A 57,671-nucleotide genomic window follows, 5' to 3' on the forward strand; every position below is an offset into this window, starting at 1 on the left:
GCGGCTCCGGCGCCGCGCGTTCCGCGCCGCGGCGGCGCGGAGCCGGACGCACCGCGCCGGCGGCTGCGCAGCGCCGCAGCGGTGCTGGACGCCGCCGCAGAGCGGCTGCGCCGCGAGCCGGCTCTGGCGTCGCGGGCGCGCGGCCTGGCGGAGCGGGCGGCCGGCCTGGCCGGCGGCCGCTTCACGCTCGCGCTGTTCGGCGCCTTCAGCGCCGGCAAGTCTTCCTTCGCCAACGCTCTGCTCGGCGAAGACGTGCTGCCCGTGTCGCCTCACCCCGCCACGGCTGCCGTCAACCGCATCCTGGCGCCGGAAGGCGGGTATGCGCATGGTACAGCCGCCGTAGCCATGAAGACGGCGGACGAGTTCCGGGACGATCTTCGGCATTCCTTCTCCGTGCTGGAGCTCGGCGAGCCGGACCCGGAGGAATGGCCGAAGACAGCCGCCTGTCTGGAGGGCCGGGGCCTGCACCCTTCGGCGCTGCCGCATATCGGCTTCCTGCGGGCCGCCGCAGCCGGATGGGAAGCGTCGCGCGGTCTGCTCGGGTCCGTGCGGACCGTTGACCTGGACGAATACCGGGGACTTGTCGCCGACGAGACGAAGGCCTGCTTCGTCCGGCGGATCGATCTCTATTATTCTTCCCCGCTGACGGAAGGCGGCATCGTGCTGGTTGATACGCCGGGAGCGGACTCGCTGCATGCCCGGCACACCGGGGTCACCTTCGGTTATATGAAGGAAGCCGATGCCATTGTCTTCCTGACCTACTACAACCACGCCTTCTCCAAAGCCGACCGGGCGCTCCTCGCCCAGCTCGGCCGGGTGAAGGACAGCTTCGCCCTCGACAAAATGTTCTTCATTATCAACGCCTCCGATCTGGCATCGGACGAGGAGGAGCTGGATGCGGTCGGAGAGCATGTGCGGACCGAACTGCGGACTGCCGGTCTGATCGCCCCAAGGATTTACGCTTTGTCGAGCCTGTTGGCTCTGCAGGGACGCCGGCCGGGCGAAGAGGCTGCCCGGGAAGCGTCGCGCTTCGACCGCTTTCAAGAAGAACTGATGCGGTTTGCCGGCGAGGAGCTGCCCGCGCTGTCTCTCCGAGCGGCTTCCTCGCTGTTGTCCTCCACCCGCCGAAGGGTAGAGGAATGGGCCGCTCTGGCTTCACGGAATGCGTCCGAGCGGGAAGAGGAGCTTCGGCGGAGACAAGACTGGCGGAGCGAAGCCGAGGCCGGGCTGCGGAAGCTGGCCTGCGACGAGATGCCGCTGGCGGCCCTTGGCCGTGAAGGCGAGGAGCTTCTGTATCATGTGCGCCAACGCATCGGCTTCAAGTTCGGCGCCATGCTTCAGGAATCTTTCCATCCGTCGCTGCTGCGGGAAGAGAGCGGTCATCTGAAAGGGCTGTTCACGGCCAGCGGACGGGAGCTGTGGCAGACGGCGCAGCGGGAGCTGGAGGGAGAACTCTGGGCGACGACGCTTCGGCTGGAGGCGGCCGGACGCCGTCTCGCGGCGGAAGCCGCCGCCGAAGAGGCGCTTCGGCTGGGCCTGGACCCGTCCGATTTGGCGGATCGGGAGCCGGACGCATGCTGGCCCTCCCCGGAAGGGCTGAAGGCCGAACTGGGACCGGTGGACTGGAGCGCCTATACAGGCCTCTTCCGCTCTCCGCGGCATTTCTTCGAGGGCGGCGGCCGGGACCGGCTGCGGTCCGTGGTCGAACCGCTGCTGAAGAATGCGCTGGCGGCTGCCGTGCAGGGAGCGGCCGGAGAACTGCTGCACCATTACCGGAATTTGACCTCGGAAGCGCTCAAGCGGGCGGCGGACCGGCTTCGTCAGATGCTGGCCGAGCAGGATGAGGCGATGGAGGCAACGCTGAAGGGAGGTGAATCGGGAGAGCATTGGACAGCCCTGGCCGCCGAGCTGCAAAGCCGCGAAAAGGATCTGGAAGCGCTATCAAAAGCATAGGTACTCATGTAAATTAAGACATTTTGTCGAAGAGTCTTGCAATCTGCCGCAGCTTGGAAGAAAATAAAGAGGCATGAAAGTTTCCGAAAAAGAATGGAATGCGTCATGCGGGGATTGGAGCTCCGGATAGACGACGGATGGCGGCGGGTTCAACTGGCCGAATCCGTGGAACCAGCGCGGGTGCCGGCCCATGGGACGGCTTCCCTGTTAAAAGTGGAGGTATACGATAATGAACAGTAGTATTCAGACAGCGACGCTGCAAATCCGCAAATGCCGAAGCTGCGATCTGGAGGCTGTGACATCGCTCGTCAAGAGCTGCGGCTATCCGACAACGCTCGGGGTTATGAAAGAACGGATGGAAGCGTCGGAGAAGGACGATCACCATGGAACCCTGGTTGCCCTGCTGGACGGCCGGACAGCCGGCATGGTCAGCTTGACCCGGGTGGGATCTTACTACATGCAGCGGGATATGGCCGAGATCACCGCAATTGTCGTATCGGAAGAGCATCGGGGCGAGGGCCTCGGAAGACGCCTCATGGCAGCCGCCGAGGAGTGGGCGAGAGCCCGCGGCTGCGCGCAGATTTTCCTGCGGAGCGGCAACCGGGTCGAGAAGGCGCCGGCTCATGCTTTTTACCGTCATCTCGGCTTTGAACAGAACGGATACCGATTCTCCAAATCCGTATAACCGTAGCCCATACACAGCCGATCATCCATCCCGTTAACGGGGTGGCTTTTTTTTGCGCATAAAGGTCTATTAACCTTCCCGGCTCCTCATGAAACGGCGGCAGCCGTTTGGAGGGATTTTCATTTGGCAAACGGAAGGAACCTGTTTACAATGAAAGCGAACCCATGAAAGCGAACCCATGGAAGTGTACGACAGCTGCCCCTTGCCGGATAGCCCGGATGGCGGCGTCTTGAGGAGGACTTAATGTACAAGCTCATCTTGGTGGAAGACGAAGAGGAAGTACGGGAAGGCATTGCTTCCCGAATCGACTGGAACGCCCACGGCTTCGAGGTGGTGGATCAGGCGGAGAATGGCCGGGAAGCGGCCGAACTCATTGACCGTCTGCAGCCCGATGTCGTGGTAACCGATATTCAAATGCCGTTCATGAACGGGCTTCAGCTGGCGGAATGGATTCGCAGCCATCACCCCGGCACGAAGATTATTATCCTGACCGGCTATGACGAGTTCGAATACGCCCAGCGGGCGATCAAGCTGCAGATTGACGAATATTTGCTGAAGCCCTTCTCAGCCGCCGAGCTGGTAGAAGTGCTGTCCAAGGTCCGTACGGCGATTGAGGCGGAGATTGCGGAGAAGGAGAACATTCATCTGCTGAGCGAGCATTATCGCAAAAGCCTGCCGCTGCTGCGCGAGCAGTTTCTGTCTTCTCTCGTTTCGCGCCGCCTGCGGCTGGCTGAAATCAACGAGAAATGCGCCGAGTTCGGCCTTTCCTTTGCAGGAAATCACTTTCTGTCCTCGGTTATCCGTCTGGACCATATCCGGGGAACAGCCGGGGACGATCCGGGGGGGAGGTTATCGCTCCGCGACACCGGCGACCGGAATCTGCAGCTCTTTGCCGTACTCAATGTAGCGGAAGAGAGCTGCCGCAAGCACCAGCTGGGCCGGGTGTTCATTCACCGCGACGATGCGGTCCTGCTGACGCATTCAGTCTCAGGGGGCGGTTCCGATCTGCTGGAAGCAACGCTGGAGATGCTGGAGGAGATTCGCAGCAATGTCCAGCGCTATCTTCGCATGACTGTTACGGCAGGTACGGGCACCGTTCGCACTTCGCCCGCCCAATTCTACGACTCGTTGGATGAAGCGGTGCAGGCTCTCGACTACCGGCTGCTGCTGGGGAATAACCGTGTCATCTGGATCGAGGATGTGGAATCCCGGAATGAGCGGATGCCCGTGTTCGACGAGCTGACCGAGCAGGCGTTCATTCGGACGATCAAGCTGGGTACGGTTCAGGAACTGCGGGGGATGCTGGACGAGCTGTTCGGAGGCTTCGATGACAGCCGGGCGTCCGCGCGGGAATACCAGATCTTCCTGCTGGAGATTGTCACTTCCCTTATGCGGGTGGCGAAGGAGACGGGAACCGAGACTAATGAGCTGTTCGGCCAAGGGCTGCTCGCCCTGGCGGATGTCCGCCATTTCAACAACATGGCTGAAGCCCGGGACTGGATCGCGGAGGTCTGCATGCGGCTCATGGACAAGATTGCGCAGGAACGCCAGTCCAGCTACCGCCAGCTCATCGACGAGGCGAAGGAGTTTATCAAGGCGCATTACAGCGAATCCGATATGTCTGTCGGCCGGGTCTGCCAGCATCTTCATATCAGCACCGGTTACTTCAGCAGCATCTTCAAAAAAGAGACGAAGACTACCTTCGTCGCCTACCTGCTCCATATTCGGCTGGAGGCCGCCAAGGAGCTGCTCCGGTCGACCGAGCTGAAAGCTTTTGAAATTGCGGAACGCATCGGCTTCTCCGATCCCAACTATTTCAGCTTCTGCTTCCGGAAGAAGTACGGTCTGTCGCCCAAGGAGTATAAGAACGAGGCCAGAGGGGGGTAGGCCATGCCGAGATCCCGTCAACCGCTTTTTCCCTTCCGTCCCGGCCGAAGAGCCGGAAGCGGGGGGCGGCTGCTGCCCAAGCTGCGGAGCATTCAGATGATTATTACGCTGACCTTCACGGCGGTTACCGTTCTCGCTGCGGTAGTGGTCAGCCTGCTGATGTATAACAAGTTCGCGAAGACGGCGGAGCAGAATGCGACGCTGAATATGCAGCAGATTATCGAGCAGGTTAATTACAATCTCAATCTGTACGTGGAAGGGATGCGCGGAATTTATGAAAAAGCCGAGCAGGAGATCGGCGAGACCGATGCCATCGGCTCCACTCTGCTGAAAGAGCGGCTGATCGCCCTTCTGGAATCCCGGGCGGATATCGTGTCCTTCGCCGTGTTCACTCCCGGCGGGGATCTGGTGCTCGACGTACCCGAGACGCCGATGCGGTCCAATACCCGTCTCTATGACCAGAGCTGGTTCAATGCGCCGCAGAAGAATTCCGATATTTCCTTCTCCGCGCCTCATATCCAGAATCTGTTCAAGAACCGGTACACCTGGGTCGTCTCGCTGAGCAAGAAGGTGCATTACCGCGACCAAGGGGTGCTGAAGGAAGGCATCCTGCTTGTGGATTTTAACTTCCGCACCATCGACCAGCTCAGCCGGCAGGTCAAGCTGGGCAAGCGGGGATACGCCTACATTCTCGATTCACTGGGCAATATCGTCTACCATCCGCAGCAGCAGCTGATCTATGCAGGACTGAAATACGAGAACGTCGAGCCGGTATTGGAATACACCTACCGGAGCTACACAGACAGCGCCAGCGGCGAGAAGCGGCTGATTACGCTCCGCACGCTTGCGGCTACCGGGTGGAAGATCGTCGGGGTGGCCTATTACGACGAGATTATCACGACTCGCCGGGACCTCAGCCGTTATCTGCTCGGCCTGCTCGCCGCAGTGAGCCTGATCGCCATTGTCGTGTCGGTGCTGCTGTCGGCGCGGATCGCCCGCCCGATTGCCAAGCTGGAGCGGACCGTCCAGCAAGTAGGGGAAGGCGATCTTCATACCTCCATCAATGTCCGGGGAGCCTACGAGGTGGAGCAGCTCTCCAGGCGCTTCAATCTGATGCTGCAGCGGATTCGTCAATTGATGGATCAGATTATCTTTGAGCAGGAGACCAAGCGCAAGGGAGAGCTGGAAGTGCTCCAGGCCCAGATCAATCCCCACTTTCTCTATAACACGCTGAATTCTGTGATCCGTCTGGCGGAGCAGGGGCGAAACGAAGAAGTGGTCACGATGATACAGTCGCTGTCCCGGTTCTTCCGCATCAGTCTCAGCAAGGGCAAGAACATGATTACGGTTCAGGAAGAATTGGATCATGTCCGTCACTACCTCGTCATTCAGAGCTTCCGCTTCAAGAACAAATTCCGCTACGAGATTCAGGCGGACGAAGAAGTTCTGAGCTGCCAGACCATCAAGCTGATTCTTCAGCCGATTGTCGAGAATGCGATCTACCACGGCATCGAGATGATGCCCGATGAAGGGCGGATTGCGATCCGGGCCTCCGTCCGCGGCGGACTGGTGGTTATTCAGGTGACGGACAACGGGCTCGGCATGTCCCGCGAGACCATGAGCCGGCTCCTGACAGGGGGAGCAAGAAATCCGGGGAATTCCGGGGCGGGCTCGGGCTCCGGGGTCGGTGTACGCAATGTGAATGAACGAATTGTACTGTACTTCGGCCGCGAATACGGACTGTCCTTTGAGAGCGAGCTGGAGGAAGGCACAACGGTGACCGTCACCTTCCCGGCTGTCCGCAGCGATGAGGACGGGAATCCGGGCCGGGAGGAGGAGTCTTCATGAAGTACCGGACACTTCGGCTGGGGCTGCTTCTGGTCGCCCTCCTGAGCCTGGGTTTAAGCTCCTGCTTCCAGGCTCCCGCCGCCCGAATTGATACCAACAAGACCCGCAGCATCCATATGATTGTCAAGATGAGCCGGGGCGACTACTGGAATACCGTCAAGCTGGGGGCGGAAGCCGCTGCCCAGGAGTTCAATGTCAAGCTCACCTTCAAGGCCCCTGCTTCCGAGAGCGACGTCAGCGGTCAGATCGGGATGGTGGACCAGTCTATCAAAGACAAGGCCGATGCGATCATTCTGGCCGCGAGCAGTTATATGGGCTTGGCGCAGGTGGTGGATAAGGCCTCTTACTATGGCATTCCCGTCATATCGGTAGACGCGGAAGTCGGCTCGGCGCGGGTAGCGACCTATGTCGGCTCCAACAGCTACGAAGCCGGACAGAAGTCGGCGGAACGACTTGTGGAGCTGCTTGGGGGCCACGGAGAGATCGGAATTCTGAACTTCACCAATTCCGAGAGTCAGGCCGGTTCCATAGGAACCGGGGATACGGTGCAGTCTGCGGACCCGGAAGCGGCACATTCAGGCTCCATTGATTACGGCGCCCGGGACGCCGGCGAGCGGGAGAAGGGATTTCTCGACTATGTGGCACGGTTCCCGGATGTGCATGTGGTCGATATTTTCTACACACCCTCTAATATAGAGGAAGCCCGGAAGCTGACCCGGCTGATGCTGGCGAAGCATCCGGATCTGCGCGGCATCGCCGCACTGAACGAGACGGCTTCCCAGGGAGCGGCGGAAGCGCTGATGGAGAGCGGCCGCGCCGGCATCCGCATGGTCGCGTTTGACAGCTCGGCTTCCATGCTGGAGATGCTTCAGGACGGCATCGTCCAGGCGACTGTCATTCAGAATCCGTTCAGCAACGGCTATCTGGCCGTCAAGCATGCCGCCGAAGCGGCCCAGGGCATCCGGGTGCCGGAGCGCGTCGATACCGGAACCAAGCTGATCGATCTTGACAATATGCTCTACCCCGAGAACCAGAAGCTGCTATTCCCGTTTGTGCGTTAAACCTTTTCTGGGTGCTAAGACCCAGCCCTTCATCATGAGCTTTCAAAAGACGCCGGTTTCCGGCGTCTTTTTATGTAAACACCGAAAGTATTATGGGAGAAATTGCATAGAAAAGAACCGGGACAAAAGTTATAATATAGCAGATACAGATAAAAGATGCAGAGGGGAAGAAGAAGATGTTTCTAAAGAAGACTGTAACGCTGCTGGGGGCGACCGCACTCCTGCTTGGGGGATGCGGCAACAGCGGGGGCGAGTCCAATGACTTATGGTTGTATCATAATTTGGGGTCCAATATTATCATGAGGTACAACTGGGTGCCTCCTGAGAAGAAGAAAATTGAACTTTTAGCTGCTGTAGATGCTTATGGAGAAGTCATAAACAGCGGGAATTGGCTTTATTACTTGGCGAGTGATGACAGCATTAAGAAAACAAAATTTAATCCCGATAAAAAAATAACAGTGACATATAAAGATATAACTTTCATTTCAAAGAAAGATAAGCAAAAGCATTTAATGTCAGATACTGCTGCTCTTCAAAAAGATCTGGGAGTATCGGACGAGATACTCCTCTTCAACGGCAGGGCCAGTAATCTTGCGCTTGACAAAGATACACTCTATTTTGTCAATGAAGACGAAGAAGACAATATATATTCAATGAAAACCGACGGAACGGGTCTGACCCCAATTACTAATGAGGAACTGGTGGTCGAGGACCTGGACCTGGCAGAAGACTGGGTTGTATACGCCACGATGGATGGTTTGTTTGCCGTTAAGAAGGACGGCAGCGATCACAAACAGCTGTTGGATGAAAGTGTTGATTGGGTTGGAACAGGAAATGACTGGATTTATTATTCGGATAGTATGGCGGATGAACCGGTTATTCAGCGGATAAAGAGTGACGGCTCACAGAAGATGGATGTCCTGAGCGGTGAATTTGACGAGCCGCACGTAAAGGGGGACTGGATCTATTACTACCGTGGCGAGGATCATTACCGGTGCAAGGGAGACGGTACCGGCGAAGAGAAAATAAATTAAACAAAAGATGCAGAGGGGAAGAAGAAGATGTTTTTAAAGAAGACTGTAACGCTGCTGGGGGCGGCCGCACTACTGCTTGGGGGATGCGGGAATAGCGGGAGTAATTCGAAGGACGTCTGGAGGTTTGAGGGTTTTGACGACTTCATCGCACGGGCTAAATGGGCACCGAAGGAGAAGTTGAGCTTGGATATTCTGGCCGTGGCCTCTACCAGTGACGATATCGTCCATGACAAGAAGTGGCTGTATTACGTAAAAGACGACGATGGCAGTATTCGAAAGATCAAGTACAATCCGAATAAAGCGATACATGTTAAGGTAAACGAAGAGAATTTTACTTCGAAGAAAGATAAGAAAGAATACAACCTGGCTGATACGGAAGCGCTCCAGAGAGAACTGGGGGAAGCCGACGAGATTATGGTATACAGCGAGGGCGCCGATGAACTAGCGATGGGCAAGGATACCCTCTATTTCATTGATGATGAAGATTATTATTTATTCTCCATCAAGACAGATGGCACGAATCTGACCAAGCTGGTTGATAATGATACGATATTCGATGTAGCCGTTGAAGGGGATTCGGTCGTTTATACCAATTACGATGGAATCTTCGTCATGGATCAGGACGGCGGCAACAAGCGGCAGTTGACGGACGATTCGGCCGATTGGCTCCAGACCGGAAACGGGTGGGTCTATTATTCCGATACAATGGAAGACGATCCCGTCATCAGCCGAATCAAGCTGGATGGCTCAGGCAAAGATGAAGTCCTGAGCGGGGATTTCTCCGAGGAACAAGTGGCGGGAGACTGGATCTACTTCGTTCGCGACGATGAGGCTTACCGCAGCAAGGGCGACGGCTCCAAGATCGAGAAATTGAAATAAACCGGTGCTGAAATTGGGTCCGGGAAGCAGTCCTGCCTTCAATGCAGGACTTTTTTTGACAAAATGTGATTCGTTGCAGGGGATAAATAGCATACTTTTTTACTATTTACATGAAATGAAGATAAAGTTATTGTATTTATGGCAATCATTTACTTTCCGAAAGTGCAAAATCTTTTCTGGGAAGAACGAAAGGAGGCCAAGGTTTTCTCGGGTTAAACGAATAAGTTCTTTGTCGGCTTTGTCGGCGCGTGGAGGTAAGACCCAATTAAAATTAGAGGAGAGAGAACTGTGAAAGCAATGAAAAAGAGATTTGCTGGATTAATGGTGCTTGCTCTGATTTTTAGTCTGTCTTTCGTGGGATCGGCCTTTGCCAGCAGCAATGAGGTCAAGCTGATCGATTCGGATATCAGCGTTATTTATAAAAACGGTTACGTAGGATTCAGCGGCGATATCGAAGTGGCCAATCTCGGAGCTTCAAAGAGCGTGACGGTCCATTATACGCCGGATAACGTCAATTGGTATGATGCAAGCGCGTCTTATGTAGGGCCGACGGATTCCACGCATGAGAAATGGCACTTCCTTATTTACACCAACGATTCTACAAATGCGCAGCATACGGAACTGAAGAATCTGCATTCCCTGAAATTTGCCGTTAAATACGTGGTGAACAACCAGACCTACTGGGACAACAACGGGGGGGCCAATTACTACAATGAAGTGAACAGTAACTATCCCCTGACCTCCATCATTCTGGGGGTGCCGAACGTGCTGAACGCCAACAGCAAATTGAGCGACGGTGCGTTCAGCGGCAATATCTATGTGAAGAACTTAAGCCCGGTGAAGAATGTTAAAGTGGTCTACACGACGGATAACTGGGCTACAACGCATGAAGGGAACGCCTCGTACGGCTACTCCCTGAATAATTTCAACAGTGTGGAAGACTGGACGTACAGCTTCAATGTTCCGGGAGCCACCAATGTCCAGTACGCCATTTCTTATACGGTAGGCGGCCAGACGTATTGGGACAACAACTACGGCCACAATTACAGCGTGAACTGATGCGTTCCTTTCCCTAGAGAGGACACGTTGATCGGAGGACCGCAGGGAGCCCAGCGCTTCTTGCGGTTCTTTTTCGAGCGGATGTGAGAATTTTAATAAAACAAATCAGGATTTTATATTCGCAACCGCTTACACGGAGGGCATAATAAAGACGTACCCCGGATACACCAAGGGGATTGAATACAAACAAACATAATCGTAGGAGGTCAAATTCAATATGAAGAAAATAACTCCGGTATTACTCGCAAGCGCACTGCTCGGAGCCGCTCTCGCAGGATGCGGCAACAATAACAACAACGACAAGGCGGCAGGTTCCAGCAATACGCCGGCTTCGAGCGCAGCAACATCCGGCGATTCGGGCAAGACTCCGAAAGTCGGCGTAGCGATCTATAAATTTGACGACACCTTCATGACCGGCGTCCGCAACGCGATCGAGACCTCCGCCAAGGGCGTGGCCACTGTGGATATCGTAGACAGCCAGAACTCGCAGCCTACGCAGAATGATAAGGTGGACCTGTTCATCAACAAGAAATATGACGGCATGCTGATTAACCCGGTTGACCGCACGGCGGCAGGCGTTATCATCGACAAAGCCAAGTCGGCGGACATTCCGGTCGTATTCCTGAACCGCGAACCGCTGCCGGAAGATATGAAGAAATGGGATAAAGTGTATTACGTAGGCGCCAAGGCTGAAGAGTCCGGCACTCTGTCCGGCCAGATCATTGTAGACTACTGGAAAGCCCACCCCGAAGCCGACAAGAACGGCGACGGCGTTCTGCAATACGTCATGCTGAAGGGCGAGCCGGGACACCAGGATGCCGAGCTCCGCACCACGTACTCCATCCAGGCGATTGAAGATGCCGGCATCAAGGTCGAGAAGCTGGCCGAAGACACCGCAATGTGGGACCGCGTCAAAGGCCAGGAGAAGATGGCTGCGTTCCTCGGTTCGCACGGCGACAAGATCGAAGCCGTACTGGCCAACAATGACGACATGGCGCTCGGCGCCATCGAAGCGCTGAAAGCCGCCGGATACTTCACCGGCGACAAGTACATGCCGGTTGTCGGCGTTGACGCTACCGCTCCTGCCGTTCAGGCGCTGCAGGAAGGCACGCTGCTCGGAACGGTGCTGAACGACGCGAATAACCAGGGCAAGGCGGCAATCACGCTGGCCGCGCTGCTGGCCAAGGGCGAAACGCCGACCAAAGACAATGTGGGCTTCGACATCACGGACAATCAGTATGTGTGGATTTCGTACAAGAAGATTACCAAAGACAATGTCGGCGACGTGAAATAAGCCTGAACAGGCAGATTGCGAGGAAATCCCGGGGAGCCGCTGAAGAGGGCCTCTCCGGGCTTCCTTTGCCCGGCCTATTCGGCTAAGTGGAGCAGGAAACAGGAGAACCGCTGTGCCTCTCATGCAAAGACAAATAACAAGGGGGCGTCATACATGGCTCAGAGTGAGTTTTTGCTTGAAATGAACAATATCACCAAAGAATTTCCCGGCGTCAAGGCGCTGGACGGCGTGACCCTGAAGGTCCGTCCCGGCAGCGTGCATGCGCTGATGGGCGAGAACGGCGCCGGCAAGTCGACGCTGATGAAATGCCTCTTCGGCATTTATTCGCCGGACGGCGGCGAAATCTTTTTGAACGGGGAGAAGGCCCGTATCACGAATTCAAGCGAAGCGCTTGCGAACGGAATTTCCATGATTCATCAGGAGCTGCACCCGGTGCCGTTCCGAAATGTAATGGAGAATATCTGGCTGGGACGTTTTCCGACACGGGGAATCGGCCCGCTGCAATTTATTGACCACAAGAAGATGTTCACGGATACCGAAGCGCTGTTCAAGGACCTCGACATTGATCTCGATCCCGAGGTGCTGGTGGGCAAGCTCTCTGTCTCCAAAATCCAATCCATCGAAATCGCGAAAGCCGTCTCCTTCAATTCCCGGGTCATCGTCATGGACGAACCGACTTCATCGCTGACCGCCGTGGAAGTGCAGCATTTGTTCCGGATTATCCGGGACCTGCAGAAGCGGGGCGTGGCCATTATTTATATATCGCACAAAATGGAAGAAATCCTCGAAATCTCGGATGAAGTTACGATTATGCGAGACGGCCGGAAGATCGGCACCTGGCCTGCAGCCGAGCTGACCACCGATCTGATCATCTCCCGGATGGTCGGACGCGATCTGACGAACCGATTCCCCGAGCGGCATAATGTGCCGGGTGAAGTATTCCTGAAGGCGGAAGGTCTGACCTCCCCGAATCCGAGGTCGTTCAAGGATGTCTCCTTCGAACTGCGGCGCGGCGAAATTCTCGGCGTCGGCGGTCTTGTCGGAGCGCAGCGGACCGAGGTGATCGAGGCTCTGTTCGGGCTCCGGTCTCTTCAGTCCGGCAAAATCATCATCCAGGGCAAAGAAGTGCGGATTCATTCGCCGCAGGATGCCATGAAGCACGGACTGGCGCTGCTGACCGAGGAACGGCGCGTTACCGGGATTTTTCCGGTGCTCTCGGTGCATGAGAACGGCGCGATTGCCAACCTGGACAGTTATATGACGCCTTATGGTCTCCTGGACGGCAAGAAGAAGCGAGAAGAAGTCGATGCCATGATCGCCAAGCTGCGCACGAAGACGCCGACAACCAAGACGCGGATTATGAACCTTTCGGGGGGCAACCAGCAGAAGGTGCTTCTGGCCAGATGGCTGCTGACCGAACCGGAGGTGCTGCTGCTCGACGAACCGACCCGCGGAATTGACGTCGGCGCCAAATTTGAAATCTATTCGATCATTGCCGATCTGGCCCGGCAGGGCAAGAGCATTATCATGATCTCCTCCGAAATGCCGGAACTGCTCGGAATGTCCGACCGGGTCATGGTCATGTCGGAAGGGCGGCTGACCGGCATCTTGGAAGGCGACAAGGCAACCGAGACCGAAGTGATGCGCCTGGCGGCCCAGCATTAGTCCCGCCCCGGTGCGATTGATAAGAAGAGAGAGATTATCCGAGCCAAGTTTCGAAGGAGGAACCCATCCATGAACGCCAAAAAAATGCAAGGCTTTATCTCGCAAAACGCGATTTACATCGTGCTCGTCGTCCTGATTCTGGGCATTTCCATCTATGAGCCCAATTTCGTCTCCGTCAACACCCTGCGCGACATCCTGATTCAGTCGTCGACGCGCGTCATTATTGCCCTTGGAGTCGCCTTCGTTCTCATAACAGCCGGCACCGACTTGTCGGCGGGCCGCGTCGTCGGTCTGACCGCTGTCATCTCGGCGTCGATGCTGCAAATTCCGGATTATTCCCGGAGATTCTACCCGGACCTTCCGCAGCTTAATGTCCTGATTCCGATTCTGCTTGCTATCCTGGCCGGTCTGGTCTGCGGCCTGGTCAACGGTCTCATTGTCTCGAAGCTCAATGTTCCGCCGTTCATTGCGACTCTCGGCACGATGGTTATCGTACTCGGCGTCAACTCGCTCTACTTCGACATGAAGCCCAACCAGTCCCAGCCGATCGGCGGCCTGCGCGAAGACTTCACGACCATCGGCTCCGGCTTCATCGGCAAAGGACAGTATTCCATCCCTTATATTGTCATCATCGCCATTGTAGTGGCGGCCATCGTCTGGGTCGTCTTCAACAAAACGAAGCTGGGCAAGAACATGTACGCCATCGGCGGCAACATGCAGGCCGCCAAGGTATCCGGAATTAACGTCTCCCGCAATCTGGTATACCTGTACGCGATTGCCGGCGCTCTCTACGGCCTGGCCGGCGTGCTGGAAGCAGCCCGGACCGGCGGCGCGACGAACAACTACGGCAACATGTACGAATTGGACGCTATCGCGGCCTGCGTAGTCGGCGGCGTCTCCACGACAGGCGGTATCGGCACAGTGCCGGGCGTGCTGGTCGGGGTTATCATCTTCACGCTGATCAACTATGGCCTGACTTTTATCGGCATCAGCCCTTACTATCAGCTGATTATCAAAGGGATCATCATCGTGGCGGCGGTAGCCTTCGATATGCGCAAATATTCCGCCAAGCATTGATTGTCAGGCATCGTCCGATCCCGATATCCCATCGTACAGCCCTTCCGCTCTTCCTGCGGAGGGGCTGCACTTGCGTTCAATCAGGCCGCCGAACGCCGCACCTTCCCGGCTCTCCGTCCATATGATGTAGGCGAGAGTCCCGACAACCGGGAGAACGGGAGGAGAGGAAAGCATGATTGCAATCAGATGGGACGGAGAAGAGGGACAGGGAACGAGAATCAGGGAGGTATGGCGGTGGAACGGCGAGGGCTGGAACGAGCCGGTTCCGCAGCCGGTCAGGAACGCCCGGCAGTCCGGGGCGGCCGAGGTTCTGCTTCCGGTGCAGCAGGGCTGGTACCTGATCCGCTACTCGAGAGAGACGGCATCAGATGAAGCTTCGTTCGGGGCGCGCAGAACGCCGCGGGTCTCCGGGCTTCATCCTGCGCCGTTCCGAACGGCCGAAGGGACCCGCTGGGGATACATCGACGACAACGGCCGGACGGCGGTGGAGCCGGTCTTTGAGTACGCGGAGCCCTTTCAGGAGAACGGTCTTGCCATTGTTCAGCAGGACGGACGAAGCGGGCTGCTGGATGCGAGCGGCCGCCTTCGCGTCAAGGCGGTATTCGAGGCGCTGCTGCCCTTCAGCGAAGGACGGGCGGTAGCCAGCGATCAGAAAGGATACTTGCTGATCAACGAGAACGGCAGGGAGGTCACCGGAAGCCGGCGGTACCCGTTCCTGAATACGCTGGAGAACGGCCGCGCCCTGTTCGGGACCGCCAGCAGCGGCGGAATGCTGTACGGTTATCTGGACAAGGACGGCAGGGAGGCCATTCCCGCCCGCTACCCGGAAGCGGAGGATTTCCGGCAGGGGCGGGCGCTTGTGAAGCTGCCGGACGGCGGCTATGCCCTGATCAATCCCGACGGGCAGATTCTGCATGCGTACAACTATGTCTTTGTCGGCAGTCCGGGGGATGGCCTTCTGCCGTTCCAGCTGGAGGAGAACGGCAGGTACGGATATATCAGCGAAGAGGGCAACGAGGTCATCGCCCCCCGCTTCACCTCCGCGCTGCCCTTCAGCGAGGGGCGCGCGGTTGTCAATACCGCGCCGGATTACGGCAGCGCCTTCGGTCTGATTGACCGGTCGGGAAGCTTCATCATCGCACCGGGATATGCGGATGTTCAGCAGCTCGGAGAAGGCGTGGTTGCCCTCGGTACGCCGGTCTCGAAGCAGGAGCCGTACCGGGGAACCCGCTACAAGCTGGCTTCGGCGGAAGACGGGCGGATTCTCCATCCGGGTCCGCTTCAGAGCGTGAGCCGGTACAGCGAAGGGTATGCGTCGGTATCCGACGGCGCGCAGACGTATTGGGTCGATCCGTCGGGAAGACGGGCCGCCTTTCTCCCGGCTGTAGAGGGCAACGGGATGATGACTTTCAGCGGAAAGCTGGTCCGGGCGGATGTCAACCTCCGCACTTCCTACTATGAACGGAGCGGCAGGCAGGTATGGCAGGAGAACAAGCTGATTCCGCTGAAGCCGCCTTATGCCGTCGCCGAGCAGCTCTTTCATCCGGGTCCGGAGATTCTGGTCTACTATCCGAAGGTTCGGGGAATTTCGGATGAGAAGGCGTCGGAGGAGGTTAACCGCCGCCTCAGGGAGCTGTCCATCCCCCGGGACAGTCCGGGCGAGCCGGGACAAGGGGACTCCAGCTATACGGGCGATTTTGACGTCGTCTATTTCCACAAGAATCTGCTGGTGCTGGAGCTGAACGGCTACCGGATGCCTTACGGCGCTGCCCACGGCATGCCGACCCGGATATACACGCCTCTTAATCTCCGGACCGGCCGCTTCTATACGCTGTCCGACCTGTTCAAGCCGGGGGCTCCCTACACCCGGAGATTGGGGGAGATTGTGGGCAGACAGATCGCGAACGATCCGCAGTACAGTTATGTTTTTCCGGACAGCTACAAGGGCATTGCTCCCGATCAGCCGTTCTATGTCGACAGCGGCGCGCTGTATCTGGTGTTTGCGCCTTATGAAATTGCGCCCTATGCCGCCGGGTTCCCCGTCTTCCGCATTCCATTCGCCGAAATTATGGGGCTGATCTCCACCGAGGGCGACTTCTGGCAGTCCTTCCACTGAACCCAAAGCCCAATCTGTGAAGAAATAGGCAGTTCGACGGATGCACCCTCTCCTTCCGGGAGCCGATAACGTAAGAGGAACGGCGTTCTATTGAGGTGTAAATAATTGGATGGTTCCTTGGGAGTAGATATGTGCTACAATGACCGAGGAACTTATTACAGGTTTGTAACTTTTGCCGCCTCAACGTTACCGGCACACCAATCGACAACATGATCTACAAGGAGATGGGGACATTGAAGATGAACAAAAAGATGCGGACACTTATGGGTACGGGTGCGGCAGCGGTGCTTGCACTGGGTCTTGCCTTCCCGGTCAACGCCTCTACGGCTTCGGCCCAGACAGTCAAGACGATATATTCCTATTCGAGCACATCCGGACAGGCGGATTGGCTGAAATTCTGGCAGAATTTCTACAAGGTCTCGGCCGCTAAACCGGCTGCTTCCGCGGTACCGACCGCAGCGCCTGTGGCTTCGGCGAAGCCGGCGGCAACGCCGGCACCGACCCCGGCTCCAACTGCAGCTCCAACTAAAACTCCCGCGTCTGCTCCAGCAGCTACGCCTGCGGCGGCTCAGAGCGAGAGCGGAACGTTCGTTCAGCAGGTCGTAGCTCTCGTGAATGCCGAGCGTGCCAAAGCCGGTCTCGGCGCGGTTGCGCCGCTTGAGAGTCTGAACAAGGTAGCGGCAGCCAAGGCGACGGATATGCGGGTGAACAACTATTTCTCCCATACGTCCCCGACCTACGGTTCTCCGTTTGATATGATGGCCGCCTTCGGCGTGACTTACCAGTATGCCGGCGAGAATATCGCCATGGGCCAGAAGACGCCGCAGGAGGTCATGACGGCCTGGATGAACAGCGCCGGTCACCGGGCGAACATTCTGAACGCCAACTTCAATTATATCGGCGCCGGCTTTGACGGCGGCTACTGGGTGCAGGAGTTCATCGGCAAAAAATAATACCGGCTTCCAGCCGGTTAAGCAGGCCATTCCTTTCGCTTACGCGAAAAGGGGTGGCTTTTTGCCGTGCATTTGCAAAAGCTCCCGGGAAGAATTATGTTTAGATATAAACCAGATGGAAGTAATTGACGGAGGGATTATAATGAAGGACTCCAGATGGACCTGGCGAAGCGTCGGCATTCTGTCGCTTGCGGCCAGTCTTTTGCTTGCAATCGGCTTCCTCTATGCCGTGCGTGATATTGTAAATCCCCGGGGTGAGGAGCTTGCCGCCGGAACGCCGCAGGCCACCGCGCCTCCGGTGGAAGAAGAATACCGCATTGTGGCGCTCGGCGATTCCCTGGCCAAGGGAACGGGCGACCGGGACGGCAAGGGCTTCGCAAGACGTACGGTCGATGTGCTGACGGACCGGGGATTAAAGGCAAGCCTTGTGGCCAACCTGGGCGTCAACGGCTTGACGACAGCGGGTCTCCAGGACCGGCTGAAGGAAGAGGGGGTCCGCTACGCCGTGAAGAAGGCCAATGTGATTCTGGTCTCCATCGGCGGCAATGACCTGTTCCGGGGCTCGGGCATCGCGGACGGGGGTGTCATTGCGGACGATGCCGGCACAGCCGCCGGGGAGACGCAGCCAAAGGCCTCCGCTCCCGCCCCCGCTGCGCAGGGCGAACTTGATCCGAAAGCGCTGCTCGGCGCGCTCCCCGCAGCCGCGGAACGGATGCGCTCCGCGCTCGACACGCTGATTGAACTGAACCCGCAGGCGAGCATTTACCTGGTCGGGCTGTACAACCCTTTCGGCGATATACCGCAGCTTCTGCAGCCGGGCAACCAGGCGGTAAGCGCCTGGAACGGCGCTGTTCTGGATCTCGTCAATGTGCGGCCGGCGGTAACGCTGGTGCCGACAATGGACCTGTTCAGCGGCCGGCAGGCGGAATACTTGTCCAACGACCATTTTCACCCGAACGGGAACGGGTATGAACGGATGGCCCAGCGGATCGCCCAGGCGATCCGCTAAGAGAGGAGAAGGCAGCGATGAAGAACAACACGGCCGCCGCAGGCGGCGCCCAAGAGCAGACCGTGCTTGCCGTTCGTCATGTCCGCAAGCGGATCGGCCGCAAGTGGATCATCGACGACGTGACCTTTGATGTCCAGGCCGGGGAAGTATTCGGCTTCCTGGGACCGAACGGAGCGGGCAAAACGACGACCATCCGCATGCTCGTCGATCTGATCCGTCCAACCTCGGGCGATATTACGGTCTGCGGCTACAATGTGAATAAGGAGCCGGAGAAAGCGCTGGCCTACGTTGGCTCCATCGTGGAGAATCCGGAGGTCTATACGTATTTGACCGGATGGGAGAACCTGCAGCATTTTGCGCGGATGCAGCCCGGGGTAGACGAGGCTCGCATCGCCGAGGTAGTGGACATCGTCCGGCTCGATCAGCGCATTCACGACAAGGTGCGCACGTATTCGCTCGGCATGCGCCAGCGTCTCGGAATTGCCCAGGCCCTGCTCGGCAGACCGAGACTGCTGATTCTGGACGAGCCGACGAACGGCCTTGATCCGAAGGGAATCAAGGAACTTCGGGAGTTCATCCGCCGCCTGGCGGGCGAAGGGATGGCCGTCTTCGTCTCCAGCCATCTGCTGAGCGAGATCCAGCTGCTGTGCGACCGGGTGGCAATCATCAGCCGGGGCCGGGTACTGACCGTGGGAGGCGTCGAAGAACTGGTATCCCGAAATTCGCCCTATGTGCTCTGGGAGCTGGACCCGCCGGAAGCGGGCCGGAAGCTGCTGGAGGCGGCCGGAGCCGTCACCGCCGACCCGGCCGAAACGCTGCTGGACGATGCCATCGTCGCCGGAATAGGGCCGAATTCCCTGCTGACCGTCATGAACGAAGAGAGTATCCCCGAGCAGGTTGCCGCGCTGACGGCGGCCGGGGTCCGCGTCGGAGGCGTGCATAAAATCAATCCCACACTGGAACAGCTATTCTTGAAACTGACGGAGGGTGAATCCATTGAATAAACTGCTTCCCCTCATTCGCAACGAATGCCTCAAAATCATCAAGAAAAAGCGATTTTACGTCATTCTGTTGATTTTGGCCGTGCTCGTGCCGATGTTTACGTATGCGCAGATGCGGGCGGCGGAGCGCAGCCGCGACAAATTCACCGACTGGCGGATCGAAGTCCAGCAGCGGATTACCGACAACGAGAATTCGCTGGACAGCAGCCGGATTCCGGAGGAATGGAAGACGTACCGCAAAGTTTTTGTCCAGCAGCTTCAATATTATCTGGATCATGACGTCAATCCGAACGCGCCGAGCGGCGTTACCTTTACCCGGGAATTTCTGGATAACTCCGTCAGCCTCTTCATTCCGCTGCTGATTATGGCCGTCGCTTCGGACCTTGTATCGGGCGAGCGGACGACAGGGACGATCAAGATGCTGCTGACCCGGCCGGTCAAGCGGTGGAGAATTCTGTTCAGCAAAATGACCGCGCTCCTGATGTTCGTCTCGCTGATTATTCTGTCCACTTATCTGGTCAGCTACCTGATCTCCGGCCTCGCCTTCGGCTACCGGGGCTTCAACGTCCCGGTGTTCACCGGCTTCCGGATCAGCGGCGACACCGTCGACATGTCGGCGGTCCACGCCGTTCCGCAGTGGAAGTACATGCTCATGCAGGCCGGCCTGATCTGGTTCGTCAGCATTGTCGTCGCGCTGCTGGCGTTCATGGTCTCGGTCCTTGTCCGCAGCACGGCGGCCAGCATTGTGGTCATGATGGCGGCGCTGATCGCCGGAAGCATACTGACGAACATGGCGTCGTCCTGGACGGCCGCCAAATATTTGTTCATGGTCAATCTCGGATTGACCAATTATCTGGCGGGTATGCCCGCCCCGATCGAGGGGATGACGCTTCCGTTTTCTCTGGCGGTTCTGGCCGTCTGGGGAGGCGTTTCCGTGGCGGTTTCATTCGCCGTCTTTACGAAACGGGATATTTTGAATTAGAATGAACAAGGTAAGCAAAAAGAAAACAAGTGTTTGCATTTTGTGAAGGAGGAGCTTGAATGGTCGAACAGGTCGATTTGTTTGCAGCTTCCAAGAACGGCGCGGCAGAGCCGACCGGATACGATGCTGACGACATTCAGGTGCTCGAAGGTCTGGTTGCGGTCCGCAAACGGCCCGGCATGTATATCGGAAGTACGAGCGGTTCGGGACTGCACCATCTCGTATGGGAAATCGTAGATAACGCCGTCGATGAGCATTTGGCCAAGTATTGTTCCAAAATTGAGATTACGCTGCGCAAGGACGGTTCCGTCACCGTGGTCGACAACGGCCGGGGCATCCCGACCGGGATGCACAAGACGGGAGTTCCGACTCCGCAGGTCGTGTACACCATGCTGCATGCGGGGGGCAAGTTCGGGGGAGCGGGATACAAGAAATCCGGCGGTCTTCACGGCGTCGGCGCTTCCGTTACGAATGCCCTGTCCGAGTGGCTGGAGGTCGAAATATACCGGGAAGGCAAAATCCACCGGATGCGCTTTGAATACTGGGTCGACGCTTCCGGCCGGGAACATGTCGGCGAGCCCGTAACGGGACTCGAGGTTCTCGGCAATACGAACCGGACCGGCACGAAGGTTACCTTCAAGCCGGATATTCGCGTCTTTCAGGGCGGCATTTCGCTGAATTACGATACGCTGGCCGAGCGGCTGCAGGAGATTGCCTTCCTGAACTCCGGTCTGCGGATTACGCTGACCGACGAGCGTTCCGGCCGGCAGGATGAATACCACTATGAAGGCGGCGCCAGCCAGTTCGTCCAGTTCCTGAACGAAGGCAAGGACGTGCTGCACGAAGTCGTTCATTTCAGCGCAGAGAAGGACGAGATCGAAGTTGAGGTGGCGCTGCAATATAACGGGGGCTATACGGAGACGATCGTCTCCTTCGTCAACTCGATCCCGACGCGAAGCGGCGGCACGCACGAGACAGGCTTCAAGACAGCCTATACGCGGGTGATGAATGAGTACGCCCGCAGAACCGGACTTCTCAAGGAGAAGGATAAGAACCTGGACGGAGGCGACCTGCGCGAAGGCATGATGGCGGTCATCAGCATCAAGATGTCCGAGGTGGAATTCGTCGGTCAGACGAAGGACCAGCTCGGCAGCGCTTCCGCGCGGGGGATTGTCGATTCCGTTGTGGCGGAGCACATGCAGACGTTCCTGGAAGAGAATCCCCAGGTCGGGCAGAGCCTGCTGAAGAAGTCGATTCAGGCGGCCAAGGCCCGCGAAGCGGCCCGCAAGGCGCGGGACGAAATCCGCAGCGGCAAGAAGCGCAGCGAAGGGTCGAATCTCGGCGGCAAGCTGACGCCGGCGCAGTCCAAGGATTTTACACGGACCGAGCTGTTCATCGTGGAAGGCGATTCCGCCGGCGGCTCCGCCAAGCAGGGACGCGACTCCAAGCTCCAGGCGATTCTTCCGCTGAAGGGCAAGCCGATGAACCCCGAGAAGGCCAAGCTGGCCGACATCCTGAAGAATGACGAATACCGGGCGATTATTTCCGCCATCGGAGCGGGAATCGGTCCCGAGTTCGCCGTGGAAGACAGCAATTTTGCCAAAATTATTATTATGACCGACGCCGACACAGACGGCGCCCATATCCAGGTGCTGCTCCTGACGTTCTTCTACCGCTATATGAAGCCGCTGATCGATGCCGGAAAGGTCTATATCGCCCAGCCGCCGCTCTACAAGCTCACCCGCAAGTCCGGGAAGCTGGAGACCGTTCGCTATGCTTGGAGCGACGAACAGCTGGCGAATTATTTGAAGGAGTTCGGCAAGAATTTTGAATTGCAGCGCTACAAGGGACTCGGCGAGATGAACCCGGAGCAGCTCTGGGAGACGACGATGAATCCGGAGACGCGCACGCTCCTGCAGGTCCAGATCGAGGATGCCGCCAAGGCCGAGCGCCGGGTATCCACTCTGATGGGCGACAAGGTCGATCCCCGCAAGCGCTGGATCGTGGAGAACGTCGATTTCACGGAGACCGAGGAATAAGCGCGGCAAGCCCGACATATGAGAAACAGAAGGTGAAAGCATGAGCAGTCTAGAACAATTTTTGCCGGCCTTTCTGGAAGAGGTCGTGGGCGACCGGTTCGGCCGCTATTCCAAATACATTATTCAGGACCGGGCGATTCCCGATGTCCGCGACGGGCTGAAGCCCGTTCAGCGCCGCATTCTCTACGCTATGTACGACTCCGGCAATACGCCGGACAAGCCCTACCGCAAATCGGCCAAGACCGTCGGCGACGTCATGGGGAACTATCACCCGCACGGCGACTCGTCAATCTATGAGGGCATGGTCCGGATGGCCCAGCCCTGGAAGATGGGGCATGTGCTGGTGGATGGGCACGGCAACTGGGGTTCCATGGACGATGATCCGGCCGCGGCCATGCGTTATACCGAGGCGCGGCTGTCGCCGATCGCCATGGAGATGCTGCGCGACATCGAGAAGCGCACGGTTCTCTTCAAGGATAACTTCGACAATACGGCAAAAGAGCCCGTCGTCGTGCCGTCCCGCTATCCGAATCTGCTCGTCAACGGAGCGAGCGGAATCTCCGCAGGCTTCGCCACCGAAATCCCGCCGCATAATCTTCGGGAGACCATAGACGCCTGCATCGCCGTCATGCAGAAGCCGGAGATCGAGTTGGAAGAGATCATGACCTTCATGAAAGGTCCCGACTTCCCGACCGGAGGGCTCATCATGGGCGGCGAAGGCATCATGGACGCCTACCGGACAGGCAAGGGCCGCATCTATCTGCGTTCCAAGACAGAGATCGAGAACCTGCGGGGCGGCAAGCAGCAGATTGTCATCACCGAAATTCCGTTCCAGGTCGTGAAGTCACGGCTCGTAACGGCGATGGAGAACATTCGGCTGGAACGGAAAGTGGAAGGGATTGCGGAAGTCCGGGACGAGAGCGGACGGGAAGGTCTGCGCATCGTCGTAGAGCTGAAGAAGGACGCCGATGCCCAGGGAATTCTTGCTTATCTTCTGAAGAAGACCGATCTTCAGATCACGTATAACTTCAATATGGTGGCGATCGTCAACAAGGCACCGCATCAGCTCGGGCTGAAGGCGATTCTGGAAGCGTACATCAGCCACCAGCGCGATGTCGTTACCCACCGCACCCAGTACGACCTGGAGCGGGCGGAAGACCGCGCTCACGTGCTGGAGGGACTCGTCAAGGCGCTGAACATCCTGGATGAAGTCATCGCGGCGATCAAAGCATCCAAGAACCGGCAGGATGCGCAGAATAACCTGGTCTGGATGTTCGGGTTCAGCGAGCGGCAGGCCGACTCCATCCTTACCCTCCAGCTCTACCGTCTGACGAATCTGGAGATTGTCACGCTCCAGAAGGAGCTGGAGGAGACGGAAGCCAAGATTGCCGCCTTGCGGGGCATTCTGGAGAGCGACAAGAAGCTGATTGCCGTCATCCGCAAGGAGCTGCTGGAGATCCGCAATAAATACGGCATCGACCGCCGTTCGGCCATTCAGGAAGAAGTCGAAGAGCTGAAGGTAAGCCTGGAAGCGCTGGTCAATGCGGAGGATGTGCTGGTTGCGCTCTCCGGCGACGGCTACATCAAGCGGACCTCGATGCTCAGCTTCACGCGCTCCGGCGGAGAGCGGGAGACTTCCGGCGTCAAGGACGGGGATCATATGGTTCAAGTGCTGGATGTCAACACCCGCGACAATCTGCTGGTCTTCACCCGCAAGGGGCAATACTTCCTGCTTCCGGTTCACCAGATTCCCGAGTTCAAGTGGAAAGAGCCGGGAACAGCGATTGTCAATGTCATCACGCTCGCCAAGGGAGACGGCATCGCCGCCGTCATGCCGGTCGCCAGCTTCGATGAACCGGAACGGAGTCTGCTGTTCATCACCCGCAAGGGCCAGGTGAAGCGGACGGAACTGAAGGAATACTTCACGTCCCGCTCGGGAGGCGTTGCCGCCTGCAAGGTCGGCGAAGGCGATGAAGTGCTGACGGTGCTGATGAGCGGCGGCGACAAGGAATTGATGCTGGTCAGCCGGGAAGGAATGGGCATCCGCTTCCGCGAGCAGGAGGTGAATCCGATGGGTCGGGTGGCCGCAGGCGTGCGCGGCATGCAGTTGAAGGACGGGGACGAGTTGGTGGCGGCTTTCTACACCGCCGAGGACGAAGGCGAAGTGCTGGTCATGAGCGATCTGGGCTATGCCAAACGCAGCCTGTTGGCCGACTACCCGATTCAGAGCCGGGGCGGCAAGGGAATGCCGACCTTTGAATTCAAGGAAGGGAAGCGGGTCCGTTCCAACGGAACGGTCATTGCCGGCGCGTTCTATGTCCGGGAACCGCTTCGCCTTACCGCAATCACCGGGGAAGGGGAGCTTCACGCCTTCACGTCGGATGCGGCTCCGATCTCCGACCGTCGCTCAACCGGCAAGCTGCTGGTTCATGCCGACAAGAAGAACGGGATTACGGAGATTCTTCCGTCTGTTTAATGGAATTCCGTACGGCTCACCGAAGAATTAGCCGGTGCTTTTGAATTTACAACCGGGTCTGCCCGCCGCAATCATCCAGCGGCGGGTATTTTACATTTCAGAAAGCTGATATGTGAAATATTTTCCTTTTTGCAGGAAAAAGCCGGCTTTCGGCGAATAGGTATTAGACAGGGACGCAGCAGGTTCGGAAAGATGGCCAGAAGGGAAGGTACCCCAGTGAACGCCTTTGAATTCAGTAAGATTTGGCATAAGCTGTACAAAGATTACAAGATTCATATGGACAGCAAGCTGTCTCCGTCGTTAACCGATGCGCAGTTGACCGTTCTGGAGCTTGTAGAGGAACGGGGGGCTGCGAAGCCTTCGGATCTGGCGCCGCATCTGGCGACAAGTCCGGCCGCCGTTACGATGCTGCTTGACCGGATGGAGCGCGGCGGATTGATTCACCGGGACCGGGATGGGGCAGACCGCAGAATTGTGTGGGTCAGCATTACCGACCTGGGCCGCAATGAGATGAACCGGGGGATGAAGGTGCGAAGCGATTTCTTCGCGGAGGCGCTTGATCATATCTCCGCCCATAATCAGCAGCTTCTTCTGTATTTGATGGGCAAGCTGGTGGCTGCTCCGGCTGCGGATGCGGATGCGCCGGTTGTCGAAGCAGGCCGCTAGCCGCTTCGCATGGCGAGGGTCATTGCAATCGTTCGTCTAAAACCCAAACAACAAAGCTCCAGCCCAAGGATCATCTCCTCGGGCTGGAGCTTATTATTATTCTCACTTTTGGCACGTCCCCATGCCGGAGGAAGGACTCTCCCGTTAATCGCGGACGGCCCGTTGATAGACTTCGCGGGGCCACTGATTCCATGGATAGGCGGCGGGCGGAAGGGAGATCAGAGTGACGTCTTCCTTCGCAACCGGGTGCGGAAAGCCGACGACGGCCGACCAGAGCGCAATCTGCCAGCCCGGCTTGTTGAGGGCGGCTCCGTATTTCTGATCCCCGTAGAGCGGACAGCCGGTCTCCGAGAGCTGCACCCGGATCTGGTGCGAGCGTCCCGTCAGCAGCTCGATCCGCAAGAGGCTGAGTCCGTCCTCCGTGCCAAGCACCGTGTAGTCGAGAATGGCTTCTTTTGCTCCGGGGGTCCCGGAGCGCACGGCCCGGACCGTATTGGTCTTGGCATCCTTCAGCAGCCAGTGCTTCAGACGTCCGCTCGGGGAAGCGGGCGCGCCGTGTACGACCGTGAAGTACAGCTTGCGGAAGCTGCGGCTGCGCACGCTCTCCGAGAGGCGGGAGGCGCCTTTGGACGTTTTGGCAAAAATCATGGCCCCGCCGACCGGCCGGTCCAGCCGGTGCACAAGGCCGAGGAAGACGTTCCCCGGCTTGCCGTAGCGGCGTTTGAGATCTTCTTTCAGCAGAGTCAGCAGGTCGGGGTCGCCGCTTGCATCCTCTTGGACCGGCACATTGACGGGCTTGACGATGCCCAGAAGATGATTGTCTTCATAAAGAATCGGGAAATCCGAAGCGTCGCCTGCCTCCGGTCCGGGAGACCGTCCGCTGCCGTCGCTCGGAGGCGTTGTCGTCATCGCGTCCTACGCCTCCCAGCGGCCCAGAATGCCGCAGGGCAGATTCAGGCCGGACGCCGTAATCGGCAGCCCGATTTCGCCCGAAGTCAGTCTGCCGCCGTAGCGCGGCTTCATCGTCATCGCCAGCATATTCTCCAGAACGGTCGGCGAAATGCCGGTCGTATACGAGTTAATGAGCAGGAACAGCGGCTTGTCGCTCAGGATGCTCATGCAGCTCTCCAGGAAGGGGAAGAGACTCTGCTCCAGCTTCCACATCTCGCCGCCGGGTCCCCGTCCGTAGGAAGGCGGATCCATGATAATGGCGTCGTACTTGCTGCCCCGGCGCTGTTCGCGCTGAACGAACTTGAAGACATCGTCGGTAATGAAACGAACCGGGCGGTCTCCGAGGCCGGACAATTGGAGGTTCTCCTTCGCCCACTGAACCATGCCCTTGGCGGCGTCGACATGGACGACGGAAGCGCCGGCGCTGGCTGCCGCCACGGTAGCGCCGCCCGTATAGGCGAACAGGTTCAGGACACTGATGGGCCGTTTCACAGAGGCGATCTTGTCCATCATCCAGCTCCAGTTGGCCGCTTGTTCCGGGAACAGGCCGGTATGCTTGAAGTTGGTGGGACGCAGGTGGAACTTCAATTTGCCGTATTCAAGAGTCCAGTTCTCGGGAATCGGCTTCTTCATTTCCCACTGCCCGCCTCCCGACGAGCTGCGGTGATAGTGGCCGTGCACATCGCGCCAAGCCGGCGTCTCCTTCTGCAGAGGCCAGATAATCTGGGGATCAGGCCGCCGAAGAAGAATATCGCCCCAGCGTTCGAGCTTCTCTCCGCCCCCTGTATCAAGAACTTCGTAATCTTTCCAATCGCGAGCGATATACATGTTCGATCCATCCTTCAAAAAGTCAAGTAGCCTTTATTGTACATCATTTCTTGCAGACTCCACAATCTGCCGGGCAGAAGAGAAAAATATTGACAATGAGAATCATTATCAATTAAACTGAGGGCAAATAAATTCCCCTTGTTGAAGTCCGTACAGGGACACCTTTCCATTCAGAGCAGGGGGGATAGCGAGCAAAGGAGCGACGACCATGGCGTCCATTATGATTGTCTATGCCAGTCTGACCGGCAATACGGAAGATATCGCGGAACGGATTGCGGAAGGAGTCCGGGAATCCGGCTGCGAGGCCGTGCTGAGGGAGGTGGACAGCTGCAGCGCCTCGGATCTGGTGCAGCATGACGGCCTGCTGCTGGGCGCTTATACCTGGGGAGACGGCGAGCTGCCCGACGAATTCCTGGATTTTGCCGAAGAATGGGATGAGATAGAGCTTGAAGGAGTCAAGTGCGCAGTATTCGGAAGCGGGGATACCGGATATGCGGTCTACTGCGGCGCGGTCGACATCATTGAAGCCAAGCTGCGGGAGAAGGGGGCGGAACTCGTTCAAGAGAGCCTGAAGATCGAGTACGGCCCGAACGCTGAGGAAAAAGAAGGCTGCCGCGACTATGGACGCCGGTTCGCCCGCCGCTGCATGGCGGCGGTGTCCTGAGACGATTTCGATGCCTCTGCGCCTGCATGATTATATCGTCGAGCACGCCGTGCTCGATATGGCCTCGGACTGCGACTGCTGCGGAAGCCGCAACCGCGGAGTCCCGCTGTGGCGCAAGCAGACGCAGTACGCCGCAGGCCATACGCTCAATGACTACTACAGCCTCACTCCCGAAGTAAGGCGGCAGACCCCCGTCTTGTTCCTGCTGGAGCGGCGCTGGCCCTCCAAGGGCACAGGCGGATTCCGTTCGCTGATGCAGGAGTGGGAGGTGAAGAACGCGGTCTCCGATTCGCTGATCCGGATCGTCTCCTCCAACCATGTGGGCGAGGTTCCCTTCATGCTCTACGAACAGTGGCATGTTCCCGTGCCGGAGCTCGGCATCGAACTGTCCGTAATCTTCCAGCTGGCCTGGCATTCGCAGATGCCGGGAAGAAGCCTCTCCATTCAGAAATTCATGGCGGGCTGCACGCAGGAGGTGGCGCTGGGGTTCATGCATATGGCGAATGTCTTCTGCCGCATCTCCTACGGTCTTCCTCCGGAGAGCGTCGAGATTTATAATCTGCTGGAGGGCCGGAGCGACCGGCATGACTGCGGCGCGGTGCCGCTTCAGGAATCGCTGGACTATCTCCGGCTGCTCGCTCCGCTTATGGAGCAAGAGCTTCATCGGCCCTACGTCTAGCGGGGAGTACAGATCATACGGGCCCGAAGCAAAAAGAAAAGGGATGCGCGCCTCCGGCCGGAAGCCGGATGGCAGCGCATCCCTTGTTCGGTATCTGTCCGATTCAGAGCGGGTTCCGGTTCCTTAACCGGCCCGCCTCAGCCGCTGAAGCGGTAGTAGTTCTGCTGATTCAGAACATCGAACCCGCATTCCCGGTACAGCCGCAGTGCGTTCGGATTGTCCACGGCTACTTCCAGGAAGATACGGTTGCCGTTCAGCCGTTCCCGCTCGACCACCTGGAGCAGGGCGCTTCGCCCTATGCCCCGTCCCCGGAAGGACGCTTCCACCACGAAGCCGTACACCCCCGTCGTTCCGTCCTCTTCCATCTCCAGACGGAGCTTGCCCGCCGGTGTCCCGTTCCATTCGATAATGATCCATTCTGTTCCCGGCTCCCGCTCGATCCGTTCGAACATCTCTTCGGCATCAGCCTGCGGAATGCCGAATCCCTCCCGGTCGAGCGCGATCTGGAAGCTTCGGTCATTCGGTTCCGCGGGCCGGAGCGACACCGACTCCGAAGCAGACGCGCCGGCGAACGCAGCGGATGCTTCTTCCTGCCACAGCATCTGGTATTCGGCCGAATAGAAGGCGGCTGTTCCGAGCTGGCGTATCCAGGCTTCTCCCGATGCGGAGGCGGCCGGTGTGTTGAGCAGCAGATCTTCAGGCGGATGGCTCTCCATCCGTTCCCGGGCCTGCCGCCAGAGGGAGGTGAAGAGACCGCGCCGCCGGTAACCCGGACGGACCATACCGCAGATCTCCATTTGCGAACCAAAGCCATAGAGCCCGATGAAGCCGACCAGCAGACTTCCGTCCCGGACCGTTATGTACTCGGTGCCTTCAATTCTGCCACGCAGCATGCTCCAGTTCAGCTTCAGCGAAATTCCGTCAAACGCTTCAACCCGCTGCTGCAATTCTTCAATCTCATCCCATATAGCCAAAGTAGGGTCTGTATTCATGTTCCGGTTCCTCCCGTTAAATCAGGCATGCCGGAGGCGCGAATCAAGGGAAGCGCTCTTACGCCTTCCTGACATCCTGGTATTCTGTATGTTTCTCGAATTGATGGGCCGCATAGCTGCACTGCGGCACAATCTTCAGATTCTCCTCACGCGCTTTGTCCACAACGGCCCGGACTAACTTCTCGCCGGCACCCTGGCCGCGAAGATCCTCGGAGACGAAGGTGTGGTCAATCACCAGAGTCCCTTCCCCCTCCTTGCGGAAGGTGATCTCGGCCAGATCGCGGCCTTCTCCCGCGATATAGAAGCGGCTGTCGTCCGATTGAATGGTTGGCATTTGTCATCACTCCTTTTTCCGTTATTGTACTACCCGGGATTTCAAAAAGCGAGGCAGCCGCCGGAAGAAGGCGAACTGCATGGAAATGAGGCCCTGTTCACGGCGTCTTTCGGCGACACCCGGCTGTTAGAAGAAGCGGAGCCGTTTTGACTCGGCCTCTTTACAGTGCTATACTGATTCCACAACAAGGCAAGCTGGTTAATAAGAGACTGATTAGACCCTACATAATCTAATCGGTCTTCTGCTTTTTAATCCCAGACAGGAGGAATTGGCTATGAGTGAAACAGTACGCTTGACTGAAAGAACCGGGAAGGCAGCCGCCCAGCGGCGGCAGGGCTTCGTGCCGGTCGTTGTATACGGCGCGGGTTCGGAATCGCTTGCTCTGAGCGCGGACGCCAAGACCATCGATCATATTCTGGTCCGCAATCCCCGTGCAGTGCTGAAAGCGGAGCTGCCAACCGGCACCAAGGACGTTATTATTCATGAGGTCCAGCGCCAGCCGCTGTCGAACAAGCTGCTGCACGTAGACCTGCACCTGATTGATATGAAGGCGGAACTCGACACCAAGGTTGCGCTGCATTTTACAGGAACGCCGGAAGGCGCGAAGAGCGGCGGCGTCCAGACGGTAGAACTGCATGAGATTGACGTCCGCACTCTGCCGGACAAGCTGGCGCCGGTGCTGGAAGTCGACGTAAGCGGACTGGAGATTGGCGACCAGCTGTTGGTGTCGGATCTGAAAGCTCCGGAAGGCTGGACCATTCTGAACGACGCCGAGACGCTGGTTGTGAAGCTGGCGCCGCCTGCGGTAACGGAAGAACTGGAGAGCGAAGAAGGAACCGCTCCGGAAGCCGAGACGGCACAGGCTGCCGAAGGCAGCGAGGGCGAGGAAGCCTAAGAACGACGTTCAAGGAAGTCATTCAACCAAGAGAAGGGCGGCAGACTCCGCTCCCGGGAGGGAGCGGGGCCTGCCGCCCTTTTGATAGCAGCCGGTCAGGGGTTCAGATGAAAATAATCGAGGATGCCGTCCGCGATGGCTGCGGCTACCCGGTTCTGGAAGTCTGCGGAATTGATGACCGCCTCCTCCTGCGGATTGGAGAGGAAGCCGACTTCCATCAGCGTCGCGGGCATTGTCGTCTCTCTCAGCACCACATAGCGGTTGGTCTTGACCTTCCGGTCCTTGAACCCTGTGGCGGCGAGGAGATGGCGGTGCATCGTCTCCGCCAGAGACTTGCCGCCGTTGCCGTAATAGTACGTCTCCGTGCCGCCCACGGTGGGCTTGCCGGGAGCCTTGTTGGCATGAAACGATATAAAGGCATCGGCATGAAGCTGGTTCGCGATCTGCGCTCTAGTCGAGAGCGGAATGAACGTATCGTCCTCGCGCGTCATGACAATCTGCAGATCCGGACGGGACGATAGAATGTCCCGGACCTTGAGGGCCAGCGAGAGGTTCACGTTCTTCTCCAGCGTCAGCGCTGCTCCGACGCCGCCTGAATCGCCGTCCCCGTGGCCGGGGTCCAGTACAACGAGCTTCTTGCCCGGAACCGGTGCCGGCATCGACGGCAGCGGGACGGCCGAAGCGGCAGCGCCGAACTGGACCACGAACAGGACTGTGCTGCCGTCGCCTTCCGTATAGGTGGTATACACCGGGGCCGAGGTTCCGGACAGTGTCAGCGTCAGCAGCGCCGTAGATGGAACGGAAGGGTCGGCGCTGTAGTGAACGGCGGTAACCGGGCCGGAACCGGCTACCGGAAGATCGCCGGTACCGGTCAGCAGGTTGAAGCCCGACGTGGCGGCAAGAGCCGATGAGAGATCGGTCTTGGGCAGCGCAACGGATATGGAGCCGGCGCTCCGGGTGCTCACAACAGGCTGGGCCGCCCCTTCATACGTAATCATCAGCCGGTTCTCGCTGAAGCTGATGTCCTTCACGACCGCAGAGGCGGAGGCGGAAGCGGACGGAGCCGGGGTAGCAGACGGCAGAGGAGAAGCCGGCGCTGCGGAGGCCGACGGAGTCGGCACAGCGCTCGGCTGCGGCGTCTGCGCCGGCAGAGCCGAGGTCAGCGACACGATTTTGGCTTGATTGTCCCAACCGACCTTGAGTCCCATCGCTTCCCCGATGAACCGAAGCGGCACCAGGGTAGTGCCTCCCCGGTTCACGGGGGAAGCTTCCAGCCTTGTGGACTTGCCGTCGATCGCCGCCGTTCTGTTGCCCACCGTCAACTCAATCTCGCCGAATTCCCGATTGATGACGATCCGGCCCGTGGCCTGCTCCCAGCTTACCGGAAGACCGAGATTCTCGGCAATTACGCGCAGCGGCACCATGACGCTTCCGCCCAGATTCTCCACCTTGTCTTTCTTCTGGAGCGAGAGCGTCTGGCCATCCACGACAATCGCCGGCTGCCGCCCGCTTGCCAAGGCCTGTCCGGCCGATGGAAGCAGCAGGAGCAGCAGCATACAACAAATTACTAACCTTCTCACCTCATTGCACCCACCTTTCCTTATACAATCAGACGCTAAATTCTGGGAAAGGTTGCGTAACGAAGCGGAAGAGAATCAGAGTTTGTCGTCGCCGATCATCTTCTGAAGCAGGCCGATCAGCTGGTCTTCTTCGGCCTCGGTCAGATGCCGGGCCAGTCTGCGGTTGTTGGTCTCCAGAATTCGCTCGAGAACCGGCTCGAAATCCTTCGCCTTGCCGGTAGGAAAGAGCAAATGGGAACGCCGGTCCAGCGGGTCGACCTGACGCTCGATGTAACCGGAGTCTTCCAGCTGTTTGACGGAGCGGGCTGTCGTCGCCTTGTCGAACTTCAGCCGGACCGTCAGCTGGTCCTGGGTGATGCCAGGCTCGGAGAGAATCAGCTTCAGGAAGCTGTGCTGCCCGCCTCCGCCGATGCCGTAAGGCACGAGCTCCTTGATCAGCGTCTTCTGGTTGTTGCGGTGAAGGTAAGAGAGCAGCTTGCCAATCGGTTCCTTCTTCAACAGGTTAACACCTCTTTAAATGAGCTTAACGGCTGTGTCAGCCGGTCCGCCCACATTGTAACCGATAAGTGTTGCGTGCGCAACTAAGTTGCGGTACACTGGTGAATGCTGCCGGTTGCATCTGCAACTAAAAACCGCCGGTTAGCCAATCCATTCCAACATTCGAGGTGCTTCGCTTGAGTCCAGGCTCTATTCCAACGTACCAGCAGGACCCGAATATCCAGAAACGGCGCTGGATTATTCTGATCGTGCTCAATCTGTTCACTTTCATGTCGACACTCGACGGGAGCATTGTCAATATTGCGCTTCCGATCCTTTCCCGGGATCTTGGCCTGCCGATGGCCGATATCGAGTGGGTGACGACCGGCTACCTGATGGCGATCTGCGCCGCCATTCTGTTCTTTGGCAGACTGGGAGACATTGCCGGTAAGATTCGCATCTTCAAGACCGGCATGCTGGTCTTCATTATCGGATCGCTGCTCTGCGGGCTCAGCGGATCGCTGCCGCTTCTGATTGCTTCCCGGGTCATTCAGGCGCTCGGCGCTTCGATGACAATGGCCAACAGCCAGGGAATCGTAACCGATATCTTCCCTCCTACCGAGCGGGGCAAGGCGCTGGGACTGATCGGCACCTTTGTCTCCCTCGGAAGCATCGCAGGCCCCAGCCTCGGAGGCGTCATTCTGTCCGGCTTCGGCTGGCCGTATATATTCTGGATCAACGTGCCGATCGGCCTGATTGCCTATCTGATCGGGATGAAGCTGCTGCCGAAGGACCTGGTCCGGGTAAAAGCCTCCGTCGACGTTCGGGGCAGCGCCCTGTTCGCCGTCTTCATCGTGCTGCTGTTCGCCGGCCTTCTGATCGGCCAGCAGACCGGTTACGGAGATGTCCGCATCATCGCCGCGCTCATCGCAGCGGCCCTGACGCTGGGAGCGTTCCTCTGGAGCCAGGTCCGCAATCCGCAGCCGCTTCTTCAGATGAACCTGTTCCGCAATCCGCTGTTCTCGGTCAGTATTCTGTGCGGCTTTCTCGTCTTCACGGCGAATTTCTGCTTCAATATTATCGCTCCGTTCTATACCCAGAACATGCTGGGCCTCGATCCTGCCCAGGCGGGCCTGTTGCTCATGCTGATGCCGATCTCGATGGTCATAGTCGCGCCGCTGAGCGGGGCGCTGTCAGACCGGATCGGCTCGGAATTTCTTACCTTCGCGGGGCTGGTGGTCATGATGATCGCCCAAATCGGACTGGCCCGGCTGCACGACGGCAGCCCCGTAGGGCTGGTCGGTCTGTGGATTGTGCTCCTGGGAGTCGGAGGCGGACTGTTCCAGTCTCCGAACAACTCGCTCGTCATGTCCCAGGTTCCCCGAACCCAGCTGGGCTCGGCTGGCAGCGTCAATTCGCTCGTCCGCAACATCGGCATGGTGGTCGGCATAACGGTGGCGACGACCGTCTTGTTCCAGGTGATGAGCCATCGCGCGGGATACCGGGTAACCGGTCTGGTTGCCGGCCGGCCGGAGATCTTTCTGGCCGGCATGCACACCGTCTTTCTGACTTCGTCTTCCATCTGCGCCGTTGCGGCCATGCTGACCGGGTGGCGTCTCCTGCGGGCGAAGCGAGCCAAAGTTCAGGCCCGGAGCTGATCCGCCTTCCCTTGCCGGCGGCCGCGCCACGTCCTCTTTATAGTCAAGTCTCGTGACACGGGAGCAAGGCGCATCCTTATCTCGCTTTAATTGGTGCGAGGCGTCCTGGCGGGCTGGTCCGCCGGGGCGCCTTGTTCCGCATTCTCCCCGGGATTCGCCGATTCGGCCAGAGCGCGGCGGACCGCCTGCAAATAACGGTCCCCATGGTCTTCGTCAGGTTCCAGGAAGGCGCCTTCCGCCCATTCATTCCAGGCGTTCAGGAAGAGGAAGGGACTCTCATAGACCTCCCTGGCGCGTTCAATCTGCCGGGCGAGATAGCGGCCGAACTTCTCGGGGGTGCCGCCGAGCGTGCTCTGCCCGCGGGCTCCCTTCCGGGGGGTATTGTCCCAATCGACAAATGCGCCGGGGTAGACCGGTTCTCCGTCCCGGTGCGGGCTGCGATCCAGAATGGAGCGCCACAGCTGATCGTAGTCCAGAACGAGCAGCTCGCCTTCCCGGGTGGGCACGGCGCTCCAGAGCTCCGGCGCTTCTCCCGAAGCGAAGGTATAATGCGGCTCGAATTCCAAGCTGGCGGCAAAACCCTCCGTCTTCGCTCCGGCCGGAAAGCCGCCGAGCGTTCGCACCACATGCAGGCCGGGCAGCCCCGCAGCCCGGGCCAACCTCTGCCAGCATTCCAGCATTTCCGTGCAGCAGGGAATATCGGCCGGGCGGTATAGGACGAACATAGGCCTTCCTTCAACCCGGATGTACCGGGAATCAAGGAAGGCTTCCCGCAGGACATCGAAATGCCGGACCCAATCTTCTTCGTCCCCGTAAGTCTGCGGCATCAGAACGTCGCTATCCATACCGTCCCAGCGCCGGGTCCAGGGCTCGTTGGCCCAGGAGAGACAGAAGGGAAAGTCCGGACGGCCCGAGGCCAGAATGGACTGCACCGGTCGCTCAAGCAGCCGTCTGCCTCCGCCGAACCAGTAATGATAGTAACAGAACCCGTAGATGCCGAAGCGCCGCGCCAGCATGGCCTGACGCTCGCGGGTAGCAGCTTCCGTCAGATTGTAATAGATGCTTCCCAGCGGTACCTTCGGCTGGCGGTGACCGGGGAACAGCGCCTGTGCCTTCCGGACATTCGTCCATTCGGTAAATCCCGGACCCCACCAGCGGTCATTCTCGGGAATCGCATGGAACTGAGGGAGAACAAAGGCAATAATCTTCATCGTTCGTCCACCTGAGAGACCGCGGACAGCCGGGTCAGGAGCTTCATGCTCTGATTCAGCCCGGACCGGTTGTAACGAAGGTCGGCAAGCGCCCGGGAGGCCTGGGTCCGCCGCCGGTCGGGATCTTCCCAGTAGTGATAGAACAGCTCCCGGAGCTTCCCGCCGCTGTGGAATACAGCCAGGGCCGGATTGTTCGCCGTGTAGTCGTAGAGAGCCGGATCATCCCGAATCAGCTGAAATGTTCCGCAGGCACTTACGTTCTGCGCTGTTCCGAGCTTGCCTGAAGCGTTGATGACCATCCGGGCGCCGCTGAAATAATCGGCTTCTTCGGCGAGGGGGAGCGTCCCGTCCCGAATACGCAGCACCTTTTTGCCCTCCAGCGGGAGTTCCTCCAGCCAGCGGTTCAGTTCCCCGTTCGAATAGTTCCCCTCCACAATCAGGATATCCGAGCGGAACCCGGCATTTGCGGGACGCGGACGATAAAGGGCAGTGTCCGGAGGAAGAGGAAGGTAATGGACCGCTTCCGTACACAGAACCCGGTAATTCGTGAGATTCGCGTAGCGCTGCGTGAATATAAAGTCGAACAAAGGCCGGGGGCTTGGAGTGAATCCGGCAGGCGTCTCTTCATCGCTCACCCAAGCTGCGCGGACAGCACCGGATGCAGCCAGCATCCGAAGATTGCGCTCCGGCAAGCCGCACCCGTCTCCGGTTACCAGCACCAGCTCCGGACGGGAGCTTCCGAGGTAGCGCTCCAGAGAATGTGTGTATTTAATGGTTACTACATCCCGAAGCAGATGCCGAAGCGGCTCCTCCAGGACGGGGACGAGCGAGGAGGCCGGCCCCCGCTCGGGGGCGATTAAGAGAATCCGCAGCTCCTTCCAGTTCCGAAGCGGAGTGGACCTGCGCCGCTGTCTTTCGCTGTCCGGCCGAAGGGCAGGTCTAAGATAGTGGCCGCGGAAGAGAGGGGAAGAGGGGGAGAAGTCAGGCATTATATTCATCCGGCATGCTCCTTTTCACAAGAAGGCTCGCTTGTTTCTTCGAGACAGTGTATGAGCGGAGCGGATATTCAGTAAGGGGCAGCCGACCATGCCCGGGAACGCATCTCCGCCGAAGCGGAGCTTCCAGATAGATGAATGTCCGAGCCCCGGTCCGTCCTTGACGCATAGGGTATATCGTACCGAACGCGGCGGAACGGTGCTGCCGTTCTTCCGGCAACCGTGCAGGAAGTTCGAACACACAAGCGGGAGGATGGATGAAATGCCTACATTCGACAATGTGCTGGTAACCGGAAGCCAGACCATCAATCAGGATTTGCAGGTCAATGGCAACCAGACAGTGCTCGGTTCATTCCAGGTGAACGGCAACGAGACCATTGACGGCAACTTCAATGTCAATGGCAGCGAGACCGTGGATGGCAACTTCAATGTCAATGGCAGCCAGACGGTAGACGGTAACTTCAATGTCAACGGAAGCGAGACGGTGGCGGGCAACTTCAACGTGAACGGAAGCCAGACGGTCGGAACGCATCTCGGTGTTCTCGGAGAAGCCAGTGTCGGCGGCAGCATGACGGTAGCCCATCGGACCAATATGACGGGGGTACCGACGGCTCCCGGCGCCGGTGCGGTCTCCGGCCTGCCGGTATTGTTCTATGCCGCAGCCGTTCCTAACCAGCCGGGTGTAATCGTGAAGGGAACCGATGGACAGAGCTATGTGCTGTTCGTGGACCTGACGAGCGGCGCGCCGACCTTGGCGATGCACCTGGCTTAAATCCTAGTTCTTCCGGCAAAAAAAGGCGGTAGGGAGCTCCCGTGAGGGGACTCTCTGCCGCCTTTGCTGTATCGGCGGAGCAGATGGAAGCAGCATCCGGGAGAGAACCCGGCTTCCTTCCAGCTGCTAGTTCTTGAAGCTGTGGATCGGGGCCGGGATACGGCCGCCGCGGTTGACGAACCCGGAGCAGTCGAACCGGTTCACGGCCATGACCGGCGCGTAGCCGAGCAGTCCGCCGAATTCGACCATTTCGCCGACTTCCTTGCCGATGACAGGGACCAGCCGGACGGCGGTCGTCTTGTTGTTGACCATGCCGATGGCGGCTTCGTCCGCGATAATGCCGGAGATCGTCTCCTTCGTGGTACTGCCGGGGATGGCGATCATGTCGAGTCCGACGGAGCAGACACAGGTCATGGCTTCCAGCTTCTCCAGCGTCAGCGCGCCGCGCTGCACGGCCTGGATCATGCCGTGGTCTTCGCTGACGGGGATGAAGGCACCGCTGAGACCGCCGACATAGGAAGAGGCCATGACGCCGCCTTTCTTGACGTTGTCATTCAGAATGGCGAGTGCGGCTGTCGTGCCGGGAGCTCCGGCTTCCTCCAGCCCCATGACCTGAAAAATCTCGGCGATCGAGTCTCCGACCAGCGGCGTAGGAGCCAGCGACAGGTCGATGATGCCGAACGGCACGCCAAGCCGTCTGGAGGCTTCCTGGGCCACAAGCTGGCCGACGCGCGTAATCTTGAACGCCGTCCGTTTGACCGTCTCGCACAGCGTCTCGAAGTCCTGGCCCTTGACCTCTTCCAGCGCCCGCTTCACGACGCCCGGGCCGCTGACGCCGACGTTGATGACGGTCTCCCGTTCGCCGACTCCGTGAAAAGCGCCGGCCATGAACGGGTTGTCCTCCACGGCGTTGCAGAAGACGACGAGCTTGGCGCAGCCGATGGAATCGCGGTCCTGTGTCGCAAGCGCAGTTCTCCGGATGATGTCGCCCATCAGCTTGACGGCGTCCATGTTGATGCCGCTGCGCGAAGAGCCGACATTGACGGAAGAGCAGACCCGCTCGGTAACGGCCAGCGCCTCCGGAATGCTCTCGATCAGCTTGCGGTCTCCGGTCGTGCAGCCTTTCTGCACGAGAGCGGAGAAGCCTCCGATGAAGTTGACGCCGACTTCGCGGGCGGCGCGGTCCAGAGCTTCGGCGACGGGCACATACGTATCGGTTGCGACCGAGCCGGCGGCGATGGCGATGGGAGTGACGGAGATGCGTTTGTTGACAATCGGCACGCCGAATTGTTTCTCCAGATCATTGCCGGTCTTGACGAGGTGTTCGGCGGACCGGGTGATTTTGTCATAGATCTTCTGATTAAATATCTTCAGGTCGGTATGCGCGCAGTCCATCAGGCTGATGCCCATTGTAATGGTCCGCACATCCAGGTTCATCTCCCGGATCATCTTGTTCGTCTCTTCTACTTCCACCAAAGAAATCATGGGCTTCCTCCTGTGAATGCCGCCCGGCTCAGATCCGGTGCATAATATTGAATATATCCTCGTGCTGCAGCTTGATCTCGACGCCGATCTCTTCGCCGACCCCTTGCAGCTGCTCGACCAGCGTCTCCAGCGGGTCCGAGGATTGCGAAATATCCACGATCATCATCATATTGAAATATTCCTGTACAATCGTCTGCGAGATATCGAGAATGTTGACGTTGTGCTCCGCGAGATACGTGCACACTCTGGCGATGATGCCGACTTTGTCCTTGCCCAGTACGGTAATGATTCCTTTCAAGCTTGGCTCCCCCTTGTCCTTTTGTCTGTCATATATTATGGGCCAAGGAGAGGCGGGGGGCAACCGAATGTTTTGTGGCCGCGGATTGTTGTGTGCGGGGAGAAGACAGTGCTGGCATTTTGGCGCGAAAGTTGGTTAAATAGAATAGGAATTACATAGATTTCAGTCCTGGAAGGGAGAAATGTCATGGAATTTCGTACGGAACGCGACACAATGGGAACCATTCAGGTCCCTGCCGACAAGTATTGGGGGGCCCAGACGCAGCGAAGCCTGGAGAATTTCCGGATTGGCACCGAGAAAATCCCGCTGGACGTTATCTGTGCCCTGGCCCGCATCAAGAAAGCCGCAGCCTCGGCCAATGCGGACCTCGGTCTGCTTGCGCCCGTGAAGGCGGAGGCCATCGCCCGCGCGGCGGACGAGATTCTCGCCGGCCGGCACGACGGCGAATTTCCGCTTGCGGTCTGGCAGACCGGCAGCGGCACGCAGAGCAATATGAACGTCAATGAAGTCATCGCCCGGCGCGGCAATGAGCTGCTGGCGGAGGCCGGCGCAGAAGGATCGATCCATCCGAACGACGATGTCAACAAGGGGCAGAGCTCCAATGACACCTTCCCGACGGCGATGCATATCGCCGCGTATATCGCCGTTCAAAGGCAGGTGCTTCCGGCGATCTCGCAGCTGGCGGATACACTGGGACGGAAGTCCGACGAATACAAGGAATTGATCAAGATCGGACGCACGCATCTTCAGGATGCTACGCCGGTCACGCTGGGCCAGGAGATCGGGGCCTGGAAAGCGATGCTGGACAAGACTTCAGCCTTTATCGCGCAGAGTGCGGAGTCGCTCCTGGAGCTGGCCATCGGCGGCACCGCCGTAGGAACGGGCATTAATGCCCATCCGGAATTCGGCGACCGGGCGGCGGCAGGGATCGGCGGAGAGCTCGGCTACGGCTTCGTATCCGCTGCGAATAAATTCCACTCCCTGACCAGCCACGACCAGCTCGTCTACGTGCACGGCGCTTTGAAAGCGCTCGCGGGCGACCTGATGAAGATCGCCAACGACGTCCGCTGGCTGGCCAGCGGCCCGCGTAGCGGCATCGGCGAAATCTCGATTCCCGAGAACGAGCCGGGCAGCTCCATTATGCCGGGCAAAGTGAACCCGACCCAGAGCGAAGCCTTGACGATGGTCGTCTGCCAGGTGCTCGGGAACGACACGACCATCGGCGTGGCGGCAAGCCAGGGGAATTTCCAGCTGAACGTCTTCAAGCCGGTCATCATCCATGCCTTCTTGCAATCCTGCCGCCTGCTGGCCGATGCCATGATCTCGTTCGAGGAACACTGCGCGCGCGGCATCACGGCGAACACCGAGGCCATCCGTCAGGGCCTGGAGCGCTCGCTGATGCTGGTGACGGCGCTCAACCCGCACATCGGCTACGAGAAAGCAGCCGCCATCGCCAAGCTGGCCCATAAAGAGGGCCTGACGCTGAAGGAAGCGGCCCTGCGGCTGAACTACCTCTCGGAAGAAGAGTTCGACCGGATTGTGCGGCCAGAGAAGATGATATAGGCATTTAACACTAAACTAATTGATAGGAAGAGCTGTTTCCGTGAGCATACGATACGGGAGCAGCTTTTTGTATTTCTATAAAAGATTGACAATTCGGATGATACCACCATATAATTCCATTATATTTAAATGACTTAATTATTCTGGGGGGAATATTAATGCAGAGAAAAAGAGTAGCGGGTGCAACGATAGTCCTATTATTAATAGGCTTATTATTATCCATCAATGCACTGACAGCAGCGGCAGCTTCATATTTGTATCATTATGATAGTAATGGTCGCCTGTTATCGGTAGAGAGGTCGGATGGTTCAGTCTTTACTTATCAATACGATGCCAATGGGAACTTGATGAAAAGAATCCTTGTGCTGGGCAAGTTGGAAAGTCCGGTAGGAAGCGAAGCTTCCTCATCGAATATTAGTGTGAAAGGCTGGTACATAGACGGCAACGGCATCGAGAGTATTAAAGTTTACATAAACAGTGAGTATCAAGGATTGGCTACATACGGAGATAATCGTGAAGATATTTATACTAAATATCCTTCGTCGGGCAATCATAATTCCGGCTATCATTTCGATGCGGTCTTGCCCAACGTCACTAAAGATTACGAGTTCAAGGTCGTCATTCGAAACAAGAAGGGCTTGGAGACCACTTTGAGTAAAACGATTCATTATACCAAACTCAATCCGACCGGGTGGATGGACAGTCCTTCGGCTTCGGCCACCTCCCCGTACTTGAGCGTAAGCGGATGGCATCTCGATAAGAGCGGTGTAGACAATTTGAAAGTCTACGTCGACGGTGAATATAAAGGGACTGCAATCTATGGGGACAATCGAGAAGATGTCTATAAAGTCTACCCGCAATATGGTAACCACAACTCAGGTTATCATCTTGAGGTTAAACTGCCCAATATAACTAAGACCTATCAAGTCAAAGTGGTGGCTAAGAGCAAGGACGGTGGAGAAACCTCATACATACGTGATGTTAATTACAACAGAATAGCCCCGGTCGGATTCCTTGACAACCCTTTAGAGGGCAGCACGATGGATTATGATCCTCAGCACACTAACAGGCCGCCTTATAATCAAATGACAGTATCAGGCTGGTATGTTGACTATACCGCTGTAAAAACGATTTCAGTATATATAGACGGTGCTCTTCAATACTCCGGTCCAGGAAGTTGGTATGGCCGACCGGATGTATATAACCGATATCCCCAGTACAAAAATCAAAATTGCGGCTTTAGTGTGGAGATTCCTAAGCCGTCCAGAAGCGGTGGACGCTTAGGACCAGGGCATACTCCTTCTTCACAAACGGCTAAAACCATTCCCTATACCTTGAAGGTAGTGATTGAGAATATCTTCGGTGAACAAATGATTATTTCAAGAGGTTTTAATGTCCATTACCAAGATCCTACTAATCCGGGAAGCTGGACATAATTGAAAGTAGAGGGGAAGTTAAGATATGAGAAAAAATAGAGCATCTCAAGTGTTTTTACATGTAGTGTTGGTTCTTGTCCTTGTGACAGGGAGCCTTTATCCTGGTGCAATGGTGAAAGCGGGAGGTCCATCTAATCCTGTGGCTGATAACCAAGTTAATCCACCTAAGCCTGATCGGGATAAAGAAATGTTGCTTCCGGCGCCTACTCCGGGAGCTGAGGTGTTGCCTGAGTTAAATAGCAATCGTGCTTTCGTCACTCAGAATAATGATTCCTCTGTTAATGCTGACCACAAAAATAACCAGTCTGAAATAGCTGAGTTAGAAGAAGTTCAAAAAAAGATTGTTGAGAGAAAAAAAAGTTTGGACTCTAAGAAAACCCCTTCGAATGGTAAGATGATGACTCATGCAGTTGAAAAAGAAGGCGGGTTCTTGACAGAGGACCAGATTAAGGATTTGTTTTTAGCCGGTGCGACCAAAGTGGATATCTATTGGATAAATTACATGATTATGGGAGATTCAACTCTCGTTCCCTTAGATCTGTTGAGCATGAAACAAAAGAGTTCGCTCACCTGGAAAGAAGTACAAGCCCAAATAGAGTCTATTGTTAATGACCGTTCAACAGTTCAAGATGACGTTTATATGAAATCCCCCTCGGTAACAGAGACTGTATACGAAAAAGAAAATATGCGCTCCTTATCGCTGAATATGACTTCGGCAGATAACTCCATTGCGGCTTTCAGCACATCAGTAAACAGTGTCTTTAAAGATAGTATCCTTGAGTCACAGATCAATGAAACACACAAACCGCAGTTTAATGACCGGGATGCTTCAAGCGAACTTATAGATCCTGTATCGGGAAGCCTAACTAGGAAGCAAAATTTAATTCACCTGCCAGGTGTGGACGGACTTGACCTGGATGTGGGATTAATGTATCGGTCGAATAAGGGGCTCCCCTGTAACTACTATGATTGGTACAGTACTTATTGGGAAAATTGGGAGAGAGATTGGGATGTTAGTTATTCTAAATTCGGAGCAGGATGGGATCTTCAATTTCCTTATGTAGAGAATATAGGAAGCGAATCGCAGTATCATTATTATCACGACGGCAAAGGGAACGTATATCAAATAGGGAAGTCTTATGATGATGACTTATCTAACTATACCAATTTAATTAATTATGAGGGTAAAGATGTTATTTTTGTTTGGGAGACTTACGACCAAGAACATTTCAGCAATGGTAGTGAGGTTTCATCGAGTTATCTGGAATATTCTGATAAGAAAAGAGAGTATTTCTCTCATGAAGGGTATTTATTAGGTATAGTGGATAGATTCGGAAATAAAATTACTTTTAACTACAGTGGTAATTTATTAACCTCTATTAAAGACTCAACAGGACGCACCATAGAGTTTGTTTATGATAGTATATTCGATTATCCTGTTAACGATCTGGAGAAAATCGAAATAAAAGTAAAGGAAAATGAAACCGTCGTACAAAAGGTCACTTTAACCTATAAAAAGCAGCTTCAACAACTGTATCAATATTGGGCCCCATCACGAGACGTCTATGTGCCTTTGCTTTATTCAATAACCGATCAACTGGGAGAAAACACTTATTTCGATTATCGAGTTGGAAAAACTGAAATTTATGAAGGATACAATATATATTCATTGCTTGAAAAGGTTACATATACTAATTCTTCAACTGCCTATGGGTATGAAGGCACCATACGCCATATTGCCAATTTTAGATCCATGGAAGAGTTTAGAATCACTAGCCGCAGTGATCAAGCGGGAAATAAAACCTATCAAAACACTTCTTATTCCTACGTAGGGAACTATACGGGCAATGAGTCAGGACAATACCCTGGAAACTTACCCGACAATTTCCGGTACAGCTCGACATCAAAAGTAGTTAGTCCTAATGCAATTGGAGGTCTTGAGACAACTCGATTGTTTGACAAAGATGGGCGTGCGCTTCGCATCGAGACAAAGGCTTCTAACGGAGAACGCAAGGTAACGCTCAATACCGCCTTTCATCCTGTATTTAAACACTTACCTACACAATCAACCTATCTAGAGTATGGTGCAGGAGATGATGAATCGACGGCTCGCCGATTATATTCAGAAACCGGCTACACGGATAAGGGGATTGTGAATTCTCAGACAGGATTATTAACCTCAGAACAAATGAATAACCCTGAGCTAAAGCGGCATCGTACAGTTTTATATACGTATGAGCCTAATTATCAATTGTTGGCTACAAAATCCTGGTTTCAAAGGGATAGTGATCCTTCCCCGATGAGCGAGAGCTACACATATACGCCGGAAGGGCGGGTTGAAAGCTATACAAATGCAGAGAATGTTCAGTCTTCGTATAGCTATCAATATTTGAATGGAACGCGGCAAATTGAACAAGCTACGGTTGAGACAAAAGAAAAGGGCTCAATAATTGCCAAGTCTATAACCTTCTATGGTGCAGAGTCTCGCCATGCTTATCCTACAGAGCAACAGCAGTGGTTTAATTTGAATACTCCAACAGCAAAATATATTAAAAAGAAAATGTCCTATGATATGGGTACCGGCCTGCTGAATAGTGAAACGGATGGTAATAATCAATCAAATGTCTACGAATATGATGCCGGTGGCCGTTTAAAGAAAGAGACGCATCCTATACGAACGAATGCGAACGGTGAGAGTTACAGCGAAGTGATAGATTATGATTACTACATCCAGTCATCTCTTAATTTTGATTCGTATAATCAAGGAACCCAGGTCCTAAAGGTAGATTCGATCAAGACCGTTACCAAATTGTCCACCGGCAGCACGGTCCGCACCTATGCAAATACGCTGTATAACGGTATAGGCTTGCCACTCCTGGAAGAACATTGGGATGAATACGCGGGGAAATGGGTCTTTACTCAGTATCACTACGATGATCAAGGCCATGTTATCTACCAGAAGGATGACAAGGAAAATGAGGTTAATACCAGTTATGATGCATGGGGACAACTGAATCGAACGATTGATGCGAACGGCAATTTGTATGTTACCGATTCTGATCTTAAGCAACTTAAGGCGGTAAGTTATATCCAAGGCCCCGGTACTGAGGAAAAGTTGAACTATTTGGAAACCTATTATGACACAGAAGGGAGAGTTGTGTCCAAACGATCTTTTAAAGATTGGCCAAAGCAGTTGGAACCGATCACAGAGAGTTACCGTTATGACAATATCGGTAATCTTATCGGATACACCGACCCAATGTCCCACCTGAATGATGTGGGGGTGACAACCTCTTATACCTATGATTCTCTAAATCGTCTGACTTCCATACTGGATGCCCTGAATCAAACGACACGTTACACGTATAATGGCAGCGGACAGATTATCAAAGTAACGGTTCAGGCAAAGGGCGGTAACGAAGAAACGCTTAATACCAAAACCTATAATGAGCTAGGGTTGCCAACAGTTAAACAAGATGGTGCATCACAAACTGAAGCGTACGATTATAATTCGTTAGGCCAGCTGACTAATAAAACCGACCGAAACGGGAGTGTTTATAATTACAGCTATGATGAGGTTGGACAACTTAAGAATAGTACGGTAAGCGGCACAGTTCAGAACACTGCAATAACGCAGAAGACGGAGTTCATTTATGGCGATGGATCCTCTCGCTATCAAAGCACAAATGTTTACCAGAATGGAATAATGAAGGCCACAGAGAGCCTCTATTATGATAGTTTAGGTCAATTAAGAAGCAAGAACTCTACAGGATATTCGGCATTTGGAGCCGGTTCTCTTACCAACACGATTTCTAACAGTCTGGATGTATTGGGACGCATGACACAGCAGACCGATTATTCACGAGGCCTTTATGTGAATTACCAGTATGAGAAGGATAGACTAAGTAAAGTTCAAACGAATGGAGAGAGTGCGCTAAACAACAGTGCAGCGGCGAATGTACAGTACAACTACTTCCCCAATAACTTAATAAGTTCTATTACGTATCCAACGCTTGCCGATGGAAGCATTCTGAAAACGGATTATACGTACAATAAGGCAATGGGCTGGGTGATGACACAGAACAATATGAAAGGAAGTAATGTGTTATCCAGCTACATCTATGACTACGATAAGAATGGTAATATTAAGAGTGCCAGTGAAGCCAGAAACAATGGCAGCGTGCAGACCACAAGTTATGTGTACGATGCGCTGAATCGGCTGACAGCGATTAACCGTCCTGATGGCAGTACAACGTACACATATGACGTCCGGGGGAATCGTAAGACACTTTCAGATACGAGCAGTGACAACCTTGATATTACTGATACTAGCTATTCGTATGATCTGCTTAATACCCTGACGTCCATTACGAAGAATGGAGCTATAACAAGCTTCCAGTATTATGCGGATGGATTGCGTTTTCTTAAAAGCAATGGCAATAAACATACTCGGGTAAACTATGATTTCAATGGGCACGTAATTGGCGAGGACAAAATGACCGGTTCCACGATCACTCAACAAGCATCCTATGTTCGAGGCGACCGGGTACTCGTTAAGAAAGACAAGACAGTCAATAAAGATTATTATTACCTGTATAATGGTCACGGCGATGTTGTACAAATCGTGGATACTAGCGGAAATGTGGTGAACAGCTACAATTATGATGTATGGGGAAATATCACCAGTCAGGTAGAAGGCATCTCCAACTCTTTCAAATATGCAGGAGAGATTTATGATGAGGAGACCGGTCTTTACTATCTGCGTGCGCGATATTATGATCCTAGTCTGGGGCGGTTTTTAAATGAGGATACGTATGAAGGGCAGATTGATAATCCGCTGAGTCAGAACCTTTATACGTATGTAGGTAATAACCCGTTAATCTACAGCGATCCAACGGGTCACAGTATGAAGTGGATAGGAAAAGCATGGAGAGCAACAAGGAAAGCGGTTGTAAAAGGTGCTACAGAGACGTATGATTTCTTGATTGGTGATGATATAGATACTTTATTAGATCCGAATTCAACACAGTTTGAAAAAGATATGGCTGCCAAGATGCTTGCACTTAATTTTGTTCCTGGAGAAGGCCAGCTTGCAAAAGCTGGAATAAAAGCTGCAGAGAAAACAGCTTTAGAAATTGCCACTAAAGAAACTGCCGGAAGAATAGCTAAAAGCACAGTCAAGATTCTTGATACGAAATTAGCGGCTAGTTCTTTGGGGAGTAAATTAGGCGGAAAAGTAATCGAAGCGAGTGGCGATGGTTGGAAGATCACTAATATTACCAACCCCCTTTCGAAGAATCAACCTATTATGATAAGAGTAATGAATGCAGGCTCAGGAGGAAGAAGCAGTGCTTACTTTAGGGTATCTGTAGGAAATAAAGGTACTCTTACGTTAGATGGTAAATTGTCAAGCGATATGGCATTAACACACATTGATTTGACTGAGAACTATTTAGAACAGATCCAAAATATGATTAATAATTATGTAAAAACAGGTGGAAAGTAGGGGGAAGGAGATTGGAGAAACTTCAGGATTGCTTGAACAAAGTGTGGTCGGGGATTATCGAAAAACATATCATTGATCTATATAACCATTTCATTCTATTTGAGATTAAAGTAATTAGTAAGGGTACCACTACTTCTCATCAATTAAAATTTAATAATGTTAGAACAATCTACTATTTAAATGATCAGCCTCCATTCGAACCAGAAGAGGATGATTATTTAGAATTAACCTCTGTAACATTTGAAGAAGAAGCAAAGGAAATAAAGATAAACTCAACTAAGAATGAATACTCATATTTAAAGTCAAGTCCCAATTTTCTTGTTGAGATTTGGGGGAGAGAACTTCTAATTGATGCATCAAGTGTTGAAATTGATGGTGATTTGTTTGAACTAGGGATTAAGAATAGGGATTAAGAAAGAATAAGAATAAAAATACCAACTCGATGTAGCATATCAATATTGTTACAGGAGACCACGATAAAGATAGTTATAATATCATTCTCCAGCTTGCCTCCAAATACTGGGGGAGGGAATGATAGAGGACTTCATAATCTAATCTGCTAATAGAATGATAGAATGGGTGGTGATTGGGAATGTTTTCTCAGTTGCCGCCTTTTTTATTCAATGCTCCGCTTTTTATATTAGGATACGGTTGAAGGGCAGATTAACAACCCGTTATCGTTAAATCTATACACGTACGTGAGCAACAACCCGTTAATTTATACGGACCCAACGGGACATGCCCAAGTTTGGGGTACGGGTGGAAGTGGAGGGAGTACTCCTCCCAAGTCTACTTGGGTAAAAGCCGGGGAGGGTGTCTACTCAGCTGTGGATTGGTATACTGGTGGAGCCTTAACCAGCTACGTTAATACTAACGACGACCCCTGGAGTACAGAGCATTTCTTATACGCAGCAAATCTGGCAATCAACTTCGTTCCGATATCCGCAGCGGAAGCAGCTACTCTAAAGGTAGGACAGACTGCTGAAAAAGCAGGAGTCAGCTTAATTCAAAAAGCGGGACAATGGATAAAAGTTGTTATTAAAGGAGAAGCTGAAGTTACTCCCGAATTTGGAAGGAAGTTAGAATATATCTTTGGTAATGCTACTGGTTCAAAGCATAATATTGATAGATCAATAGCAATGGAAAATCAATTAAAAAGTATAGGCATATTTGACAATCAGGCCGGTAGGGAATTAGTTTTGAAGAATTTAACTGATGATTTTAAGGATCCCAAAAGTATTTCTAAAATTCAGGAGAATGGAAATGTAGTTAGGGATCCTCTGATTGCTGGGCCAAATGGTTTGATTAAAATTGAGTCCGTTTGGGATGGAAACAAGCTTATTACTGTTCAACTGTATGGAGGTAAGTGAAAATGTTGATGATTAATGAAACTTGTGGGTTTAACTTTGTGGAATTTGAGTCGGAATCAGAATTCAAGGAATACGTTAATTCAAATAAATCTATATTCATTAACGAAAGTAGTAGTTATAGGAAAAGGTTTTTTAGCTTATACAATAAGAAGAAAGATATAAATATCGGTATTTATGGAGGGGCAAATGGTATCTCACCAACCATAATTTTTCTCAGAAAAGAGCCATTTATATTAATTAGTAGTGATGAAGTAATTGGTTGTATTGATATTGAGCAAAAATGTGTTAAATGGTTAACTAATTTTGATTCTATAGTGTACACTCTTCAAGATTTAGATGATGGTTCAATCCTCATAGTATGTGAGTTAGTTGCTTCTCGAATTAACTATGATGGTAAGGTTCTTTGGAAGTATTTTAGTAAGGATGTAATAACTAATTATGAATTTCACTCTTCATTTATTAAAATAATTACCGAGGAAGATGAACATGAAATTTCTCTTCAGGAAGGGAATTTTATGTGAGTATTCATTTATTGAAGAACTAATGAGGGCAAGATTGCATGGTAAAATAAATATAACCTCATGCAAGGAAATTCAGAAAAAGGAAGAGCTGTAATATTCCACGGAACCCCATGCATGTAATGCTCCCATGTAAATTATCCACAAAACTCATGAATATGAAGTTGTATTATTAGCATCCAAGCGAGAATGCGGAGAACCCGTCGCATACAACGGCCAAGTCACGAAATTTCAAGAGTAAGCAAGGCAATCGGGAATTGCATGATATTATCAAGAGTCTTGCAATTCGTCAGATTGGTGTCACCCGTACCAAGAGAGAACCAAAGAATGCCTATTTTCATGCTTTTTATGAGCGAAAAATAATAGAGGGCAAAACGAAACAGCAAGCAATTGTGTGCTTAATGAGGAAGCTGGTAAACATCATCTACGTTATGATGAAGAAAAAGTCAGCCTACGTGATGCCGAATACACCTACACAGCAGGCGGGATGATAAAATGGGTGGTAGCTGGGAGCCGTTCTCAGTTGCCACCTTCTTTATTCAAAGCTCCGCTTTATAAACTAGGATACGTATGAAGGGCAGATTGATAATCCGCTGAGTTTAAATTTGTATACGTATGTTGGCAATAATCCATTAATTCGATGGGATCCAAGTGGTAATTCATGGTTTGGAAAGGCATGGAGGGCAACTAGTAAAGCAGTCGTAAAAGGTGCCAAAGCCACCTATAATTTCTTTATTGGAGATGACCTTAATACTTTACTTGATCCTAATTCATCCCAAGAAGAGAAAGATATGGCTGCAAAAATGCTTGCTTTAAACTTTATTCCTGGCGAAGGGCAAATTGGAAAGGTAGCAATAAAAGGGGCAGAAAAGCAGGCGTTAAAGATCGCAGAAAAACAGTTAGCCAAACAAATTCTAAAAGAATCAGATCATTTAATAAACCTATACAGAGCTGTAGGTGCTGAAGAGTTTTATCAAATAATGGAAACTGGTTCATTTAGAGTTAGTCCTATGGGGTTTGATGGAAAGCAATTCGGGTTAAACTTTGATGATACACTTAAATTTGCTGAAAAATACAAAGATCTGGCTGCGGTAATAGAAGTTAAAGTTTCAAAGAAAGAACTAGACAGAATTGCAGATTACACACATGTCGACCCTTTTATTTTTAAGAACGGGACACTTACAATTCATCTTGAACATTTAGAGGAGTTCAATAAAATTATACAGGCAATTAATCATAAATATTGATATTAGGAGAATAATATATGCTTAAACTGAATGTAATAGTGACTTTTAGTTCGGATAAACTTTCACACAACCTGAGTACCAGAAATATTCTTAGACCGGGAATAAACTTTGGAAACAACTTATTATTCTCAGGAACAATTATTACAAACCCCGACGTAGGAGAATTAGTAAGAGATATTCAATATTCAGTGTCGATTGAACTTCCAACTATTGATAAAGACTCTTTTGAATATATTAAAGACCTAGTCAAAGTTGGTGGTAATATAACTCTTCAACTCGCTTCAAAAATATTAGGGCAAGGATTCATCGAAAGCTACACCTTCGAAAGTGAGTAATGAGAGTGGCCACAGGCGTGTTCAAGTGGATATACTTTGTGAATAGTTGATAATAGCAAAATAGACAGTGGTTATTTCATCAATATTCAATTGAAAATTGGTGGCAATTGAGAAATTCTTCTCAGTTGCCACCTTCTCTTGTAGAGCTCCGCTTTATACACTAGGATACGTATGAAGGGCAGATTGATAATCCGCTGAGTTTAAATTTGTATACGTATGTGCAGAATAATCCGTTGATTTATAATGATCCTACTGGTCACAAAATTAATGAGGTTCAATTGAATATTTACCTTGATTTAGCTATTCAAGAAGGAAAGGACTCAGACGCATGGTGGACAATTAGATCGATCCTTGGTAAAGAAGCAAAATTTGTTCATTCACCATGGGACAAAGATAATAACTATTTTAAGTATCTATTCAATATGGCAACTGGAAATCATTACGAAGAAAACACTCCTGGTAATATGCAGTGGGCTAGAGGGAGATTGGAAGAAATTATGGAAGACAGCGCAGCTCTTCAAACAATGAGTGAATCTGTTTTCATGGGTATTATGGGCGGATCTGGGAAAGTGAGGAGTTTAATCAAAAGTGAAGCCAGTTTAGTAAAAGCAGCTGAACAAATGTCTAAAAATCCAGCGATACAGAAGGAAGCAGATGACCTGATAATGAAATTCCTAAAGGGCAATACCAACCCGGGGATTGGCAGTAAGAACTTGATGAAGGATATTAATTATTTAAGAGGCAAGGAAGGAGCTAGAGTTTTCTATAGAATGAATAATGGGGAAATGCAAATATTAGCAAAAGCAAATAAGGCAAACGAGCAAACAGTAATAGATATACTTTATAAAATATACGGAAAATAAGGAGGGTTTATTAGTTGAAAGTTCTAAAAATAACATATCCGACTGACCTAACAACTATTTCGGACAAAGAGAATGATAATATTGATGTCTTTGTAGAGCTTGAAGATGGGTCCAACATAACATTGGTTGTAGGCACTCCAAAGAATCTGATATTTCAAATGGAATCAAACCGGCTGGAATATATAACTGCACCTAACCTAGATATTATCGTAAAGTCACTGTCTGCTAAAACTATTCAACAAGCTATAGAAGCATATGCAGACGGAGATGCATTCTGGATGAAGGCTCTGTACGCTATGTCCATTGATAAAAATGTAATAGAAATGGATAGGATAAATGGCCTTTTTAGAGATGTAAAGCATATGAATAGCGAGTTAAATTGATAATAGAAAGGGTGGTAATTGGGAATTCTCCCGGTTGCCACCTTCTTTATTCAAAGCCTCGCTTTATAAACTAGGATACGTATGAAGGGCAGATTAACAACCCGCTATCATTAAACCTTTATACTTATGTGAGCAACAACCCGTTAATTTATATGGACCCGACGGGACATGCCCAAGTTTGGGGTACGGGTGGAACTGGAGGGAGTACTCCTCCCAAGTCTACTTGGGTAAAAGCCGGGGAGGGCGTGTATTGGGCTGTTGATGCGTATACAGCTGGAGCCTTAACCAGCTACGTTAATACTAACGACGAGCCATGGAGTGCTGAGCATTTCTTGTATGCAGCAAATCTCGCAATTAACTTTATTCCGATATCCGCAGCTGAAGCAGCTACTCTAAAGGTAGGACAGACTGCTGAAAAAGCAGGAGTCAGCTTAATTCAAAAAGCGGGACAATGGATTAAGATTCTTGTGAAAGGTGAAGTAGGTAATAAATCGGTCATTAGTGTAATGTCTTCCAATGCTGCTAAGTATGAATCCAATCTAGCTTACGATTGTTCTGAGATAGCTCAAGATTTGGCAAAAGCAGCAGGGAATAAGGGTGAAATTCTAACAATTAAATCATCTGATAAATATGGTTCAATAAATATCACGGAGTATGGAAGAATTCAGAGTTTTGACTATCATACTGTTTTCTCAGATGGTAAATATATTTACGACCCTCGTTTTAGTAACCAACCGATTCCAGTTAATGAGTACATGAATAGTATAAATAAATTAAATAATGGAAATGTGTCTATAAGCGTAGAAAGGTTAAAGTAGGTGGTACAAATGGCAGAAAAAAGTATATATTTTATGGCGAATGGAGAGGTAGAAGGCTCGAAATTAATGGCTTATACTATATCGAAATTGGGTTCATTTGAGTGGAATAGAACATCAATGTATGACCCCCAAAACATATATGACCGTCCGGCCGGATTCTATTTTAGATTTCATAATAATTATGAAATATATTCGCAATTAGATTCATGCATTAGGGCATTTAAAGGTAAGCTTGAATGGTGTATCAACCGCAGCAATTATACACGTCATAAAAATTATATAATTGAACCAGTAGAGGTGTACAAAGCTAAAGAGAGTAAGGAGTTTAAAAACAATAATAATTTAAAAGTAGCTTTACATGATAACTATAAAATATTATGTGAACAAGCTATAGAAGATATTCCTTTCTTGTGTAAGCATATAGAAGATTGGTTTAATTTGAAAAGTAAACAGCCTAACTTACCTACCTTACCGTAATGAAAAAACTCAAAAAAATCTATCCTTGGGAGGTAATAAAGCGGGGATAGTTAGATCTCATCATGGTAAAGGGTCATGGTAAACTACACAGAACTTCACGCGAGTATCCTAGCTAAACAAAGAGCTTTAATTATCCTGTAACCCGATGGAATAAGTTCATATTTATTTTAATATCTATTATTGCCACATGTGAGATTATCGCATGTGGTTTTTTTATTAATATTATTGTTGACGTATCTATACGTCAATGCTATATTTGCTTTGAGACGTAACGATACGTCACGATATAGGAGGGATCTTATGATTGGCTTAGAATACATCGTTAAGCTATATAACGGAACGTATAAGAAACTAGCGGAGAAGTTGGAGATTACACCGTCAACAGTCACGGATTGGCTAAGTAAGCGAAGACCCATTCCAAAAGCTAAACTAGAAGCGTTGTCAAAGCTATTCCATTTGGAAGCAGATTATTTTCAAAAAGAGCTATCGAAAATAGAAGAGATTGAGTTACGGCTGGATTATCTAAATCGAATATCTCATCGTGATTCATTTGAAATAACCGATTCCTTTACAGATGAAGATGGAAAAGAGCATGAATACACAAGATTTATTGACCCTCATCAAGAAGAAAAACAATTGATGTACGCGGAAATGAAGTTGGAAAGAATCATTTTAATGCTTCAAAGTGCCTTATATGATGAACTGTACACCGGGGAGAATAAAGATAAGGTGTCTGAGATATTGGAAAGAACTTTAACCCTATTAAACGAATTTGCTCCCGATGATCTGAATGCCGAACAGCATTCCCAATGGAAGAGCAAGCATGACATGCGTATGGAGGCAATGCGTTCCATGATGTATTTTATGGGAGTCACTGGATTTATGGTGTGGGATGAAGAAGAGGAAAATTTCCATAACGAATTGTTTAGGCTATTGAAAAAGTATGATTTACTGTGGATGCACGAATAAAGCTGGAATTATCAAGGGAGGTGGTTACGATTTAGGCATGTTGTCTTTTCTTATAACATCGCTAATCTGATCCAGAATATTAATCTATCCAGAAAACAGAAAGAAGGAAATGAATGTTTGATACGGTAGTGATAAAAGCAAGATCCATTCATCTTGAACCAGAAGTATTATTAGACATGAAGAGCTGTAAAGAAGTTACATTTCTTAACAAGGAGACAGGTGTACTACAAACCAGATATGAGATATACGATGAGGAACTGTCTTATATCAAGTATCTTGATGGTAGTAAAACATTATCACTTCAAGTTTCTATACCCAAACTGCTGTATGGAAACAATGTGAACCAAATTACCGAGACCGATATCCCTCGCTTTTTTGAGCGTGTTCAGAAACGCTTATTTCAACTTTTTTCAATTGACATTCCTCATTTGGAATGGTCAATAAGTCGGGCGGATATCTGTTGGAATTTCCAAGTGGGGAAAAATGTCGGTGAGTATGTGCGAATGCTCAGCAAGCAAAAGATCCCCTTTAAAAACACAAGAATCTTCAATCAAGATCAAACAGTTGAATTTTACAATAAGAGTAGCAGAATTATCCTTTATGACAAACAGCGCCAAATGCAAAGGGAGAAAGCTTCTTCTGAACTTATCGAGCAGTCAAAAGGAATCCTACGGCTTGAAATTCGACCAAGTGTTAGCGACATGAAGAAGTTCTCAGTGACCAAAAATGCAATTGAACTACTTAACAAGTCATTCTTTGAGTATATGACGGATAGAGTGCTAAATGAATTTAAGTATCCGTCATCAGAAAGTCTGATGGACTTATCTTGGCTAAAGGAAAACAGAGAGAATATGTCCAAGATCGAAACTGTTCTTGGTTTCCAACTACTGCAAAGCATCTTTGATGAGTCCGTATTAAGGCAGCTTTATACACCATCCACGTATGCCAATCGCAAAAACTTGGCAAAAAAAATAGCAATCCCCAAAGGGAACTGCCTAGATCGTCTTGCTATAAATAGCTAGAAGACACATCCTCACCGATGGACACGTTATTTTGCCGATAACGATAAAAAGTCCAACATGCTGGATGAAATAAAAATAACATAGTCTCTATTGTACTTGAAAATAAAGAGATTTCAACCCCTGCCTTCCGGGAAATGTTCACGACTACGATAGGAAAACATCCGGGGGTGGTTTACATCAAAAAGCATGATTCTTATTGAGGAATAGGGTGTAGCACATCCAGCGCCCGACCCGACTTACATTTGAGCAACCTTAAGCTTCCGAATCTTCAACAATCAATTCATGGATGGAGATGTCTAGGGCTTCACATATCGCTTCCAGCGTTCGGATATAGACTCTGTCTACTGAATCGGAACAGAGATGATTGATGGTTGCGTAGCGAATGTTCATTTGCAAAGAGAGTTGACGTTGAGAAATTCCTTTCTCAGCAAGTATTTCTTTTAAGCGAATCTTTAATTTCATAGGAAAATAATCCTCCAGCGTAAAAACGTACTATTAACCGTACTATATCACATTGTGTCCAATCTAGCATTGATATATACGCTTAAAGGTACTATAATCACCATATACTCTTAAGGGTATATATGATAGTGTTACAGCAATTCTAATTCATGTAACGCTAAGGTTATGCGAGGGAGGTAAACCTAATGAATGTCATAGGCTATGTACGGGTCAGTACACAAGGTCAGGTGAAGGATGGCTACAGCTTGTCCTACCAGCAAGACGAGATTCAGTCGTACTGTGAGCAGCAGGGATGGCATCTGGTTCACGTTTTTACAGACGAGGGCATCAGTGGAGCGAAAGTGGACGAGGAAGCCTTAGAAGTCGAACGAGAGGGCTTTCAAGACATGCTGACCTATGTATCGAGTCACAAGGTAGATTACGTTGTTGTCCTGAATACAAGCAGATTATGGAGAAGTGATATTGTCAAAGTCCTTGTCCATCGGGAACTGAAAAAGCGCAATATCGACATTCGGAGTATTGAACAACCGACCTATAGCATTTTTAAGAAAGACCCGTCTGACTTTTTGATTAACGGTTTGATGGAATTGCTGGATGCTTATCAGCGGCTGGAAATTGCTATGAAGCTGGGACGTGGACGAAACAAAAAAGCTTCCGAAGGAAAGTTTGCAGGTGGAGGTATTCCTTTTGGTTACAAAGGGAAGCGGGGATCAAAGCAAATGTTCATTGACGAACAGAAGGCATCTACAGTTCAGCGGCTATTTCAATTGAAAGAGCAATACCCTATATGGTCATTGTCGGCTTTAGCCGAGAAGTTGAATGAAGAAGGATTTACAACAGAACAAGGGAAGAGTTTCACCAAAGTACAGGTGAAACGAATCCTAGATCGTAAAGCATTTTACCAAGGAACGTATCGTTATGGACAGATCGAAGCAGACGGTAAACATCAAGCGATCCTACGGTCTGGAGGAATGTGCTTGTGACGATATTACAAGATAAGTATGAATCGCTGGTTGAGCAAGAAGATCAGCTTCTAACAAGTCTCCGAACCACTGCCACTTATGAAAATGCCATTTTTCAAATTACACATGAACAAGCTGCGAAGATTCACTTGCCGACAGCGGAGAAAATCATAGATAAGATTCACGAGTACACAGAAGAACTGCGGCTAGACCTGCTTTATGTACGTCTGGAGAAGT

Annotated in this window: 51 protein-coding genes and 1 pseudogene (1 of these 52 running past the window's edge); 41 read left to right on the forward strand and 11 right to left on the reverse strand. The window is 52.9% G+C overall.

Translation table 11 applies throughout. The annotated features are described in order from the left end of the window. The 19 genes from RBI05_RS16555 to RBI05_RS16645 form a co-directional block, all read left to right on the forward strand. Positions 1–1,953: dynamin family protein (locus tag RBI05_RS16555; RefSeq protein WP_310551870.1), on the forward strand; the 1,953-nt coding region annotated here is incomplete at its 5' end. Positions 1,954–2,182: 229 nt separating this feature from the next. Beyond that, a complete protein-coding gene (locus RBI05_RS16560; protein ID WP_150457127.1) occupies positions 2,183–2,638 on the forward strand; it encodes a GNAT family N-acetyltransferase in 456 nt (151 codons plus the stop codon). A gap of 243 nt (positions 2,639–2,881) precedes the next feature. Further along, positions 2,882–4,525, forward strand: a complete 1,644-nt coding sequence (locus RBI05_RS16565; protein WP_310551871.1) for a response regulator — start codon at positions 2,882–2,884, stop codon at positions 4,523–4,525. 3 nt (positions 4,526–4,528) lie between these two features. Next, positions 4,529–6,373, forward strand: coding sequence for a sensor histidine kinase (locus RBI05_RS16570; RefSeq protein WP_408638341.1), 1,845 nt, complete (start codon positions 4,529–4,531; stop codon positions 6,371–6,373). Continuing rightward, positions 6,370–7,434, forward strand: a complete 1,065-nt coding sequence (locus tag RBI05_RS16575) for a substrate-binding domain-containing protein (protein ID WP_310551872.1) — start codon at positions 6,370–6,372, stop codon at positions 7,432–7,434. The genes RBI05_RS16570 and RBI05_RS16575 overlap by 4 nt, the downstream gene beginning before the upstream one ends. 176 nt (positions 7,435–7,610) lie before the next feature. Next, positions 7,611–8,468 carry a DUF5050 domain-containing protein gene (locus tag RBI05_RS16580; protein ID WP_310551873.1) on the forward strand — a complete coding sequence of 286 codons (858 nt, stop codon included), beginning with the start codon at positions 7,611–7,613 and terminating at the stop codon, positions 8,466–8,468. 183 nt (positions 8,469–8,651) lie between these two features. After that, entirely contained in the window at positions 8,652–9,347 is a 696-nt protein-coding gene (locus RBI05_RS16585) for a DUF5050 domain-containing protein (protein ID WP_310551874.1), read from the forward strand. Positions 9,348–9,644: 297 nt separating this feature from the next. Beyond that, a complete protein-coding gene (locus RBI05_RS16590; protein WP_310551914.1) occupies positions 9,645–10,406 on the forward strand; it encodes a carbohydrate-binding protein in 762 nt (253 codons plus the stop codon). 217 nt (positions 10,407–10,623) lie between these two features. Continuing rightward, positions 10,624–11,700 (forward strand): galactose ABC transporter substrate-binding protein, encoded by a 1,077-nt coding sequence (locus RBI05_RS16595; RefSeq protein WP_310551875.1) that lies wholly within the window; start codon positions 10,624–10,626, stop codon positions 11,698–11,700. A 153-nt stretch (positions 11,701–11,853) separates the two neighbouring features. Continuing rightward, complete coding sequence (locus RBI05_RS16600) at positions 11,854–13,365, forward strand: sugar ABC transporter ATP-binding protein (protein WP_310551876.1); 1,512 nt, start codon at positions 11,854–11,856, stop codon at positions 13,363–13,365. A gap of 69 nt (positions 13,366–13,434) precedes the next feature. After that, positions 13,435–14,442 (forward strand): galactose/methyl galactoside ABC transporter permease MglC, encoded by a 1,008-nt coding sequence (gene mglC, locus RBI05_RS16605; RefSeq protein ID WP_150457136.1) that lies wholly within the window; start codon positions 13,435–13,437, stop codon positions 14,440–14,442. 172 nt (positions 14,443–14,614) lie between these two features. Then, entirely contained in the window at positions 14,615–16,558 is a 1,944-nt protein-coding gene (locus tag RBI05_RS16610; RefSeq protein ID WP_310551877.1) for a WG repeat-containing protein, read from the forward strand. Between the two features lie 239 nt (positions 16,559–16,797). After that, a complete protein-coding gene (locus RBI05_RS16615) occupies positions 16,798–17,511 on the forward strand; it encodes a CAP domain-containing protein (protein WP_310551915.1) in 714 nt (237 codons plus the stop codon). Between the two features lie 142 nt (positions 17,512–17,653). Further along, on the forward strand, positions 17,654–18,520 hold the full coding sequence (locus tag RBI05_RS16620) for a GDSL-type esterase/lipase family protein (RefSeq protein WP_310551878.1): 867 nt from the start codon (positions 17,654–17,656) through the stop codon (positions 18,518–18,520). A 17-nt stretch (positions 18,521–18,537) separates the two neighbouring features. Then, the gene (locus RBI05_RS16625; protein ID WP_310551879.1) at positions 18,538–19,524 is read left to right on the forward strand and encodes an ABC transporter ATP-binding protein; all 987 of its coding nucleotides are present in this window, start codon (positions 18,538–18,540) and stop codon (positions 19,522–19,524) included. After that, positions 19,517–20,503, forward strand: coding sequence for an ABC transporter permease (locus tag RBI05_RS16630; RefSeq protein WP_310551880.1), 987 nt, complete (start codon positions 19,517–19,519; stop codon positions 20,501–20,503). Before RBI05_RS16625 ends, RBI05_RS16630 begins: the two co-directional genes overlap by 8 nt. Before the next feature lie 59 nt (positions 20,504–20,562). Then, the gene (parE, locus tag RBI05_RS16635; RefSeq protein WP_150457141.1) at positions 20,563–22,542 is read left to right on the forward strand and encodes a DNA topoisomerase IV subunit B; all 1,980 of its coding nucleotides are present in this window, start codon (positions 20,563–20,565) and stop codon (positions 22,540–22,542) included. A 40-nt stretch (positions 22,543–22,582) separates the two neighbouring features. Then, entirely contained in the window at positions 22,583–25,018 is a 2,436-nt protein-coding gene (gyrA, locus tag RBI05_RS16640) for a DNA gyrase subunit A (RefSeq protein ID WP_310551881.1), read from the forward strand. A 216-nt stretch (positions 25,019–25,234) separates the two neighbouring features. Beyond that, complete coding sequence (locus RBI05_RS16645) at positions 25,235–25,684, forward strand: MarR family winged helix-turn-helix transcriptional regulator (protein WP_310551882.1); 450 nt, start codon at positions 25,235–25,237, stop codon at positions 25,682–25,684. A gap of 144 nt (positions 25,685–25,828) precedes the next feature. Here RBI05_RS16645 and RBI05_RS16650 read toward each other — a convergent pair whose 3' ends face one another. Both RBI05_RS16650 and RBI05_RS16655 read right to left on the reverse strand, forming a co-directional pair. Continuing rightward, positions 25,829–26,593 carry an RluA family pseudouridine synthase gene (locus RBI05_RS16650; RefSeq protein WP_310551883.1) on the reverse strand — a complete coding sequence of 255 codons (765 nt, stop codon included), beginning with the start codon at positions 26,591–26,593 and terminating at the stop codon, positions 25,829–25,831. 6 nt (positions 26,594–26,599) lie between these two features. After that, entirely contained in the window at positions 26,600–27,463 is an 864-nt protein-coding gene (locus tag RBI05_RS16655; RefSeq protein WP_150457145.1) for a class I SAM-dependent methyltransferase, read from the reverse strand. 208 nt (positions 27,464–27,671) lie between these two features. Here RBI05_RS16655 and RBI05_RS16660 point away from each other — a divergent pair, with 208 nt between their 5' ends. Continuing rightward, positions 27,672–28,127, forward strand: a complete 456-nt coding sequence (locus RBI05_RS16660; protein ID WP_150457146.1) for a flavodoxin — start codon at positions 27,672–27,674, stop codon at positions 28,125–28,127. Beyond that, positions 28,084–28,806 (forward strand): hypothetical protein, encoded by a 723-nt coding sequence (locus RBI05_RS16665; RefSeq protein ID WP_150457147.1) that lies wholly within the window; start codon positions 28,084–28,086, stop codon positions 28,804–28,806. Before RBI05_RS16660 ends, RBI05_RS16665 begins: the two co-directional genes overlap by 44 nt. A gap of 137 nt (positions 28,807–28,943) precedes the next feature. Here the strand turns inward: RBI05_RS16665 and RBI05_RS16670 are convergent, their stop codons facing one another. Both RBI05_RS16670 and RBI05_RS16675 read right to left on the reverse strand, forming a co-directional pair. Next, positions 28,944–29,798, reverse strand: a complete 855-nt coding sequence (locus RBI05_RS16670) for a GNAT family N-acetyltransferase (protein ID WP_310551884.1) — start codon at positions 29,796–29,798, stop codon at positions 28,944–28,946. 58 nt (positions 29,799–29,856) lie between these two features. Beyond that, positions 29,857–30,132 carry a GNAT family N-acetyltransferase gene (locus tag RBI05_RS16675; RefSeq protein WP_150457149.1) on the reverse strand — a complete coding sequence of 92 codons (276 nt, stop codon included), beginning with the start codon at positions 30,130–30,132 and terminating at the stop codon, positions 29,857–29,859. Between the two features lie 274 nt (positions 30,133–30,406). On the opposite strand from RBI05_RS16675, the gene RBI05_RS16680 reads away from it, so the two are divergent. Continuing rightward, positions 30,407–31,027, forward strand: coding sequence for a 50S ribosomal protein L25 (locus RBI05_RS16680; protein ID WP_150457150.1), 621 nt, complete (start codon positions 30,407–30,409; stop codon positions 31,025–31,027). Positions 31,028–31,122: 95 nt separating this feature from the next. Here the strand turns inward: RBI05_RS16680 and RBI05_RS16685 are convergent, their stop codons facing one another. Continuing rightward, entirely contained in the window at positions 31,123–32,607 is a 1,485-nt protein-coding gene (locus RBI05_RS16685; protein ID WP_310551885.1) for an N-acetylmuramoyl-L-alanine amidase, read from the reverse strand. Positions 32,608–32,682: 75 nt separating this feature from the next. Continuing rightward, on the reverse strand, positions 32,683–33,105 hold the full coding sequence (locus RBI05_RS16690; protein WP_310551886.1) for a MarR family winged helix-turn-helix transcriptional regulator: 423 nt from the start codon (positions 33,103–33,105) through the stop codon (positions 32,683–32,685). 176 nt (positions 33,106–33,281) lie between these two features. Between RBI05_RS16690 and RBI05_RS16695 the strand changes: the two genes are divergently transcribed. Beyond that, complete coding sequence (locus RBI05_RS16695) at positions 33,282–34,742, forward strand: MFS transporter (protein WP_310551887.1); 1,461 nt, start codon at positions 33,282–33,284, stop codon at positions 34,740–34,742. Between the two features lie 86 nt (positions 34,743–34,828). Here RBI05_RS16695 and RBI05_RS16700 read toward each other — a convergent pair whose 3' ends face one another. Next, a complete protein-coding gene (locus RBI05_RS16700; protein ID WP_310551888.1) occupies positions 34,829–35,953 on the reverse strand; it encodes a glycosyltransferase WbsX family protein in 1,125 nt (374 codons plus the stop codon). Then, positions 35,950–36,951, reverse strand: a complete 1,002-nt coding sequence (locus tag RBI05_RS16705; protein WP_310551889.1) for a CgeB family protein — start codon at positions 36,949–36,951, stop codon at positions 35,950–35,952. The genes RBI05_RS16700 and RBI05_RS16705 overlap by 4 nt, the downstream gene beginning before the upstream one ends. A gap of 259 nt (positions 36,952–37,210) precedes the next feature. Between RBI05_RS16705 and RBI05_RS16710 the strand changes: the two genes are divergently transcribed. Further along, positions 37,211–37,720, forward strand: coding sequence for a hypothetical protein (locus tag RBI05_RS16710; protein WP_310551890.1), 510 nt, complete (start codon positions 37,211–37,213; stop codon positions 37,718–37,720). Between the two features lie 126 nt (positions 37,721–37,846). Here the strand turns inward: RBI05_RS16710 and RBI05_RS16715 are convergent, their stop codons facing one another. Both RBI05_RS16715 and RBI05_RS16720 read right to left on the reverse strand, forming a co-directional pair. Then, positions 37,847–39,202: a PFL family protein gene (locus RBI05_RS16715; protein WP_310551916.1), complete on the reverse strand. Its 1,356-nt coding sequence runs from the start codon at positions 39,200–39,202 to the stop codon at positions 37,847–37,849. A 31-nt stretch (positions 39,203–39,233) separates the two neighbouring features. Beyond that, positions 39,234–39,503 (reverse strand): ACT domain-containing protein, encoded by a 270-nt coding sequence (locus tag RBI05_RS16720; protein WP_150457157.1) that lies wholly within the window; start codon positions 39,501–39,503, stop codon positions 39,234–39,236. A 186-nt stretch (positions 39,504–39,689) separates the two neighbouring features. Between RBI05_RS16720 and fumC the strand changes: the two genes are divergently transcribed. From fumC to RBI05_RS16790, 15 genes and pseudogenes are all read left to right on the forward strand, one after another. After that, positions 39,690–41,066 (forward strand): class II fumarate hydratase, encoded by a 1,377-nt coding sequence (gene fumC, locus RBI05_RS16725; protein ID WP_310551891.1) that lies wholly within the window; start codon positions 39,690–39,692, stop codon positions 41,064–41,066. 158 nt (positions 41,067–41,224) lie between these two features. Continuing rightward, positions 41,225–42,502: an RHS repeat domain-containing protein gene (locus tag RBI05_RS16730; protein ID WP_310551892.1), complete on the forward strand. Its 1,278-nt coding sequence runs from the start codon at positions 41,225–41,227 to the stop codon at positions 42,500–42,502. A gap of 25 nt (positions 42,503–42,527) precedes the next feature. Next, positions 42,528–48,008, forward strand: coding sequence for an RHS repeat domain-containing protein (locus RBI05_RS16735; protein WP_310551893.1), 5,481 nt, complete (start codon positions 42,528–42,530; stop codon positions 48,006–48,008). An 11-nt stretch (positions 48,009–48,019) separates the two neighbouring features. Then, a complete protein-coding gene (locus tag RBI05_RS16740; protein WP_310551894.1) occupies positions 48,020–48,421 on the forward strand; it encodes a YxiG family protein in 402 nt (133 codons plus the stop codon). 414 nt (positions 48,422–48,835) lie between these two features. Then, positions 48,836–49,378, forward strand: coding sequence for a hypothetical protein (locus tag RBI05_RS16745; RefSeq protein ID WP_310551895.1), 543 nt, complete (start codon positions 48,836–48,838; stop codon positions 49,376–49,378). Positions 49,379–49,380: 2 nt separating this feature from the next. Continuing rightward, positions 49,381–49,899 (forward strand): hypothetical protein, encoded by a 519-nt coding sequence (locus RBI05_RS16750; RefSeq protein ID WP_310551896.1) that lies wholly within the window; start codon positions 49,381–49,383, stop codon positions 49,897–49,899. A 215-nt stretch (positions 49,900–50,114) separates the two neighbouring features. Beyond that, positions 50,115–50,387: pseudogene (locus RBI05_RS19345) on the forward strand (IS110 family transposase); the annotation flags it as partial. Positions 50,388–50,501: 114 nt separating this feature from the next. After that, on the forward strand, positions 50,502–51,143 hold the full coding sequence (locus RBI05_RS16755; protein ID WP_310551897.1) for a hypothetical protein: 642 nt from the start codon (positions 50,502–50,504) through the stop codon (positions 51,141–51,143). Positions 51,144–51,160: 17 nt separating this feature from the next. Beyond that, positions 51,161–51,478, forward strand: coding sequence for a hypothetical protein (locus RBI05_RS16760; RefSeq protein WP_310551898.1), 318 nt, complete (start codon positions 51,161–51,163; stop codon positions 51,476–51,478). A gap of 233 nt (positions 51,479–51,711) precedes the next feature. Further along, positions 51,712–52,341 carry a hypothetical protein gene (locus tag RBI05_RS16765; RefSeq protein ID WP_310551899.1) on the forward strand — a complete coding sequence of 210 codons (630 nt, stop codon included), beginning with the start codon at positions 51,712–51,714 and terminating at the stop codon, positions 52,339–52,341. Positions 52,342–52,355: 14 nt separating this feature from the next. Continuing rightward, positions 52,356–52,724: a hypothetical protein gene (locus tag RBI05_RS16770; RefSeq protein WP_310551900.1), complete on the forward strand. Its 369-nt coding sequence runs from the start codon at positions 52,356–52,358 to the stop codon at positions 52,722–52,724. A 245-nt stretch (positions 52,725–52,969) separates the two neighbouring features. After that, complete coding sequence (locus RBI05_RS16775; protein WP_310551901.1) at positions 52,970–53,542, forward strand: hypothetical protein; 573 nt, start codon at positions 52,970–52,972, stop codon at positions 53,540–53,542. Between the two features lie 9 nt (positions 53,543–53,551). Then, positions 53,552–54,019, forward strand: a complete 468-nt coding sequence (locus RBI05_RS16780; RefSeq protein WP_310551902.1) for a hypothetical protein — start codon at positions 53,552–53,554, stop codon at positions 54,017–54,019. Positions 54,020–54,319: 300 nt separating this feature from the next. Then, positions 54,320–54,988 (forward strand): helix-turn-helix domain-containing protein, encoded by a 669-nt coding sequence (locus RBI05_RS16785; RefSeq protein ID WP_310551903.1) that lies wholly within the window; start codon positions 54,320–54,322, stop codon positions 54,986–54,988. Positions 54,989–55,101: 113 nt separating this feature from the next. Continuing rightward, positions 55,102–56,010, forward strand: coding sequence for a hypothetical protein (locus RBI05_RS16790; RefSeq protein WP_310551904.1), 909 nt, complete (start codon positions 55,102–55,104; stop codon positions 56,008–56,010). A 252-nt stretch (positions 56,011–56,262) separates the two neighbouring features. Here the strand turns inward: RBI05_RS16790 and RBI05_RS16795 are convergent, their stop codons facing one another. Beyond that, a complete protein-coding gene (locus RBI05_RS16795) occupies positions 56,263–56,472 on the reverse strand; it encodes a helix-turn-helix domain-containing protein (protein WP_310551905.1) in 210 nt (69 codons plus the stop codon). A gap of 185 nt (positions 56,473–56,657) precedes the next feature. On the opposite strand from RBI05_RS16795, the gene RBI05_RS16800 reads away from it, so the two are divergent. Then, entirely contained in the window at positions 56,658–57,455 is a 798-nt protein-coding gene (locus RBI05_RS16800) for a recombinase family protein (protein ID WP_310551906.1), read from the forward strand. Further along, positions 57,452–57,671, forward strand: the 5' portion of a protein-coding gene (locus RBI05_RS16805) for a hypothetical protein (protein ID WP_310551907.1). Its footprint extends 38 nt past the window's final position; 220 of the gene's 258 nt are visible here — the first part of the coding sequence; its start codon is at positions 57,452–57,454; the stop codon falls past the right edge of the window. Before RBI05_RS16800 ends, RBI05_RS16805 begins: the two co-directional genes overlap by 4 nt.

The organism is Paenibacillus glufosinatiresistens (assembly GCF_031470375.1).
GTDB lineage: Bacteria > Bacillota > Bacilli > Paenibacillales > Paenibacillaceae > Paenibacillus_AQ > Paenibacillus_AQ glufosinatiresistens.

What these genes read in the sequence shown, in the direction of transcription:
- RBI05_RS16660 (WP_150457146.1), top strand. Translation starts at nt 27,672, where the DNA reads ATGGCGTCCATTATGATTGTCTATGCCAGTCTGACCGGCAATACGGAA.
- RBI05_RS16795 (WP_310551905.1), bottom strand. Translation starts at nt 56,472, where the DNA reads ATGAAATTAAAGATTCGCTTAAAAGAAATACTTGCTGAGAAAGGAATT.
- RBI05_RS16615 (WP_310551915.1), top strand. Translation starts at nt 16,798, where the DNA reads ATGAACAAAAAGATGCGGACACTTATGGGTACGGGTGCGGCAGCGGTG.
- RBI05_RS16655 (WP_150457145.1), bottom strand. Translation starts at nt 27,463, where the DNA reads ATGTATATCGCTCGCGATTGGAAAGATTACGAAGTTCTTGATACAGGG.
- RBI05_RS16710 (WP_310551890.1), top strand. Translation starts at nt 37,211, where the DNA reads ATGCCTACATTCGACAATGTGCTGGTAACCGGAAGCCAGACCATCAAT.
- RBI05_RS16575 (WP_310551872.1), top strand. Translation starts at nt 6,370, where the DNA reads ATGAAGTACCGGACACTTCGGCTGGGGCTGCTTCTGGTCGCCCTCCTG.
- RBI05_RS16735 (WP_310551893.1), top strand. Translation starts at nt 42,528, where the DNA reads ATGAGAAAAAATAGAGCATCTCAAGTGTTTTTACATGTAGTGTTGGTT.
- gyrA (WP_310551881.1), top strand. Translation starts at nt 22,583, where the DNA reads ATGAGCAGTCTAGAACAATTTTTGCCGGCCTTTCTGGAAGAGGTCGTG.
- RBI05_RS16680 (WP_150457150.1), top strand. Translation starts at nt 30,407, where the DNA reads ATGAGTGAAACAGTACGCTTGACTGAAAGAACCGGGAAGGCAGCCGCC.
- RBI05_RS16560 (WP_150457127.1), top strand. Translation starts at nt 2,183, where the DNA reads ATGAACAGTAGTATTCAGACAGCGACGCTGCAAATCCGCAAATGCCGA.
- RBI05_RS16750 (WP_310551896.1), top strand. Translation starts at nt 49,381, where the DNA reads ATGTTGATGATTAATGAAACTTGTGGGTTTAACTTTGTGGAATTTGAG.
- RBI05_RS16595 (WP_310551875.1), top strand. Translation starts at nt 10,624, where the DNA reads ATGAAGAAAATAACTCCGGTATTACTCGCAAGCGCACTGCTCGGAGCC.
- RBI05_RS16760 (WP_310551898.1), top strand. Translation starts at nt 51,161, where the DNA reads ATGCTTAAACTGAATGTAATAGTGACTTTTAGTTCGGATAAACTTTCA.
- RBI05_RS16570 (WP_408638341.1), top strand. Translation starts at nt 4,529, where the DNA reads ATGCCGAGATCCCGTCAACCGCTTTTTCCCTTCCGTCCCGGCCGAAGA.
- RBI05_RS16650 (WP_310551883.1), bottom strand. Translation starts at nt 26,593, where the DNA reads ATGACGACAACGCCTCCGAGCGACGGCAGCGGACGGTCTCCCGGACCG.
- RBI05_RS16790 (WP_310551904.1), top strand. Translation starts at nt 55,102, where the DNA reads ATGTTTGATACGGTAGTGATAAAAGCAAGATCCATTCATCTTGAACCA.
- RBI05_RS16590 (WP_310551914.1), top strand. Translation starts at nt 9,645, where the DNA reads ATGAAAAAGAGATTTGCTGGATTAATGGTGCTTGCTCTGATTTTTAGT.
- fumC (WP_310551891.1), top strand. Translation starts at nt 39,690, where the DNA reads ATGGAATTTCGTACGGAACGCGACACAATGGGAACCATTCAGGTCCCT.
- RBI05_RS16780 (WP_310551902.1), top strand. Translation starts at nt 53,552, where the DNA reads ATGGCAGAAAAAAGTATATATTTTATGGCGAATGGAGAGGTAGAAGGC.
- parE (WP_150457141.1), top strand. Translation starts at nt 20,563, where the DNA reads ATGGTCGAACAGGTCGATTTGTTTGCAGCTTCCAAGAACGGCGCGGCA.
- RBI05_RS16800 (WP_310551906.1), top strand. Translation starts at nt 56,658, where the DNA reads ATGAATGTCATAGGCTATGTACGGGTCAGTACACAAGGTCAGGTGAAG.
- RBI05_RS16705 (WP_310551889.1), bottom strand. Translation starts at nt 36,951, where the DNA reads ATGAATATAATGCCTGACTTCTCCCCCTCTTCCCCTCTCTTCCGCGGC.
- RBI05_RS16785 (WP_310551903.1), top strand. Translation starts at nt 54,320, where the DNA reads ATGATTGGCTTAGAATACATCGTTAAGCTATATAACGGAACGTATAAG.
- RBI05_RS16580 (WP_310551873.1), top strand. Translation starts at nt 7,611, where the DNA reads ATGTTTCTAAAGAAGACTGTAACGCTGCTGGGGGCGACCGCACTCCTG.
- RBI05_RS16600 (WP_310551876.1), top strand. Translation starts at nt 11,854, where the DNA reads ATGGCTCAGAGTGAGTTTTTGCTTGAAATGAACAATATCACCAAAGAA.
- RBI05_RS16665 (WP_150457147.1), top strand. Translation starts at nt 28,084, where the DNA reads ATGGACGCCGGTTCGCCCGCCGCTGCATGGCGGCGGTGTCCTGAGACG.
- RBI05_RS16670 (WP_310551884.1), bottom strand. Translation starts at nt 29,798, where the DNA reads ATGAATACAGACCCTACTTTGGCTATATGGGATGAGATTGAAGAATTG.
- RBI05_RS16730 (WP_310551892.1), top strand. Translation starts at nt 41,225, where the DNA reads ATGCAGAGAAAAAGAGTAGCGGGTGCAACGATAGTCCTATTATTAATA.
- mglC (WP_150457136.1), top strand. Translation starts at nt 13,435, where the DNA reads ATGAACGCCAAAAAAATGCAAGGCTTTATCTCGCAAAACGCGATTTAC.
- RBI05_RS16675 (WP_150457149.1), bottom strand. Translation starts at nt 30,132, where the DNA reads ATGCCAACCATTCAATCGGACGACAGCCGCTTCTATATCGCGGGAGAA.
- RBI05_RS16625 (WP_310551879.1), top strand. Translation starts at nt 18,538, where the DNA reads ATGAAGAACAACACGGCCGCCGCAGGCGGCGCCCAAGAGCAGACCGTG.
- RBI05_RS16610 (WP_310551877.1), top strand. Translation starts at nt 14,615, where the DNA reads ATGATTGCAATCAGATGGGACGGAGAAGAGGGACAGGGAACGAGAATC.
- RBI05_RS16565 (WP_310551871.1), top strand. Translation starts at nt 2,882, where the DNA reads ATGTACAAGCTCATCTTGGTGGAAGACGAAGAGGAAGTACGGGAAGGC.
- RBI05_RS16700 (WP_310551888.1), bottom strand. Translation starts at nt 35,953, where the DNA reads ATGAAGATTATTGCCTTTGTTCTCCCTCAGTTCCATGCGATTCCCGAG.
- RBI05_RS16620 (WP_310551878.1), top strand. Translation starts at nt 17,654, where the DNA reads ATGAAGGACTCCAGATGGACCTGGCGAAGCGTCGGCATTCTGTCGCTT.